This window comes from Streptomyces sp. NPDC036764 (assembly GCF_055609385.1).
Genome location: NZ_JBVJPT010000024.1, coordinates 4,368 through 58,582, shown reverse-complemented (window position 1 = coordinate 58,582; position 54,215 = coordinate 4,368). Strand labels below are relative to the sequence as shown.

Below are 54,215 nucleotides of genomic sequence, written 5' to 3'. Positions count from 1 at the left end.
GGCAATCCCTTCGTGCCACGCCGCAGTTCCGGCGAGGATCCCTACCAGCTCTCCCCCAGTGTGCGATGCGACTGGACCCGCTTCCTGCAACTCGTTGAACGCGCCCTGCCGATGGGTCCCACCGGTCTGCCTGATCTGGAGAAGGCGCTCGGCCTGGTCCGCGGCAAGCCGTTCGGCGGCAAGCCGCTGCCCTGGGCCGAGCCCTACCAGCAGGAAATGATCACGCGGATCATCGACGTCGCGCACTCTGTGGCCACGTACCGCACGTCACCAGGTCCGCACCATGACCTCAGCGCGGCGCGACAGGCCGTCGCGACCGGTCTCGACGTCGACCCCACAGCAGAGTTGCTGTATCGCGACTGGCTCCGGATCGAGCACGCGGCCGGGAACCGGCAAGGACTGCATACCGCCATCACCCGCGTGCAGCAGGTCAACCGGTCACTGGACTGCTCCCTGGAGACGGAGACCGAGGCCCTCATCCACGAACTCCTCAACGGCGATGGGGCTGTACAACGCAAAGTCCTTTAGGCGTTGCACGGGTCGTTGCCGCAGCCCATCACTGCGCGCGGGAGGCGACGTCGCGGGCTGCGTAGGCGAGGAGTTCCTTGATGGCGGCCTCGTTGGAGACGGGAGGGCGTGACCGCCACTCGACCAGGGTGTCCCGGATGGTCTGCGCCACGGCTCGCGCGTCCTGCTCCAGGTCGTCATCGAGGTCCGTCACGTCGCCGCTGGCAGTTCGCCCCGTGATGATGACAGGCCCGGTCAACGGGTACAGGGGCATGCCGCGCCAGGCACTCGCCAGGGCCCATGCCGCCAGGTTCTGGTGCAGCCCGAGGTGCAGGCCGTTGCCATGGATGTGCAGTAGGACCCGATGGTGATACGTCCCTTGGTCGACGGTGTCGGATCCAAGGTGCTTCCGGATCGCGGAGTGCGCAGCGGCCTCCGACAGGGTGAGGTCTGTAACCGTGGCATCCGGATCGATGCGCAGTGCGCGCATGAGTCCTCCTCGTCTGTTCAGGGGCGGGCGATGCGCAATGGGCATGGAATGGAAGGGGCGCGCAGCCCTGCGCATTGATCACCAGGTGTGCGCAATGCCCGCCTGACCAGGTATTTCTTCCGATTGCGCAGCTCTCTGTGATTGACGTGGCCACGGATGCGCACAGGGTCTGCGGTGACAGTTCTACTGCCGGGAATTGGCGTGGTGCCGGTTGAGTGCCTGCCAGCGACGCTCGAAGTCGGTGGCGCTTTCGGCGATGTAGTCCGCGCTGACGGACTTGTTGTATTGCGCAGTGATTCCGTGGGTTGCGCAGGCCTGCGCAACGGCGTCGGCAGGCGGTTGGTCATTGCGCACGCGGTGCTCAGCCCAGAGGTTGTAGACGCGGAACGGCAGGAGGTAGCGGCGCAAGGTGGAGGCGCTCACGGGTTTCCCGCCTCGGCCGTAGAGGCCCTTCGTAGCCAGGAACTCGGATAGCTGCTCGGCCCTTTCCGGTTCGGCGCCATGCTCTGCCTGGTACTCCAGCCACGCCAGGTAGTAGCGGTCAACGGTAGTGAGGGCTGCGGACTCCTCCGGGACCACCTCCTCCCGCGGCGAGTCACCGATAGCGGCGCTCACTCGCGGGTGAGGGATCTCCTTAGCGGCCTGCGCACCCGTAGCGACGGGCGCCGCCTCGGTCGCCTCTTGCAGCCAAGGACTCTGCGCAGCGCCTTGCTCGCCGAGATCGGCAGTGGTCTCTGCAGCAGCCGGCTCGCTGCTGGCGAACTCGCGCTGCTCAAAGATCGCAACGAAGGCCACCAAGTCTTGGCCGTTGATGGGCCGGCCGCCCTCGCCTGTGATCGAATCTCGCTCGTACACGTACGCGGCAAGGGCAGCGGCATCCGGAGGCGTGCCGAATTCCTGCGCGTAGGCACGCCAGGCGCTGTGAAAGTAGTCGTGCCATGACTGGTCCGTTGGCTCCGCGCCGTCTGTGGCGGCGTGCTGTTTGTCGAGCGCGTAGCGCGTCTGGAGCACCTGGAGCAGGGGCTGGACCTGGTCCTCGGAGAGCGGGTCTCCGGATCCTGTAGAGATGCCGTAGGTGTCGCGGAGCCAGAAGGCCCACTGCGTCGGAGTCGGCTCGATCTGGAACTGGGTGAGGAACGCCTGGTAAGCCTCAGCGAACCGCTCAGCGGCCGCCTCGGTCGATTCCCGTGAGACTCGCTCGGGGGCGGCATTGGAAACGGGTGCCTGGGCCGGCTCCGTCTCCGCGGTCTCCAGCTCGACCGTTCCCACCCCGTGCTCTTCCACGGCCTGGGGGGTGGGATCGCCCGCTGGTGTCGGGGCGGATGCTTGCTCCACGGAGAATTGGATTGGCAGCTTCTCGATACCGGCGGCAGCAAGGCCGGCAGGCGCGGTTTCGGCGAGCGGGACCCCGTACCGGGCCAGCCGCAGCGGCATTAGTGCGTCGATCGGAGCCTTGCGGCGCCAGGCCCGGCCGAAGCGGGAGCGGAGGCTGGCCTGGTAGACCAGGCGTTCCTGCTCCAGCTTGATGACTTGCTCGTAGGAACGAAGCTCCCAGAGTTTCATCCTCCTCCACAGCAGGAATGTGGGACCGGGCGAGAGGAGCCAGCGTGTGAGGCGCACGCCCTCCATGTGCTTGTCGGCGGTGATGTCGGCGATGCGACCGATGGCGTGGCGCGCGGCCTCGACGGCGACGACAAACAGGATCGGGATGACGGCGTGCATGCCGACACCGAGCGGGTCGGGCCAGGCCGCCGCGCCGTTGAACGCGATCGTCGCGGCGGTCAGCAGCCAGGCCGTCTGCCGTAGGAGGGGGAAGGGGATGCGGATCCAGGTGAGCAGCAAGTCCAGGGCGAGGAGGACGCAGATGCCCGCGTCGATGCCGATCGGGAAGACGTAGCTGAAGTCCCCGAAGCCCTTCTTGACTGCCAGCTCGCGGACGGCCGCGTACGAGCCCGCGAAGCCGATACCGGCGATGATGACGGCGCCGAACACGACCACGCCGATCAGGACCCGATGCGCTCGGGTCAGCTGGGGTGTCTCGCCAGTCCCCGCAGCCACGTCCCACTCCCCTATCCAAGCCACACAACTGAGCAGCTCTCACACTCCCACGACCTGGGGCAGGTTGTGGACTGTCAGGGTGGGCAGGGCTCGGATCGTCTACGAAAAGTGATCGTCGGAGACTCTCAGGGGTACTTCCCCGCCGTTCCGCTGGACCGCAGCGTCCTGCCTCTCGGCCTTGCGGTGCCTCGGAATGTCGCTGGTCTGGGTGGACTCAGTTGCGTGAGACGCGCGCCTTCGGAGAGGCGCGAATGTCGGACAGCTCCCCCGGGCGGACGACACGATGTCTGTGTGTCAGATCCAGCAGCTCTTTACGCCCTCGTCGGCGCCTTGGCTGGGGCCGCGCTAGGTGCCGGCGCCACTGTGGCCGCCCCACTGATCACGGGCCGCCACGCGAGGCGCCTCCAGGAACAGGCCCGAAAGGATGCGGAACAGGAGAAGCGGCGAGTAAGGGAGGAGGCCGAGTTCTCGCGGCTCATGGCGCTGCGCCGGACTAGCCGTGAAGTCCTGCTCCTCCTGGATGACGGGCGACAGGACGCGGAACGAAGGGCCCTTGAGCCTGAGGAGTTCTTCCCGGCCCTGCGTGCGGCGATGCGCGAAATGCGGGACGCCGCCGACGCCCTCGAGATCGACGGCATGAGGTTCAGCCACTCCCCCAGCACTCCGGAGATTCGCGGGCTCCGCCGCCCCCCACCGGAGACGAAGGCAATGAAGGACCTCACAGACGGTGTGCGCGCGATGGAAAGGATGCTGCGCGACTCCTGTAACCAGGAGTCCAGGCCTTGGCGTGGGCCTTCTGGCCTACGAGACATGTACCTGATCCTGGAGATGGCCCGGTACAGCCTGATTGGCGCGCTCTCGGTACGTATGGAGGAGCTGGGTGGCGGTCCAGACGATGGATTCCCGCGGAACCTACGGACCCGCCGTTCCTCGGAGCCGTCTGATCCCTCGGCAGCTCAGCCAGCCCCCTCTGCCGGCGAATGAGTCGATGGGTCGCTGCGGCATGCCGAGTCGGCAGGTCCGATACTCCTGCTGTGTCATTAAAGGTCCGTTTGCACTCACCTCTCGGGGGGTGATTGCGGCGCAATCACCCCCCGAGACGACGGAACCCGTTCCGATGCCCGATAGGCTCACGGCCGCGTCAACTTCTGCTTTCTTACGGAGAAGCCCATGCCTCAGAAACCCGGCCTCAAGCGGGACCTCGCCTCAGAGAGGGCTGCACGCAAGGCGGCCACCCAGCAGGCACGTCTCGTACCGCAGGGGCTGCCGACCGCGCATCCCAATCAGCTGATGCCGAGTCCGGAGAATGGGCGTAAGAAGCTCCTTAGGATCGACGAGCTGGCGGCCACCCTCCGGACGGACGGGATGAACACCGCAATGACGGTGATCCCGCCGGACGTGTACATCGACCTCTATCCGCAGCACAAGGAAGCGGTCGAGGCGCAGGTAGCGAAGGGAGCCCTGTTCGTTGTCCATCACGGGCACCGGCGGCTGGCTGCTGCGCTGAAAGCTGGGCTGACCGAGGTTCCGATCCTGGTCCGCCGCGAGGTGCCGAGCCTGCGCATCGCAGCCATCCAGGAGAACCTCCAGCGGATGGCCCTGAACCCGATCGAGGAAGCCCTGGAGTTTCAGGGTGCGCTTGAGGAAAAGGACGACGCGGGCAAGCAGTTGTCTCAGCGGGAGCTGGCGAAGCGCGTCGGTTGCTCTCAGACCTACGTCTCGCATCGTGTCGCTCTTCTACGGCTTGTGCCGGCACTCCAGCAGGCAACTATCGACCACTGGTTGAAGGAGCAGCAGCTCCTCGACACGGACGATGAGTCCAACGAGCGGATCCTGTTGCCGGTTCGCGAAGCTGCGACGGTCTTCGCCCGGCTGCGCCCGGATCTCCAGGACGCGTTCGTCCGGGGGGACCTGACGTCATCGCAGGCTGCTCTCGTCAGCAAGCTTCCGGACGAGCAGCAGGCGATTCCGGAGGCCACAGATGATTGCGCCGCAATCACTGAGGAGGCGTCCACGTCGACTGTGGCGAGGCTGCCGGAGCCCCGACCGAGCGAGGAGGCCACGGGGGAGGCTCCGCCTGAGACTCACTCGCGGCAGCCGGCAGCCGCACGTCCTGAGCCCCGCCCTGCGGCCGAAGGCACGTCGGGGGAGCAGCGTTCAGCCCCGCAGACGGAAGCTGCCAGTTCCTCGCTAGCGACGGAGCCTGAGCCTCGCGGTGTGATCGTCGTGCGTGGCATCGCAGATCTGGCTGCCAGAATCAGGGAGCTGCTTCAGGAGGACGAGATTGAGGAGCTGAGGGGGCATCTCTCGTCCTGAACTCGAGCGTCCAGGTCGCCCCACCGGTGCTGCCCGGTGGGGCGACTAGTTTTTGCGGCTGCTCGCCCTGTAACGTGCGGGCCGGTACTTGCATCGTCTTCGGGGTTCGCCGCCGGAGCGCGGCGCCATCCGTGAAACGGCCCGTGATTGCGGCGCAATCATCCGGCGCCAGCAGCACCACACCCAGGATCCACCGTCCGAAGGCAACGCTGCCCAACCGCGGCTCCCTCCTTCGGACCCGGCTCCCTCGCGATTCAACACGCACGACCCCATGCGGGAGTGATTGCGCCGCAATCACTCGTGGAGGCTCCTCATGAATTCGTCCCTGAACCGCGCCGCTGCATCGGCAACGGCTAGTCGTATTGCCCGCGTTCTCGCTCTCACGAATCAGAGCGGCGGCGCCGGGAAGACAACCTCGGCAGTGAATATCGGGGCTTGTGCGGCCGACCTCGGCTTTACGACGCTGGTGATCGATGCCGATGCCCAGTGTGATGCTTCGGCGGCCGTCGGCTACGACAGCCCGGACGACATTCCCAACCAGGCCAACCTCTATGACGTTCTCACGGGAGCGGCCAAGATTGAGGAAGCGGTAGCACCGGCCCTCGCCGGCCCGTATGGGGAAGACGGCACCAAGCCGATTCCCAACCTGTTCGTGGTACTCGGATCCAGTTCTCTGGAAGAGGCCGAGCAGCTGCTGGCGCCGAAGACTGGCCGCGAGTTCTGGCTGCGATCGCAGCTGGATCGTATCCGCGACACCTATGACCTGATCCTGATCGACTGCCCCGGCAATCTCGGTTTGATCGTCGTGAACGCCATCGTGGGGTCGGACGAGGTCGTGGCCTGCGTGAAGCCGGGGTGGAAGGAACTCCGTGCCCTGACTCGCATGGAGGCCAAGATCGACGAAATTCGAGACACGTTCTCCGCCATGGGTGCTGCGGCCGAACTGTCCAACATCCTGATCGTCGACTGCCCCACCACTCGGAACCAGGGCGCCGTGTACGACGACAGTCAGCAGCAGGCGAAGGATGCCTACGAGGAGCTTGTCCTCCCCACCGTGCGACGTAGCCCGCGCATCCCCGAAGCGTACGCAGCGCAGAAGGTGCTGCGCTTCTATGACCCTGTAACTGAGAACCCTTCGAAGCTCACCGCAGAGACGGCGCTGTCCGCCACTGACGACTACTACCTCGTGACTCAGGCACTGGGATTCACGCGGAAGTGATTGCCCCGCAATCAGCTCCTTCGTCGAGGCGGTCCGAGTCGCTGGTCAATAGCCCGTGGGTCCTCAGCACGATGGTGCCGACCGTGTAGTCCAGATCCCTACGGTCCGGAAATGCGTCACGCGCTGACACCCGTGTGCACGTCAGCTAGCAGGGGCTAACCTCCGTGCAGAGTGCTAGGCCAAAACGTCGATGCGCTCTCTGCACGCGTTCAGGATGGCACGGAGGTCATCACGCGCCGGGTCGGCTGCCTCGGGATTGCCTGCCTCGATGCCGACCAACACTTTCCTCTCCAGATCGGCTATCGCATCGTCGGCGAGGAGAGGGAGCGTGAGTAGACGGTAGCCGCTGTCTACGGTGGTGCAGAGGTCAAGCTTAAGGACATCCCAGCTGCGGCGGGCCGCCATCCGCTTGTCGGCCCCTTTGTCGCCGGCCTCAGGACTGGTACGCGACCTCGGGCGCCAGTTCCTCAGCTTGCCCGCCGTCTGCTTGGGACCTCTCACATCGTCGAGCTCGTCCATGTCCCGCAGTAGCTTCTGCACGTCGGCGTGGGTCTGCGTGCACAGCTTGCGCGCCCGCGCGAAAGTCTTGTGCGTGATCACGGCCATGGCGACCATGAGCGTCGGGGCAGTAGAGATCAGCGGTGCCGGGTAGGTGGAGACAAACCGTTCGCTCAGAAAAGCGGCGACTGCGCCGATACCGGCCGCGTTCGCGATGGTCCGGAAAATGGCGGCCCGCCGAATGCGGCTAGGGAGCCGTTGAAGTGCGAAATCCTTTGGCTCAGCCCACCGTGCGGCCAAGGGAACCACGAAGTAGATCAAGCCCAACGATGTAGTGGCGGCGCGGTAGTCAATCGGCTGGGCCACTCCCCAGGCGGCCTTGACCGCGGTAGACGCAGCTTGCCATAGGAGGAGCGTCAGGAAGACCGCCAACGCGGCTACCTTCTGGTTCCCCTCACGTAGCGGATTCTCGTCTAAGAACCGCTTCCAGGCCGGCAGCCCGCAGACTGCTACACCCCAGCCGCAGAGGAAGATGACCAAGCCGAGACGCTGTTGGGAGCTCTCGTAGAGGGTGTTGCCGTAAGCGACGGTCGGCAGGCCGAGGGGAGCCCAAACAAGCTTCCAGTGGGCACGCACACGGACGACGCTTCGCTGTCACAGTGTCATGGATCCAACTGTGAGAGCGCGCGCTGGGCACCGGGAACGATTTGAGGCAGGTCAGAGGGTTGCAACGGCAAGGGACACCTAGGCCGTGTTCTAGGTGATCAATTTCAAGGGATGCCTGCGGAGGGTGTGGGGGTAGGCGGCGGCCGAAGCCGCCGCGAGACGGTCAGGTGGCGGGCTGCCGACCCTAGTTGTCGAGGTGGCAGCGGGCGGTCAGGCGTCAGGGTCGACTTCGGGGTGCGTGAACCGCACGGGCTTGCCCAGCGACCGGGCGTAGGCGATTTCGGCTCGGGTGCTGTCTCCGATGTAGTCGCCGACTACGAGCACTTCTTCAGCGAGCCGGATCTTCGCCCGGTGCAGATCGTCGAGTCGAACCTTCAGCGCCTCGGCCCCGACAGGATCGGCCCAAAGTTCGTGCGGCGACTTCATGTCACAGCCCGGTTTGACGACAATCTTTCCGGCTTTGGTCTCCCGCAGATCGGCCTCGTTCATCTCGGCCATGAAACGGGTGGAGCCGCAGATCACAACGATGTCCGGGAGGCTCAACAGCTTCTTCGCGTCGGCAAGCTTCTCCTCGGGGGCGAGCAGTTGCGGGTATGACACTGGTTCCTCCTGGTGGTGTGGTCCAAGGCGTGCCTGCGGAGACGACTTGTGGTGCTGGCCCGGGAAGATATAGATGCAGGCTGGCAGCTCAGCGTGAGACGACTTCAGCTGCTGCTTCGTAGGCGAGCTGGGCATCCACGCTGGCGCCTGGGAGCCGACCAGTCGCTCGCTCGGCCTTCCGCAAGTGCCGGACCGCAGCCGCGACATAGGTCTCGAGACTTACGAGTTGGGTCGGGGTCTGGCAGCTGGGAAGCACTGAGGCGATCTGATCCAACCAGTAGGTGACGTCGTCGCCATCGTCCAGGCCTGCCCGCTGCTCGATCAGACGGTGGGCGACTGGAGCGAGAAGTCGATGCCGCCGTGCGGCTTCTTGCTGAGCGCGCCGCTCGGCAGCGGCGCGGGCAGCTGCCTGCTGCTCCACTCTCTGGACCGCTTCAGGAGTGCGGCGTACGGGGGTCTCCTCAGAGGAAGCGTCGTTGAGGACGGCTGCTTGCAAGCGTCTCGCCTTGTTGTACGCGGCGCTCGGGGCGTTCACCGCGAGCGCCGCCGCCAGCACTGCCCAGCCAGCGCCCGCAGCGCGGGCGTGATCGATCGCCTTCGACTGGTGGAGGTCGGCCTGCTCGCGGATGTACTCCCATAGCATCACGCGCCGGACAGTGGCCGTACGTCGCGCCTGCTCGTCCTTGAGGGCGTCGGCGTGGGATTCAAGGTAGAGCAGAGCCCGGAACAGCTCGGCATCTGCCGCCATCCGCCCAATGTCCGGGTCCTCGGCGTCCTCGTGCAGCTTCCGCAACTCGCCGACCATGGCCTCGAGGGTCTGGGTGTCGAGTCGTCCGATCCTGACAGGGGGCTTGTTCAGGGGCTTCGTAGGAGCAGCCGGTCTCCGGGCGGGGCGTGCCATGGGTATGAGTCTGCCCTCTGGGAGCGATTCACATTCTGTGAATCGGGCAGATCGACCCGCTTTCCGTGCCCGTATTGTCGGACCACAGTGAAGAGTTCAGTAGCGCAAGGAACAGTCAGTCGACGGTTCACCCAGGGCGATTGACCGTTCAGTTCGCAGGTCAGAGCCTTGCGGATGACAGTCGGGCGACCGGGCGGAAGCTGTACTGAACAGATGGGTGCGCAGACCGGGGCCGCGGGGTACGCACCCATCCGTTCAGCACGCAGGCAGGTAATCGGGCACTGACCTCTTCACCGCGGTCCAACAGCGTGATTGAGCAGAGTCGTTGTCGCTCGCTGCTCGCAATCCGTCCGGCGGGACGGTGTATCTGCGGCAGCCATCGCTGTTCAGCTGGCATCGCAACCAATGCCGTCCCCATCGTTGTCGAGTCGGTGGGGGTCCTCGGGGCCGACCCAAACGGGGCCGGACAGATCGGAGCAGTCCACGTCGGGGACACCGGCCGGTGGGCCGTCCGGCAGGTTCGGATGCGCTGGTGTATCCGGGGCGGGTGTGTCGGATGGGGTGGGGGAACTGCTCGAGACGTCCGGGCAGGCGCTCCACAAGCCGGCGTTGGCTTGGCGGGCTGTGTCCTCAGCGCCAGAGATTCTGCTCCAGTACTTGTCATTGGGAGGGTAGAGGGCGGCCTTGGCGTGCCCGCTTCGGACCAGGGATTCGTTGACGAAGGCGCCCTGCTCGTTCCACAGGTACAGGAGGTAGCGGTCGTATCGGTCGACGAGCTCCGCGTCACGTTCGGCGCGGGCGCGGCTGCCCGGCGGCAGCAGTGCGGCGGTGCGGGCGGTCGCGTCGTCGGCGAAGCAGGCTCCCTGTTCCGGGGTGTCGATCTCCAGCAGCCGTACGCGGGCCACGTGGCCCTTTGGGACGACCTGGCCGTCGCCACGGACCTCGATGGTGTCGCCGTCGATCACGCGGAGTACGACGACGCCGTCCTGCGGCGTCTTCGGTGGTGTGGTGCTTGGCGTCTGTGGATCACCGCGTGGCGCTTGTGGTTGCGATCGCGTGGGTGGAGCTGTGGGTGATGCTTCCTCCGACGTCGAATCGGACACCTTGTCCTGTTCTTCCCCCAAGAGTGTTCCCAAGGCGCCGAAGCCGAGGAGAAGGCAGAAGAGGAGCAGGCATGCGGTGATCCAGGGGTGCTTGAAGCGTCTGCCTCCCTGCCTACGGGGCTGTCGGCGCCGACGCTGCCAGGCACGCGGATCTGGGGGAGTCTGTGGGCTCATGCCGCCCTCCAAGGGCGGGTGAATCTGCATTTTCAGTACACCACCGCCTCGCGATGCCCGCACGGCACGGTGCTTGGCTGCGTATAAATCAGATGGTGGCTCCGGCTTCGACTTCCCGGGCGCGCCGACCGGCTCGTCGTGGCCTCAAACACAAAAGGGCCCGCACGCCCCGAGCTACACGGGGTGTACGGGCCTTTGATGTGTCCGGCAGTACGGATCAGGACGGTCAGGTCGCGGATGCCATGGCGGTGGCGTCCTTCAGGCGTCGCTGCCGTTCACGCGCTCGTGGATGTCGATGAGGGTGGCGATGGCGTCGGGGTTGTCCGCCAGGCCGACCCACTGCCCGAGCGCGGTAAAGACGGGGACCTGGTCGCGGTCGGCGTCGAAGATGACGCAGTAGTCGCCGTACCGGTCCATCACCATGTCCCGCAGGACCGGGATGAGTCCGGTGTCCAGGACCTCTAGGGCGTCGATGGTGAGCCGGGCGGGCTCGCCGGGTGCCGACGGCTGGGCCAGTGTGCCCGTGGCGCGCAGCAGGTCGCCGGGCTGTATGCCGTTCAGCAGCTCGTGGGTGATCCGGGGATTGCTGCTGGTGCAGGTGACGACCGTGTCGGGGGCGTCGTCGTCGAGGGTGTCGATGTCGTCGGGCCGGACGATCAGGGTGAAGGTGGCGGTGCCGTGCGGGCCGGGGGCGGGTATGGCGTCGGCCCAGCCGTTGACGGCGCAGTGCTTGGTGTTCATCAGCGGGCCTCCGCCAGGGGCTTGGTGGGGTGAGGGGCTCGGGGTCGGGTGGTGCGCTGGGCGATGTCCAGCAGCTCGCGGTTGCGTCGTTTCTGGGCGTCGGTGAGCGGGCGGGCGTTTGCGCCGTGGCGGTGCCAGAGCGGGGAGGCGGGCGGCTCGGGGTAGGCGAGGTCGTGGTCGACGTCGCGTCGGGTGCTGCTCAAGGGAGCCTCCAAGTGGAGGGGGTTCGGGGCGTGGTCGTCGTCGCGCCGGCGTTTGGGCTGATGTCGGATGCGAGCCGTCCGAGGCGGGCTTCGGTGGGGTTCGCGGCACTCCAGTCCTCAGCGCACGCCTTGCGCGGGCTCGCCGTAGTGGGAGCGCACGGGCGTGGGCTGGTCGCACAAGCACGCAGGGGCGGTCCGGCCAGCGGTCGCGCCATTCGAGGAGGGCGTCGGGAACCGGATCAGGCCCGGAAGTCGGGCAGTTGCTGGAGCACCTGTGCCACAAGGTCCGGCGCTGGTTTCCAGGCCGGCAGGGCGCCCGTGGCGGGCACGGGCAGGGCGATCTCCTGGACGTCGGCGAGGACCAGGTGGTGCAGTTCGCGCTCCGCCCAGCGGCTGGTGCACTGCTCGGGTCCCCGGTCCAGGTGGCAGTCGGTGAGACGGGCGACGCCGATGACCGCACCGAGGTGGAGTTCGCGGCCGCGGATCGCGGTGGCGACCAGCGGGTCGCGCAGCATGGCGGGCTCCGGCTTCTTCTTTCCGGCGTGGATGAGGACCCAGCCGCGCCACGGCCAGTGCACGGGCCGGTTCTCCGGGCTCTTCCCGGCGAGGATGCAGGTTGCCCAGGGCTGGCGGATCGTGATGCCGCGGATCCAGTCGCCTTCCGGCAGTACGGCGGTGGGGGTGCTCATGCAGCCTGCCCCCACATCGCCGTGCCCGGGCGGCCCGCGCGCCGGCCGTTGATGGACGGCCCGCTCTCGTGGTCCTGGGTGGCGAGGTGTGCGCGGCCGGAGTGCTTGCCGTCGTAGAGGGCCGCGTCGGCAGCACGCTGCAACGCGGGCAGGTCACGGGTGCCGATCAGGTCCGGGGTCGCGGCGCCGACCGAGGCGGCGACGTCGACACGGCGGCCGTCGTCCAGGACGACCGGCGTGTGCAGCATGCGAACCAGCTGCGCGAGGCGCTGCTCCAGGCGTGCGGCGGGCAGCTCCACGACGACGGCAAACTCGTCGCCTCCCAGGCGGCCGACGGATGCACGCGGCCCAGCCCAGGCAGTGAGCCGGGCAGCGGTGGCGGCCAGAACGGCGTCCCCGGCCGGGTGACCCATCGTGTCGTTGACGGACTTGAAGTGATCCTGGTCGACCATGATTACGGCCACGTCGTCGCCGTGGCGGGCCAGGAGCCGACGGGCGCGGGCGGTGTAGGAGTCGCGGCGCAGCAGACCAGTCAGCGGGTCGCGGCGGGTGGCGGCGAGCTGCTTGTGCAGCGCGACCGCGTGGACCGCCCAGCCGGTCAACGGCACGACGGCGGTGGTCAGTAAGAGGGTGCGCTGGCCGATCCGGCCCTGAACACGCAGGAGGGGCGACATACTTGGGTTCTCCGTCTTGTCTCGTACGGGATGGACGGGCCCGGGACAGGCGGTTGGGTTTGAGACGCGCGGTCGTCTGTCCCGGGGCGGAGCTATAGCTCGTAGGACGTGGAGTTGAGCCAGCTGTACGGGCTCCTCCAGGGGCCGGCCTTCGCGGCGGACCAGTCGGGCTCCCAGCCGGGCCGGTAGCCGCAGGCGCCCCAGCCGTCGGGGCGCCCGTGAGGGATCTCGAGTCCGGCTTCCTGCGCGGCGCGTGCCGCGTCGTAGACCTCGTGCGCTGCCTGGACGGCGGCGCTACGGCTGTCGGCCTGGCCGGTGAAGACATGAATACCGTGCCGACCGGGGGTCTCGGTGCTCCGTATGGGGACGTCGACCTCGTAGTACGGGTGGGCCATGACGTCCGTCTCCTTTCGTGATCGCGGTGGTGAGGGGCCACCGCGACCGCCCCGGCCCCGACGCGTGGCCGGGTGCCGGGGCGGCACGGAGCGTCCGTCACCTCATCCGCGGATCACTTCGAGGGCCTGCGCTTCGAGGTCTGCACGGTCTTCGAGGTCGTCCTCGTGGCCGCTGTTGTTGGCGTGGTCGTCGGCCTCCTGGTCGAAGTCGGGCCAGGCGGGCAATCTCGGGGCCGCAGAATCGGCGCAGGAGGCGTTCGTCGTCCAGGCCGGCGCTGCCGTCCAGGCCAAGTACGCGGCTGCGCCGGCAGATCCGGCGTCTCAAGGAGCTGCTGGCTGCGGATGCCAAAGGGATTGCCGTCAACAGTCGGGCCGTGGCGGGCAGCTCTTCAAGTAGGCCTCGGAGTCCTAGCCCAGGCACCAGCCGCAAAGTAGCGGGTGTCACGCGGTGACCGCGCCCGCTCAGGATCGTCGGCCTCTGGCGGGTGGAAGGGGCCGATCCTGGCCGGCTGCGCGCCCGGCTCCTGGCAGACTCGCGCCATGACGAACTGCCGCCACTGCAGCCAGGACTACGACGCGACCGACGCCGGTGCCGTCGAGACGCACACGACGCCGGTCGCCTGCAACGCGCGCCGGACGTGCCGATGCCAGGGACGGCCCAGCTGCTACCCGTGCAGCGACTCCTTCTGTTACTGCTCGGAGCACTGAGCCCTGCGTCCGCCGGCGGTCAGTTCCCCAGTCCGCCAGACTGGGCCCACAGCAGGAGCAGGCTGACCGCGCCGCTCCCGACGCCGTAGGCCATGCCGCGCATCAGGTGCTGGTGGACGCGCCACTCCCACAGTCGTCGGCGGAGTCGCACCAGGCGGCTCTCCGGCTCGTTCTTGCCCTGGTCGTCCGTCTTGCTACCTTCCTTGTTCACGGGTCTCTCCCTGTCGTAGTTGGATCCCGCGCAGGGGAGCTCCGCCCGGTGCCCGGCCAGGCTTCGTCGGGTGGGAGCTCCCATTGCGGGACTGGGCTGTGTGCCCGATGACGGGAGCTTGCCTGACGGCGCGTTAGCGCGGCAACCGGCCTCTGCGGCTGCATTGGCGGTGTCAAAACGTGTACTTGGGGATGCCGCAGCAACATTGATGGCCTACTCGCAAAAACCGAGCCGTTACAGAACGGTGACCTTTCGGCGGCGCCCGGTCAGGAAACGGGGCTCGTCCGGCTACCCGAGACCTACTTTGCGGCTGGTGTCTGAGCTAGGACTCCGGGGCCAAGTACGCTGCAGGTCCACGCCGACTGCCTTCGGCACGGACCTGCCAGGACCCTGCCTTGGGCACCCCGACAGGCCGCTGGTGACCGACACCGTGCCGCCGGACTTCTCGAGGCGTAGTTCAGGCGCCGATGGCAGCGGCAAGTGCGGGATATCGGTAGTAGGGCTCATCTTCTGGTACGAGACTGCGTACGCGTGTGATGAAGCCGCGCCATGCCGCCTCATCGGCCGGTCTCAGGTGCTGGGTGCTCTCATACAGGGTTACGGCAAGCTGTGGCATCGCGGAAGCCATGAGGCACTGGCCGTTGTCAGTCCAAGTCTGAAGGATCGCTTCCAGATCTGAGGTCGTCAGGTAGGGGGCAACTGGTAGGACCGTAGATTGGGTCAGTGCCTCAGCCATCCGGAAGCTGGTCGCTACTTCCCGGCTAAGCAGGCCAGGGAGGTGCTGGGTAAAGTACCGGCTGGGGCGAGTGCTGATCACCAGGGACTGGCGCACCCAGTCGAGCCGGGTGAACGTCTCTTCAAGAACAGGCAGGATCCGACGTACCTCATCAATTCCAACAAGAGAGATGAGGCGGATCTCCTCAATATTGATCTCGTCGGGGCTGCGCAGCGTACTGCTGATCAGCCCTTCGATGTGGTCCCGCAGCGGTTCTGAGACCGCAGCCCAGAACACGTCAGTATCCCCAAGACGCCCCACAGAACGGATCTGCACGTCCCGCGGCCTGTCCCCCAACCGGGCAGTGGTCTTGTTCATGTGCTGTGCAACCAACGTACGGTCGCGTTCCATGAAGAGCCGCAGGCAGTCAGCCATTCGGTCCCCTAGCTTCTGGGCCCCAGGGGGGTCTGGTAGCCCGTCTGGCTCCAGGCACGCGACCTTGACCGCAAGGTCGACGACTTGCCGGCGCACGGTGGGCTTTACTTGGTCGAAGAACGTGTGAGTCAGGTAGTGTCGGCTGCCTGTGAAAGCAGGATCGGCGACGTGGGCTGCGAATCGGTCAACGACCTTGCGGCCCTGGCTCGGCGGATGGATGAGGATGCCTTGCAGCGCTGCAACCAAGTGCGCACGGGCATATTCCGTTGTCGGCGCGTAGAAGTCCCCGAACGGACGCAGTGAGGGGTGAGCGCAAAGATGCCGGTCATCTCTGAGGCGTTGTAGCTCACGTTCCTCTACGAAATCGAGCAGCTCGAGACCGCGCGCCGTCGTCAGCAGCGATGCCTCGACCTCTTGCATTGCTTTGACGTCGTTGGCATCGCGTGCGGTGTCAATTTTCTGCACGATCGCAGTAGCCGAGCCTTCACCGTCCTCGCTCAACCGCCTCAACTTGTCGATGAGGTCAGCTGCTACAGCGCTCCAGGTCAGAAGGATGCAGGCGCGTGCGGATCCCGTGGTGTAACTCCGATAGGCCTCAGCCACGAGCGGCCGTACATCCGGGTTCCAGACGCGACCGAGGCTTTCCTCAAGATCCAGCACGACGCTTGTTCTCCCCCCTACAACCTGCAGCGTGGAAGCAGTCTGGCACGGCCAGGGGGAGCTACCAGCGCTCGTAAAAACTCAACACGCTGAACTTGACAGAGAAATCGTCGCTGACCGCGCCCCTGAGGGCATCGAGTGAGAGGACCTGGGAAGCGGGCCAGGTGCGGGCCAGCGTCGACTTGCCCGCGCCGGACGCGCCGATGAGAACCACCAGGCAACGTTCCGGCATCTGCTGGCAGGGCAGCGCGGTCATACGGGCTCTCCTTGAGGGTCGAGGGAGCGGGCAGCCCAAGTCAGGAGCTGCCCGGCGTTGTCGGTGAGGAGTTCGGCCGCCTCGTGCAGAGGGCAGGAGGCGTCACCGTCGCGGTCGGGCTCGATCTGCTCAGCCCTGCGTGCGGCGGCGGTGACCATCTGCGCGAGGGCGGGAAAAGGGCCGCCGGGGACGTCGGTGTCGTCATGGAGCTCTCGCAGAATCGCGGCGAGCTCGCCGGCGACGGAGGCACCCACCCTGTCGAGGCGGCTGTGGGCGCGGCCGGTCACTGGACGGTGACCTTGGTGGCGGCAACCAGGGCAGCGACGGTCTCCCAGCCGTGGTGCCAGGCACCGTCCATGTGGAAGGCGCCGTTGATGCCGAAGTCGGCGAGCCTGTAAAAACCGCCCTTGCCGGTCTTGGTGGCGATCCTCTCCAACAGGCCCTTGCCCGGGACGCGACGGTCCGCGGCGTAGTGGGTGCCGAAGGAGATGGCGAGCGCGGCCGCGGCGGCCGCCGGGTGGACCCGGATCCCGAGCGCACGGGCGCCGGCCCCGGCGACAACCGCCTGCGTGGCCGTATAGGTGAGGCAGTGGTGCAGGCACGCCTTGCGGCCGTCCGAGGTGCCGTGGACGGTCTTCTCGTCGGTGGCCGGGTCTTCGTAGGTGACCGGGAATTCGTCGGAGGCGCCCTTCACGCGGGCGCAGTAGTCGGTCTGGAGCCAGAAGTCGCCGATGGCGCTGGCGGCGCGGGTCAGTCCGAGCAGAGCGGCGAAGGTCGCGGCACGCTGCATGATGGTGTCTCTCCTGATCTCTTATGCGGGGTGAAGGAGTGGGCGCCGGCCTTTTGCTGATGTGCGGTCGCCCGGCGGTTCCGCCCCGGCCTGCATTGCCAGGGCGGAGCTGTTTCAGCGGCCGTCACCGCTTGGGGCTGCTGCTGCCGGGGCAGGCGGCGAGTCGGTGCGGGCCGGGGCCGGGTAGGTCATGACGGTGTCGGGGCTGGGCTCGTAGCCCTTGTCACACGGGTCGCACTGGCCCTGGGTGCGCAGAGGGAGGCACGCGTAGTACCGGATTCGGCACGTGGGGCACGTTTGCCTCGCGGCCATCGCCCGGTCCAGCGCGGCTTCCTGTGCCAGAGTCGGAAGCCGCTTCGGGACCGCCAGTTCGATGCGGTAGAACCAGGCCCTGCGTCGCCCGCCGCGCCATACGAGTGGAATGGTCGGCTGCTGTCCTCCGGGGCTCAGCCCCAGGGCGCGCAGCTGACGGCGAGTCGCGAACCCGGTCTCCGGGATGGGGCCTTCGCCGCGTAGCGCTGCGCGTATGGCCGCGGCGCCGGGGGCACAGTTCCATCCGAACTCCAGCGGGCTGCCGTGGTCGTAGAGGTCACCGTCGACCGGGTCGTCTTCGGCCGGGTGGTCCATCACTGCCTCCAGGCGCCGGGTAACTGGCGGGGCTGCTGCGGGTAGCGGGGACCGGGGCGAAGGGGGCGGGGCCGGCCGATCCGGCGGCGCGGTCTGGGGATGAGCACAGACAGTTCCTCCAGTCGTCGGTGGGCAGGAAGCAGTGCGTCCCGCCGACGGTGTTCGTCGGCGGGACGCAGGGGCGGTGCTGACGGCCGGACGGCCTGTCCGGTGCTCGCCCACCGTGAGCTAGTGGGCGAGCACCGGGCGGAGCGACCGGAGTTCTGTCAGTGCTCGCGGGCAGGCGCAGCCAGGGCCGGGCCGTTCCACGGGTTGTCGGGGTCGTGCTGGCGCAGGCCAGTGACGAAGTCGAGGACCGGCCATAGCCGTTCGCCGTGGATGCCGGGTTCCGGGGCCGCGATGGTCATGCGGGTGGCCGTGGCGAGCGAGGCGAAGGCCTGCTTTCGGATGACGGGCCAGATGGCCCGCATGTCGCGGTGGCTGAGGCGACCACCGAAAGCGGTGTACGGCTCGCCGTCCACGGTGGTGACGGTGACTGCGGGGTCGTGCACGCCGCTGTGGCTGTCGTCGACGGCGACGGTCAGGCCGGCTGCTTGGGCGTCGTCCAGCAGCCGGTAGAACAGCGTGCGGTCGCTGACGAAGCCCTCCACGGCGGCGCGCTGCTCCCACCACAGCCCGTCGTGGCCGGTCCCGGCCTCGCCGGGCTGGGAGGCCACGGTCAGGAACCCGGCCCGGTTGAGGGCTGCGAGGGAGGGGATGAGGTGCGTGGTCTCCTGGTCGGGGCCGCAGCCCGGCATGTAGCCGGGCCAGGACCGCAGTTCCCCCTCCAGCCATAACGCCATCAGCTCGCCAAGGTCGGCGACGGTGTGGGCGGAACGCCAGCGGCGGCGCTCGCTCCAGCTCATCCACGGCAACTGCATCAGGTGCTCCTCAAGGTGTGACGGTGCTGCGCGCTCTTGTCGCTGCTGGCGGCGGTCGTTACGGCGTGAGGGTGTCGGCCGTGGTCGGCGTGGTGGTGACCGCCGGGGTCTGGGGCGGGGTGGTGGCCTGGCCGTCCGTGTTGCCGTGGGAGGCGAGGACGACCGCGGTGAGGACTGCAGCGATCGCCGCGAGCCGCAGCGGGAGAGGCAGCTTCTTCGGCTTGGCCGGGGTGGCGGGCCCGGAGGGGATGAACCAGCCCTGCACCGGCTTCGGGGTCTGAGGCGTCTGCGGCATGAGGAATCTCCTTGCGGATCGGTGATATTGGGGTGGTGCGCGGGCGGCCGGTCGGCCGGTGAGGTCCTCGGGCGCAGGGTGTCTGCGTTCGAGGACCAGGCGGGTCGACGGGATGTCAGCGCTGGATCTGGTGGACGTTGTCCGGGGTGTCGTCGGCGTCCTGGTAGGCCGGGACGGGGACGTGGATCTCAGGGCGGATCACGTTGCGGATCCGAGGAGAGGCGTTGACGACCACGGCCGGGCGCAGGTTCAGGCCGCGCAGTGCAAACGTGGAGGCGAGCAGCCAGGCGAGACCAGCGATCCCGGTGGCGAGGGTGCGGCCCTGTTCGGGAGCGGTCACCCAGATCATGGCGGCGCTGGACGCGCCCCATGCCGCCCACAACAGGCGGGCTGCGGTACTGCGGAGGAACCCGCCGATCAAGCCGATCAGGCCCGCGACCTGCCACAGCGTGTAGATGGTGGAGCCGCTGACGGCGAGGCCGGCGGAGTGCTCCGCGATGTATGTGCGCATCGGCTGGTCGACCGCGGCCCACAAGCCGGTGGAGGTTTCGGTGCCGATCTGCACGCGGGGCGCGGCGGTCAGCAGGCGGTGGGCCGCGTCGGCGAGGACACCGAGCGCTCCGTCCAGGAGGATCAGGGCGGCGCAGACGCCGACGGCCGCCAGGAGCACCTTTACCCAGTTCGCCATCTGGTGCCATCCGGCGGTGGGGGTCTGGCGCAGGTCCTCCCAGCGGGCGTGCAGGACGCCGCCCTCGGACCAGGCGTTTGCCCACCAGTCGCGCACGGCGGTCCGCCGCGGCTTCGTCTCCGTCATCGGCTTGGGGGACGGGGGCGGCGGGGCGGTGACGGCCTGACCCTTGTCGGCGGCCGTGGGCTCCTGGCGCTGGGCGGGGATCTGGGTGCGGTCGTTGTGGTCAGTCACGGTCGACTTCTCCTTCGAAGGGTGGTGACGCTGCGTACGGGATGGGAATGGCTCTGTTGCCGGGGCCTGTGGTGCGTCAGGCTGGGCGGCACAGCCGCACAGGGCAGCAAGGGGGCGCGATGGCAGTCGAGTTCGACTCGGTGATCGCCGACGGGGTGATCTATCCGGCGTTCACGGACGACGACGGCGTGCTGTGGATCGATGACGAAGATGACTTCGAGGTGGTCGTCGACCACGCGGTCGTCGACGGCGTGATCTATGAGGCGCAGGTCGATGAGTACGGCCGCCTGCTGATCTACCTGGACGACGACTGATCGTGCGCTGCTCCGGGGCGGCCTGCCCCGTACTCGACTCCCGGCCGTTCGCGGGGTTCGAGTACGACGCAGGGCGCCCGGGTCAGCCGTGGATGTCGTTGCGGGTGCGGGCGAACGTCCCGTGCGTGGCGCTGTAGTTGTTGACCTCGGTGTTCTGGGTGACCGAGCCCTCGTAGATGTTCGTCGTGCTGCTGGCCTTCGCCTTGGCGATGGCCGCGCCGCCCGCGGTGAGCACCATCGCCAGACCGGCGAACGGGGCGATGACGATGAGCGCGAAGCGTTCGAGGCCGGGGACGCTGACGAGGGACAGTCCCCTGAACGCGAGCCAGGCCGCGCAGCCGAGGCCGGTCGCCCCGGCACCGACGCCGATGCTCGCGACCGCGATCCCGGCCGCCCACGCGGGCACGATCCGGCGGTCGTCCTGCTTCACGGGCGGGGCGTCGCCGTAGGCGGGTGGCTTGGTGGCGTCGCGGAAACTGGTGGGGTGGTGGCGCACGGGCTTGTCGGCCCACTCCTCAATGAGGCGGCGGGCTTCGGCGGCGGCCTCGGACTCGGACAGGCCGTTGGGGGTGTGCTGGGGGTCCATGGCGATTCTCCGATCGCGGCAGGGCGCCCTCCCTGCCGTGGTGGCGGGGAGGGCGCAAGGAGTGGGGAAGCTGGGCGGGGTTGCTGCCGGCGGGCGGCGGCCAGGGGCGGTTCAGCCGAGGCTGCTGAGAAGCTGTGTCACATCCTCTTTTCGCAGGTCACGGCGTTGTGAAGTGGGTGGTGCGCTAGCTTGGCGTTCGGTCGGGCGGCGATGGAGGGGCGGCCGTGCGACAGCAGCCGATGTTCAGGCGTCTGTCGCGAGGGTGGCCGGGCTGCCTCGGTCGGTGGGAGGAGCGTTTGTGTGTCAAATGCTGTTACTGGGCGAGGTGACGTTGCAGGTCGATGTGCCGGAACTGATAGACCGCCCCGGCCTGCCGTAGTAGGCCGCGGTGTTCGTGAGCATCGTGCAGAAACGCCATGAGATGCCGTGGGATTTTGCGGCGCGCCACAAGGTAGGCACAGGCGATGACGAAGAAACCCCATGCCGTCTGGTTCAGCGCGCCCAGGAGCCCGGCCAGGAGCCCGAACGCGAGCGCGCTCACGAGCCCGAACGTGAGCCCGCCCACGAGCCCGAACGTGAACCCGGCCAGGAGCCCGAACGCGAGCCCCATCACGAGCCCGCCCAGGAGCCAGACCATGCGGAAGGCGCGCCTATCCAAGGCAAGCAGTCTGACTGGCCCAGAGCTGGCGGTCAGGTCGGGAGCATCGGCCACGAGCCCCATCACGAGCCCGAACATGAACCCGGCCAGGGGCCCGACCGCGAGCCCGGCCAGGAGCCCGGCCAGGAGCCCGACCGCGATCCCGGTCGCGATCCCGGTCGTGATCCCGAACGCTATGGCATTTCCGGATGGTGCTAGGCGGAGCCGGACCCCCGGCATGCCGGCATGCGCGTTCCCGCCCGCGATCCCGCCCGCGATCCCGGCCGCGAGCCCGACCGTGATCCCGCCCGCGAGCCCGACCGTGATCCCGACCGTGATCCCGAGCGCGAGCCCGAGCGCGAGCCCGACCAGGAGGCGGAGGGTGTGTCGCGGGATGGCTTTGGGGAGTTCCCACCAGGCGATGTCGGGGCTGCCTGCGCGCTGGTTCTGCTGGAACTGTGCGAGGAAGACGAAGGTGTCGTGGGCCTGTTCGGCTGTCCATCGGGGTGGGTTGGGTTGGTGGGGGGTGTAGGCGGCGGGAATGAAGGCCTGGAAGAGATGGGTGTTGATGGTGCCGCGGTCGAGGTAAGTGTCGGTGTCACACAGTTCGTCCGGGTGCGGTGCCGGTGGGGGCGCGGGAGGTGTGTCGGGGCGGGGGTTGTAGATGGTGCGGGCCAGGAACAGGCCGAGCGGGGTGGCGAGGGCTTGTCCGACGGGGCTGGAGGTGCCCAGGTGGGCGATCACCGTGCTCCACCGGTGGGCTGCGGGGGTGTGCGGGCCGCCGGCGTCGCGGCACAGGTAGTCCGCGGCGTCCTCGGCCTTGAGGGGCAGCAGTTCGATGGCGGCGGCGCCGTTGAGGCGGACGGTGGTGCCTGGCCGGGTTAGGGCCGTGCGGTAGGGGTCGGTGCGGCTGGTGAGGACTAGGGGCTGCCGAGCGGGCAGCGCGCGGTTGAGCATGTCGAGTGCGGTGGCGTGCCGGGCCGACGGCAGTTCGTCGAAGCCGTCGAGTAGGGGCAGGATGCAGCCCGCGTTCAGCAAGTACAGGGCCAGATCACTGGGCCCGGCGTCGGTGGTGTCCGTGAGGGCGACCGAGAGCGGAGCCGCCGTGGCCAGGCCGGGGTGGGTGCGGCGCAGATGGTCGGCCATCCAAGACTTCAGCGGCTGGTGGGGGTCCCAGGAAGCCAGGGAGAACAGCACCGGCACCGGGTCTCCGGCGGCGCGGCGTGCGATGAGGTCCTGCAGCAGCCGGATGAGCAGCACGCTCTTGCCGGCGCCGGGTTCGCCCAGGATCACCAGTCGCCGCGTGGGCACCCTCTCGGACAACACCTGTCCGATCTCCGTGTCCCGGCCCGCCAGTCCGGCGGGATCCGTCGGCCAGAGGGCGGGGTCGCCCGGGGGTCCGCCGGGCCAGGCGCGGGCCAGGCCGGTCAGCAGCGGCCAGTCCTCGGTCAGGTCGTCACCGGTGGCTTCCCAGGCGACCGGCAGCGGGTAGGGGTCGTTGACCCGGCGCACGGCCGCCTCGTTGTCCCACTGGGTCCTGACCGCTACCGCCAACTGCTCCAGGACTTTCTCCTCGTCTACGGGGTCGGCTTCGCTGCGATCGGCATGGAAGGCCGCCCAAGCAAGGTAGCCCGGCGCCAGGGTGGGAAGCACAGCCACCGCGCTTTGGGCCACTCCGAGACCAAAGCGCCGGGCCAGAACGAGCGCTGCGATCAGCCCGACCACCATCAGCAGCAGGTACACCCAGCCCACATGCCGTGGCCCCCGGCCACGCCCCCCGCGTCTCATAACAGGACATCATCGCCTAACTCCTGCCGGAGAAGAGACCGTTTGGCGATCCGGGCCATACACCGTGTAGCGACCGAGGCCGCCCGGTCGACACCCCCACACACCGCGCACCACAAAGCACTCTGAACTGCGGAAAGAGGATGTGACACAGCTTCTGAGCATTCCGGCGAGGCTGCTGATCCCGTTGGTGATGGCGGGGGCGAGGCCGGTGGAGGCGAGAGTGAAGCCGAACAGGCTGGCGGCGAGCGCGGGCCAGATCCGCAGGTAGCCGGTGCGGATGAGGATCAGCACGATGATTCCGGCGAAGACGACCAGGGAGACGGTCAGCGCCACAGTGAGGGACTCCTTCGAAAGTGCGGCCGGGACGGGCAGGGTGCCCGGCCCGGCCTGACAGGGGGAGAGGGGGTCAGCCCTTGAGCGTGGTCAGGGCGTTGCGGATGCTGCCGAGCTTGACCGGGCGGTCGCCGTCGGCGTTGACCAGTCCCAGGATCTGGAGGGCGTCCAGCGGGTCGTCGTGTGCGTCGAGGACGGCCTGGACGCGGTCGCGGATGGTGCGGGACCGCGGCTTGGAGTCCGTCGCCATCGAGGCCGGGACGGGGGAGGCGGCTTGGAGGCCGCCGCTCTTCTTCCTGCCCTTGCCGCCCCCGCCGCCTTCGCCGTCCTCGTCTTCCTCGGGCTCGGGGAACATCGCGCGGTAGGCCTCCATGCCGTCCAGGCGCTGGCCGTAGGCGTCGCCGATGAGGCCCAAGGCGGCCTCTTCGATCTCGGCAGGAGCCCCGGGCCCGTAGAGGTCCAGGGTCATCGGGTCCAGGCCCTCGGTGGGAACCGGGGAGCCGATGTTCCAGAACCTCATCTTGGAGCTGGGGTAGCGGCCGTTGACGTTGTACGCGGTGCCCTGGGTGCCGGGCAGGTCATCGTCGTCGTGTTCCTCGTCGAACTGGCTGACGAGGTCGACTTCACCGGCGTACTTCGGGATCGGGGTGAGGACCATCCCGGCGGGCAGCAGGCCGTCGGTGACGAGCTGCTTCATCATCGAGCTGGTCCAGCGAAGCAGGATCACTTCGCCTTCCTTGAGCATCGCCCTCAGCGTGTCTGAGCCGCCCATCTCCTCGAGGTGGCCGGCCTGCGCGAACAGGCCGATACCGACACCGAGGGAGCGGCCGGTGCGGCCGATGTCCTTGATGTAGAAGGTGGCTTCGTCCCGGTAGGGGGCGCCCTTCTCCAGCAACCTGTTGGCTTCGTCGATGATCTGGTAGATCAGCGGGTCGGGCCGGTCCTTGAGGAACTTGCTGCGACCCATCCGGGAGTAGCGCTCCTGGCGGTCCATCATCGTCAGCCACGTCGTCCGCAGCTGCGCCATCACGCCTTCCTGTGTGGTGACGCGCCAGGCGACGTTGCCGTCCGAGCCGTGTCCGGTCTGCCCGTACGCCTCCGGGGCGGACTGGCCGCCCTTGAGGTCGCCGTACAGGACGGCGATCCCGGAACGCTTCATCCCGGCGAGGACGATCTGCCCCGCGGTCGACTTGCCGGCGCCGGTGGTGCCGAACAGCAGCAGGCGCTGCGCGGAGCCGGACGCCGGGTCGTACAGGCGCAGCAGGGAGGGCCGGCCGTTGTGGTACCGGCCGATCCAGATCCGCCCGCGGTCGTCCATGACCAGCATCTGCGGGTCGGCGAGGATGACCTGGGCGAGCGGGTCGTCGGGGTAGATGGTCACCAGGGCCTTGGACAGGGCCGTGTTGACCTCGATCGCCAGCCGGTTGACGTCCGTGATGCCCAGGGCGTTGGCGAGTCTCACCGGGTGGTAGGTGATGACGTCGCCCGCTTCGGCGGCTTCCACGGTGAGTTCGTAGATCGTGCTCATGCCGGGAGTTCCTTGTCCTCCGCGTCGGTGTCGGGGACGTCGACGGCGCGGACCGCGGTGATGATGGTGCCGGGCATGCCCTTGGGGGCGATGAGCGTCTGCCAGGCCTTCTGCAGGTCCATGGCCTGCGCCAGGGCCTCGCCGACGGTGAGCCGTCGTACGTCGGCGCCGTGACGGGGCACGGGCGTGATCGCGATTTCGTCCTCGGGCCACTTGATGGCGGCGGACAGGTCCAACAGGTCGATCTTCGGGACGGGCTTGCGGGGGAGGGTGGAGCGGATGATCGCGGTCATCGACTGCGGGCCGGTCTGCTCGATCTGCTCCAGCACGGTGTTCGGTGCGGCGCCGCCCTCGATGGCGACCTCGCTCGCCCAGAACTTCGCCATCGGGTGCTGCGGACCTGCCTGGTCGGTGTCCTGGGCGAGGATCTCCTTGGTCTGCTCGATGGCCTGCGGGGTCAGCGACTTCTCTCGGCCGACCAGGACGCGGGCGAGCCGGGCCGGGCGCACCCACAGGACGCCCGCGGTCCATACGGCGTCGGCGAGCAGCTGCCACCACCAGTCGATACCGGTGACGATGTGCTGCGCGGTGAGCAGCACGGCCATAGACCCCGACGGGGTGAGGTAGAGGGCCATCGCCGTGTGGCCGTTGATGTCGCGGGGCAGGGTCGCCGACCACAGCGCGCCCCATCCGGCGCACAGCATCGTGGCTGTGATGGACGGGCTGTAGAGGTCGGGGGTGAAGGTTCCGGCGGCGAGAGCGCCGGTGCCGGCCACGGCCGCGGCGCGGCCGGCGGCGTTGCGGGCCAGGGCGAGGCGGCCGCGCAGGGGTCCGAGGCTGATCATCGGGATGCTCTCCTAAGGGCATAGGGAAGGGCGGCGAACCCAGTGGGGGTTCGCCGCCCTTGATGCGGTGCGGTGTTGGGGGTCAGCGGTTGCTGTAGAAGGTGCGGTCGGCCATGTCGATGCCGTCCGGCATGTTGTTCGCGGCCTCCGCGACCGAGCCGTAGTCGGCGATGTGCGCGTCGGCGGTCTCGTGGAAGAGCGTGGACATCTCCTCACATTCGGCCGCCATGGCCTCCGCCTCTTCCTTGCAGGACCGCATCACGGTGGCCGCGTCGCGGTGCTCGTTGACGGTGAGATCGTCGACGTTGAGCGCGGCGGCCGTGTCGGAAAGCCGGTCGACCGACGACGCGCACTCTTCGACGTACTTGAAGGTGGAGCGGACCTGTTGGGACAGGCCCGCCATGGTGGCGCTGGCCGCAGTCAGCTGGGCGACGACGATGCCGAAGCGGACCGCACCGACGATCACGGAGCCCGTCTTCTGGAGGGCCCCGCCGATCACGGGAACAAGGTCGGACACGGGGTTCTCCTATTCGAGGTGGTAGTCGCGCTCGGCAGGCGCGGTGTGTCCGGCATCGCGGACGGCGTCGGCGAGCGGCTTGTGCCGGCGTTCGGCGTTTTCACCCGCGGTGCGGATGGCCTCGGACGCGGCGGGCAGTGTCTCCGCCAGGGCCTCCGCCTTCGCCTTCACGCTGACGGCCTTCTCCGCCAGGATCAGCACCCAGCCCTCCAGCACACCGGGAACCTTGAGGTCGACGATCTTCGCGTGGAGGGCCTCAAGGCGGGTCATCATCTTGTCGCAGCCCTCAGCGGCGGCCCGGGCCTCGTCGACGCCCGCCATGATCTCCTCTGCCATGTCGGCGTCGGATTCGATCACGTCGAAAATCGTCAACTCGCTGTCGGCGTACTGCGTGCTGGGTGCCTTCGCGGGGACGGGCACGGTCACTACGGTTCCTCCTCTGCTCGTTCCTGCGGGAAGTCCGGCCCGGCCGCGGCCTGAAGGCTGACGGGCCTTGGCCTTCGCCCCCGTGACCGGCCTGCCGATCTGCTCCACCGTGTAGGTGGTGCCCTGGGTGTGCGCCCAGCCGGGCGGCGGCCCGAAGGCGCCGCCCGAGCCGGGCCCGGGGCCGGTGCTGGTCCTGGTGTCGGAGGCGTGCTCGGACCGGCGGGCGCCTGCCCGTTCCCACTGTTCGCGGCGGGAGTTCGTGCCGGACGCCGATCCCGGGCCGGCCGGGCCGCTGCTCTTGGGTCCCGGGCGCTTCGGCCCGGTCGGCCCCGGCTTGCCGCCGGGTCGGCCGTACCTGCGGGTCTTCTTCAGGTTGACCTTCTTCTTCAGGTTGACCTTCGGAGCTCCGCCGCCGGTGCCGGCCGGGCCGCCCGAACTGGCGGTCCGCTTGGGTTTCTTGGCCAGATCGACCTTCGGCGCCGCAGGCGCCGTCCGGGCAGAGTCGGACTTCTTGTTCTTCTTGCCCTTGCGGACGGTGGACAGGATCGGCGGATCCAGCCGCTTTCGGCGCTTCCTCAGCCGCCGCGCCGATTCCGCCGCGATGGCCTGCGGCAGCGTGACCCGGCCCTTGCCCTTCCGCTTCGGGCCGGAGCCGCCGCCCGGCTTCGCCCCGCCCTTCTTGGCCTTGGCCTTGCGGACGGTGGACAGGACGGGCGGAGACAGCCGCTTGCGGCGCTTCCTCAGGCGGCGCTCCGAGGCCTCCACCACCGCTTTCGGCAGCGTGGCCCGGCCCTTGCCGCCGGAACCCGCCCCGGAGGTACCGGTCTTCGGCCCGGAAGCGCGGCCCGGCTTCGAGCCGGAGGCTAGTGTGGTGCCGCCCGAGCCGGACTTGCCGGAGGTGCCCAGGGTGCCGGTGCTGCTCTTCCCGCGGCCCGGCTTGGGGCCGTTGCGGATCCGGTCGCGAACGGCTCCGGTAAGGCTGCCGGAGGCACTTTTCGTGCCGGTTGTCAGTGTCTTTCCACCGCTGGTTCGGGTCTTTCCGCCGCTCTTTGTCCCGGGGGACTCCAGGGCGCCGCTGCGGCCCTTGGGGCCACCTCCGCGCCCGCTGGCACCCAGTGAGCCCGTACGGCCGCCAAAGGGGCCGCCAGGCGTCTTGCTGGGCGCCTTGGACCCGGACCTGCCGGACGGCTTCGGGCCGCTGGAGGAGCGGAATGTTCCCGGCACCGGATTCTTTCCGGAACTCTTCTGGCCCCCTCCGGCGCCTGATGTGCGCGTATTGCGTCCGAATTCAAGGCCGGACTGAACGCGGCCTTTCTGACGGGCCATTTCGACCCCGAGCGAGGCTTTATCGGCCGCCGCCCGCGTCTGATCTGCAATGGCCCGGTGGTGTTCGTGGCGGGCTTTCAGATAAGAGGCTGCATTCCATGCGCCGCGCATTGCGGCGACGGTAATCCCGGCCATCATCACCACCGACATGGCGGCAATTCCCGTTCCTTGCGGGGTGTCCGGGAGTCCGGGATCCGCGTTGACGGCCACCCTATTAGCGCTGCCGCTCCCGCCGCCCACGGTGGGATTTCCCGCGACCATCAGCGAGGGCGGCGGGGCCAGGGTCGGCAGGGGAGTCAGGGTGGGGGCGGCACCCCCGGGTGCCGGCGGGCCGCTGCCTACCGGACCCGGGATCGTCAGTCCAGGGAAGCCGAGGACCGTCCCCCCGGCGTGGTCATCGGCCATCGGCCGCTCCTTCGGTCAGTCACTCAGCGTTACAGATCTTGAGGGCCTCACGCGCGCGTATAGGCGCGCATGATGGGTCCCGCCAGATTCACGGAGTGAGGCAGTGATGATGAACGTGATGAGCGCGGAGAGTTACTGGCCGGTCCGCTGGCGCTGCTGCTCCTGGGTCCACCCCTGGAGCAGCCGGACCAGGTCGGCCCACGCCTTGTCGTCGTCGCCGGCCAGGAGGCGGGCAAGGTCCCAGAGCGCGGTCGCCCGGGACTTGTTCGTCGTGGTCTCCGCCAGGCGTTTGTCCCAGCGGGCGACCTGGCCTTTGGTGAGCTGGACGGCCACCGATCAGGCCCTCTTTTCCAGGTAGTCCAGGAAAGACGGACCGTCACCGCCCGCACTGCTCTTGGCCGTTACCCCCTTCCCGTCTTCATCGGTGTCGATGAGGGCATGCGCGATGCCGTTGACCTGCCCCGCCGTGTTCATCGACCGGGCGGTGTTCAGGCCCTTCCTCTGGGCCTTCTCCAGCTCCTTCTTTTCTGCCGCCTTCTCACGCTTTTCCGGCAGCTCGACATAACGGCGCTGGAATTCCGTGTCGAGCTTTCCGACGTGATTCACGGCGTCCCGCAGGTCGCTTTCGAGCTGCGCGAGCGGACGCGACGCGAGATAGGCGCGGATTCGGGCCTGGAACGGCTTGTCACCGTCGAACTTCATGCTCTCCAGGTCCGACCGGTACTCGCGCAGCAGCGCCTGGACCTCGTCGGCCATCTGCCGCAGCCGCTCGCGCTGCTGGGCGGCGTACAGGACGGTGCCGCCCGGCTTGAGCAGGTGGTCCGACGTCCACCGGGCGTTGTTGATCTCGGTCATGCGGAAGACCTCCAGGTCTCGGGGTGGGTGCTGTGCAGGGGGAACACCCAGGTGGGAGGGCGGGGGCGGCGTTTCGGCGCCTTCACCGTGTCCCCGAGGTGTTGCCCGCATCTCGGGGGCCGGTGGAGACCGTCGACGTGCCGGTCTCGAGCCGGTCAGCTCAGGTACTTGTCGGCGTCCTCGGGCCGCAGCAGGCCGGCCGTTGAGAGCAGCCGGATCGCCCGGGGCTGGTTGACGGAGAGTTCGGTACGGACGCGGCTGATGTTGACGAAGCCGTCCATCTCGCGCGGCAGGGCCTGTACGAGCGGCAGCAGTTCGCCGTCCGTACGAGCGGGCGTCGCCGTACCGGTACGCCCGGCAGTAGCCGTCTGGGTGGTACGCGAGCGATCCTCCACCGCACCAGTACGCGCGGCCGGAACGCCGCCGGGGCGGGTTGTACGGGCGGTGACCGTACTGGTACGCGCCCCGCCCTCGTACGCGGCCGCGCTGGCACGCCCGGAGTGCTCCGTACTAGTACGCGCGGCCCCGGTCGGGGCAGCCTGTACGCCGCTTGTACGATCGCTGTACGCGCTGGTCACGCCCGCATTCGCTGCCGCCGGGGAGGCGTGGTGCGAGGTGTCGTGTACAGGCTCCGTACTAGCGGTGCCGTGGGCCGTGCGAGCGGGGACCGTACCGGCTGACGCGCCGTACGAGTCCGTACCGGAGAGGCTTGTACGGGCGTGCTGCGAACCTGTCGTGCCGTCCGTACGGGCGGCCGTACTGGTACGTCCGTCCGTCGCGGTCGCCGTGTCCGTACCACCGCCGTGTTCGTCTGTACTGGCGTCGTGCATGAGTGAGTGGACGCGCCAGATGACGGCCACGAAGATCAGCACGACGAACGTCGTCAGGCCCCAGGGAGCCGAGTGTCCTTCCTTGACCATGTCGCTCTGCTCCACCAGGTGATAGGTGACGTTCGCCGACGCCATCAGCAGCAGGGCGTAGGGGATGTCCTTCTTGGCTCGGAACGCGGTGACGCAGTAGACGTCGATGCTGACGGGCAGCAGCGGGGCGACGTAGGTGTTGATGCCGACCATGCGTGCCAGCTCGTACTCGCCGGAGGCGGCGAGGCCGACGCCGGCGGCGAGCGCGATCCACGGGGCCGTCTTCCACGCCTTGCGGCTGAGGTTCTGGTGCCAGCTCTGGAAGCGGGAGTTGGCCTTCTTCGCCTCACGGGCCTCGTCGAGCATGCGGCGGGCGCGGGCTTCGTCGGCCTGCGCCCGTTCGGTGATGCCCTTGGCCTTGCGCTCCGCCTCCGAGGTGATGCGGGTGGCCTCCTTCTGGGCGGCCTCCCGCATCTGCGCGGCGACGGTGTTGCCTTCCTCCTTCAGTCGTTCGCGCTGCTTGTCGCACACGGCCTTGAGCGTGCTGAGTTCGTCGGCGAGCGCCTTGCGCTTGCTGGCGGCGTCCGCGTCGAACTGGTCGGTGAGTTTGCGCAGTTGCTCGCGCAGCTCGGTGCGGGCCTGCTCCGCCTCGGTGTGCGCGGCGGCGACGTGGATGTCGGCTTCGCGACGGCGGTCGTCGGCGGCCTTGACCGCGTCCGCGTAGAGCTGCTCCGCCTCGCCGCGCCGGCCGTCGTAATGGTCGGCCGCCGTCTTGGCGAGCTGGGCGAACCGCTCGCGGGCCTGCTCGAGTTCCCGCTGCGCCGCGGCCACCAGTTCGTCGGCCTGCTCCTGGGCACGGGCGAGGATCTGCCCGGCCTCGATACGGCGCTGGTCGACCAGCGCGCCGATCTCGGTGAGGTCGGCTTCGGCCAGGCGCCGCAGCTCGGCAACCGCCACAGCGGTGGCCTCGCGGTCCGTGGTCGCGAGCTGGGTCAGATCGGCGACCTGAGCGCGGGCCTGGCTCACGAGGGTCTCGGCACGCTTGCGGGCGTCGGCCAGGAGCCGGTCGGCCTCACCGCGTGCCGCCTCCACGTCAGCCTTGGCCTGCACGCGCTGGGCGGTGGCCACTTGGCTAGCGTCGGTGGTGATGCCGCTGGCGCGCTCCTGCGCCTCGGTCAGCAAGCTGGTGACCTGTTCGTGGGTGTCGGCGATGGCGCGTGCCGCCCGGTCCTCGGCTTCTGCCTGGAGAGCGGCGGCACTCTCGCGTGCGGTGTCGACGATGTCGGCGGCCCGGTCACGGGCGTCCGTGATGGAGAGCGGCCCCTCGAGGTCCTCGTGCGGCTCCGTCCCGGTCCGGGCCGGGGGAGTGTGGGGGGTGGTGGAGGCGGCGGGCCGCGCAACCGGACGGGAGACGGCCGGCTTCTTGCTGGCGGAGGGCCTCTTGTTACGGGTTCGGTTGGCGGCCACGCCGCCTCCTTCCAGGTTGGGCGCCGCCTTCGGGGGCGGCGGTTCAGGGGTGCAGGGTCAGTCGTCCTGGGCGGGCAGCTCCGGCGGCTGCTGGCTGGCGGTCGCGTGCTGCTGGGTGAGCCAGGCCATGGCGGCCGGGGTCATGTCGCCGGCGGTGTTCAGCGGCGCGGTGTCGATGTCGCGCATCGCGTCGATGGCGGGCAGCACTCGCATGTAGTCCGGGTCCGCGTAGTAGATCGGGCTGCCCACCGGCAGCGGCGTCAGGTCGTAGGTGTCGCCGCCGCAGACCCGCTCAACGCGACAGACGAAGGTGTGACCGGCCTGCCCGGTCCAGAACCTCTGCGGATCGCGGTACAGGACGAACTGGCCCCGCTTGAACGTGGTCCCGGCGGTCGTGCTCTGGGCGCTGTCACGCACGGCAGCTCCTTGGCGGGTCAGGTGGTCCGGACTGTCCGGCTCCCCGTCACCGCCCGCCCCGGCCACCGGATAGTCGGCGGGCGGTGCGGGCGGATCAGGCAGCCGTCAGGCCAGGGCCACGACGGGCCGGTGCGGGTCGATGACCCGGCCGTCGGGGAGCAGCTCACCGGTGTCCTCGAAGAGCAGGACTCCGTTGCACAGCAGGCTCCAGCCCTGCTCGGGATGAGCCGCCACGATCGCGGCCGCCTCCCGGTCGGTGCTGTCGGCGGCCGGGCACTTCGGCATGTGGGTACACAGCGAGTCCGGCAGCAGATTGGTGCCGTTCGTCGCGGTGTCGAGTTGGGTTGTGCGGTCCATGAGCTCTCCTGCGGGGGAGGAAGCGAGTTCCGGGGCTTTCCCGGGTGGAAGGCGTGCGAAGGGACCGGCTGCGGAAGTGCCGCGCCGGCATTGGCGAATCTGGGAAAGCGTCAGGTCGGATCAGTCAGCGCTGTTGGCGCGCTTCCGGGGCCGACCTGCGCTTCATCGCGCGGCGCTCGGTGTCGCTGAGGCCGCCCCACACCCCGGACTCGTTGCGCTCCAGGGCGGCTTCGAGGCAGCTCTCGATCAGCGGGCAGCGGCGGCAGACGGCCTTGGCTTCCTCGATCTGCAGCAGCGCCGGGCCCGTGTCACCGATGGGGAAGAACAGCTCGGGGTCCTCGATGGCGCAGGCCGCGCGGGGCCGTTCGGGCGCGGCAGTGGAGATGGCGCCGTAGCCGTATGGGGCGGTGCGTACGATGGTGTCCACAAGGGCCTCCCAGAAGGTCCGGTCATACGGATGCGAAGTGGCCCCGGGGATGCGAGCCCCGGGGCTGTTCTGTGTCGGCGGCCGACAGGACGGCGTCCGCCCTACTGCTCGCGGCGAGGCCGGCGGTGCGAGTGCAGTTCTGCGACGCAATGACCCGTCTCCCACGCCGCGATGGCGGCCGCGGCGGCCGCCGCGAACAGCAGGCGGGTACGAGGGTGAGCGACGCCGATGGAGGCGGCGGCCCGGGCCGCCGCTGCTGCGCCACCCGGGCCGCCTGTATCAAATGCGGCAGCATCAGTTACCGAGGTTCTGGCACGCGGCGCACGTCCAGGCCGTAGGCGACGGGACAGCACCCTGCATGCCGGCAGGCGACGGCAGCACGCCGAAAACGCCGCCGCACACATCGCACTGCATCCCGCCGCCAGCCGTCGCGGGCGCCGGGGCAAGGGCCGTGGGCGGGCAGTTGTTCGGGTCGCAGTTCCACCGGCCGCACAGCCCGCAGGCGTCGTCGGCCATCACCGGCCGGTGCAGGACCAGCACCGGCTGCCGCTCGTAGCCGGGCAGCATCTCCTGAAGCGTGCGGCGGGCCCGGCGCTCCGCGGGGATGCGGGCGTCGGACTCACGCACCATGCGCGCCAGGAGGTCACCGAGCTGGCGGTGCGCGTACTCCGGGTTGGTCACGGCCACTGTCGAACGGGCCGCGGGCCGTGTCATGATCGCTGTGGTCATAGGGATCTCCGAGTCCTTTTTGACCGGACAGCCCTGGAAGGTCAGAGTTCCGGGGCTGTCGCCTTTTAGCTGGCCGGACGGCCAGCCACGGCCCGTCTCTCGCTCCGTGTCGCTCTGGTGGGGCGGGAGAGGGACCGTGGCGGATCGTCAGGCGGCCGGGGCGTAGGCCGGGCCCGAAGTGCCTTCGCGCAGCAGGTAGTCGGACGTCGTCCACGCCGACCCGATCGCAAACGGCTGCCCGTCCGCGCGCAGGGTGTCGCGGACGATGAGCGCCCACCGGGCGCCCTGACGGTGCAGCAGCTTGGCGGCCTCACGCGGGTCGGTGATGCGGGCTAAGACCTCGAACCTTCCGTCGACGTTCTGGTAGATCGCGCCGGGGTGGCGGGGTCCGATTTCGTCGGCGGCGCTGGGCAGGATGGTGGTGGCGATGGGCATCATGCGGCGGCTCCGATCAGGCGGGCGAGGTCGATGATGGTGATGTGGGTGATCCCTGGTGGTGTGGAAGGGGCGCCCGCGACACCAAGAACCCCCAGGGTGTGTGGCCCTGGGGGTTCGTCGCGTGAGTGCGTCCTGCGCACTCCGCCAGCCACCGAGCCCCGTTGAAGCGGGGCCGGTGATCGACGGGCAGCGCAGGCTGCCAGGTCAGATCTGCTCGATCTCGATCACGCCCCGCACGGCGCTGCCGTGCAACGCGACGACCGTCAAGGGATGGCCGTCAAGGGTCCGCAGCCGTTCACCCGACAGAGTCCGGGTGTGGACGACCGGCTCGAAGCCGGCGAGAGCGTTGATGCCGATCAGGCGGTACGCCATCTCCTGGCTCATGCCTGGCGTCACATAGCGGGCCTCCGGCGTCGGGCCGAAGTAGATGTGCGAAATCCGGGAGTCCATAAGTCTCCTGATGTCGGAGGGGAGGGGAAGTGCGTCCTGCGCACTCCGCCGATCACCGGGCTGCCGTGAGGCAGGATCGGTGATCGGCGGGCAGCGCAGGCTGCAAGGTCAGTGACCGAGGTTGCTGGCTTCCTTCTTCAGCTGGTGAATGCGATCCGCGACCCGAGCGCGGTCGCGGCGGCTCAGGCCGGGCTTGGTCAACTGCCTGTGAGCCGCCTCCAGTTGGTCGGCTACACGCTGCTGCGGGGTACGCGGGTCAGTCGGGATAGCCATGCGAAGGCCCTCCTTCTTGTTGTCGGTGGTCTGCGTGTACGACCCGACACGGCCCCGGCCATCCCGATCTCTCGGGATGGCCGGGGCCGTGTCGGGTCGTGCGGGGTTCAGCGCGCGGGCCGCTGGGGGTGGAGCGTGTCCAGCGGAACCGCGGGGCCCTCCGTCCGATGGGGAACTTGAGCGTGATCTCGCCGGTTGCCCCACGGCGAGCGATCGATTCGAAGTCCCTTGCCACCCCGGCCGGAAGTTCGAACGGGGTGTTCACCGTGGTCGGGAAGGTGACGTCGAGATCGAAGTCTTACGTGCCATCTGCGACGATTTTCATGGAGCCCCTCCGTGTCATCGCGAGACGTGGATCGGTTCCAGCGGGACGCTGGTGTGATTGTTCGGGGAGTCGGTGTCCGCCGGGCGCTGAGCTCGTTCTCGGTCGGTGCGCCGGACGGCGAGCTCCACGCGGCGCCAGTCCGACGCCCGCCTGCGGGCGCTGCGGCGGTCCCGGTCGCTCTCCCAAGCCTGCTCTTCTTGCTCGTCGCGGACCTGCTGACGCACCACGTCTTCGCGGGTCTGCTCCGTCCACGCCCTCCGCTCGGCCAACTCAAAGCCCAGCGGGCAGAACTGACCGTTCTTGCAGTCGGCGCAGGCGACACGGTGACGAGCCACAGCACGCAGGGCACGATCCAACGCCGCCAATCCCGCACGGCCGGCCTCGCTTTGGGCCAGGATGCGCGGCATCCGGCACCGCTTGCCCCCACTGCAGATCTTGCAGTCGGCCTGATGCCGAGCGATCGCCCGCCTCGCACGCTCGAGCGGCCTCATGTGACCGGTGTACGGCAAACGGTGAACCGCCTGGGCCGCCGGAGGCGCCGGCTTGTGGAACTGCTGCCTACTGCGACGGGCACCGGCCTCAAGGTCACCCTCGACTAAAGCGGCACCCCACTGCTCGACAGTCAGCCCGGTGAAGTCGACCAGTCGGGCACTGCCAGGGCAACGCGGCGCGCGTTCCCCCTTCTTCAGTTCCTCCTGGCCCGGGTGATGCGTCTTGATCATGCTGCGCTTCAAGAACCGCCACGTCCCGCACTCAGGGCAGCGGATCATCGGCTGCTCACCGTCGCGGAGATTGAGGTCCTGGGGCTTCAACTCACGGGCCAGGTACGGGGGGAGAGGGCTGGGGCGCACGAAGAACTCCCTGTCGGTGTGACACTCGCTGCGTTCCCCGCCCCTCAAGAGCCGACCGGACACAAACCTGCTGGTCAGATCGTGAAGGACAGGCAGCGCAACTGCTGTCTGTAGCTCCCGTCGGGCCGGCCAGGGACCTCGTGGTTCGTCACCCAGCACACAGAGCTTCCGACGTAGCTGCGCTATGCGGTTGGTGGAGCTGAAGCGGGGTTCCGCTTGCAGCAACCATATACACAAGGTGCAGCCATGTGTATATGGTTGTCAAGGAGGTGCCCACAAATGACTGCTCCAGACACCCTGCTGGCTCGCACGCTGCGTATGTGCTGCACTAGGGGCGGCTTGTACAACATGGTGCACAAGGACAGGAGAGACTCCGTGGGAGATAAAGTCGGGCAGCCGGAGTACCGCAGAGTCATGGATGATCTACGTGCTCAGATCTCGGGCGATCGACTCAAGGTCGGCGCGCCGATCCCTTCCACTGCCACCCTCACCGAGGTCTACGGCGTCTCAAGCACCGTGGTCCGACGGGCCGTTAGCGAGCTAACCCGCGAGGGCCTCTTGTACGGACAGCCCGGCAAGGCGGTATTCGTCCAGGCAAAGCCCGAAGACGTGCACCAAGAGCAACTCACGCTCGAACGCCTCGCACAAGGCCTTGCTGCGCTACAGACCCAGGTCAACACGATGCAGTCGCCAGACAGGGAAGCGCTCAACGACCTCCAGCAAGAGCTGGCTGATCTGCGCGGCACGGTCGAGCTACTGCAGTCTCAGCTCATTGATCTATACGGCCGGCTTGGGCAGCCATATCCCCGTGACGCCCGCCCCTCGCAGAATCCCCCCTCACCTCGCCCGCGGCAGGCAAACGGTGCCTGAAGCTATTCAAGGAGGAGCACCGGTGACGCGCGGGCAGGAAGCGGCCGTTGTATCGATGTTCGGACCCGGCCCCAGGCAACTGGATCTCGGGGACGTAGCCAGAAATCAAGTTGCCGCGGCCCGGGCGGCGCGCGGCATGAGCGAGGCAGAGTTCGCCCACCTGTTGGACAGTCTGCTCGGGTGGCCTGTGAAGGCCGGGTTCGTGGCAGCGTGGGAGACGACCACCACGCCTCCAGGAGACGTGCTCGTTGCATGCGAATTGATCGTCCGGCAAAGCCCTCCTGATCTCGGCAACCGTCAGGCCTTCGACGCAGCAGCCCAGGTGATGGGCGATCGCTTCGTTGATCTTGAGGCGGTGTACTCGACTCGGTCAGAGTTTCAGGCAAAGCTGCCCACTTCGGAACTTCTTGAGGGCGCCAAGGAGATCCGAGCCTGCGGGTTGTCCCTCAACATGCTGTGCCAGACCTACTCGGACGTACGGCTACGCGAACTCGTCGAGCAGGGAACTACTCTTCGATGCCTCTTCTTGAAGCCCTACGGACACTTCATACGCGAGCGAGAGCAGGAGGAGGGGTATCCGGAGAATCGTCTGTCGGACCTGACGGCGATGAACCTGATGATCCTTCGTGAGCACGTCGCTGGTCGTGTGAGCCCAGAAGCGCAGGAGCGCATTGAAATCGGTGTCTATGACGAGCCGATCCGCTTCAACGTGCTACTCGTCGACACCGAGCTGTGTGTCGCGCAGACGTATCTTCCACAGGCCCGCGGTGTCGACTCTCCCACCTTCGTGATCCGGAAGCGGCGCCCGTCCGGGGGGCTGTACTCCTCCTTTGAGCAGGTGTTCTCTGCCATGTGGGAAAGGCGTGAACCTGCGTGAGTGATCTGCGTTCGCTACTTGAGGTTGCGTCCGCCGCGGTTGATCTAGCGGCTTCATTGGTGGCCCGCATGACGGTCGGCGAGGTGAGGCCCAAGGGCGACCGCGACATGGTCTCAGAGATCGACCTGGTGGTAGAGGAACAAGTCCGAGACTTCCTCTCCCGCGAAACGCCTGAACTCGGCTTCCTCGGTGAGGAAGAGGGGGCCACCGTGCCCGTCAAGGAGCTCACATGGGCCCTTGACCCAGTCGACGGTACAGCGAACCTTGTGAACGGAATCCCCCTCTGCGCTGTGTCACTCGGTCTCGTGTCCGACAACGCCTCTGTGCTGGGCGTGATCGATCTGCCTTTCCTCTCAAAGCGCTTCACGGCCGCTCAAGGACTCGGTGCTTATGCGGACTCAGTACGCCTTGCACCAAGTCGCGCCAGCGATCTCTCACAGGCCGTGATCGCAATCGGTGACTACGCGGTCGGTCCGAGCGCACAGCAACGCAACCGGATAAGGTTCGCCATCACTCAGCTTCTTGCGGAGCGGGCACTGCGGGTACGGATGGTGGGATCTGCCGCCATCGATCTCGCTTGGGTGGCTGCTGGGAAGCTAGACGCGAGCATCGCAATGAGCAACCACCCATGGGACATGGCAGCAGGCACGGCCATCGCACGCGAAGCCGGAGCGCTGGTCCTGGACGCGGAGGGGGCCGAGCATGGGTTGCTTTCTGCGGCCACGGTTGCCGTCGCACCAGGGTTGCGCGGTCCTGTGCTTGAGCTCCTCGACGACGCACGCCGGCAGGCTGACACTCAGGGTGGTGGCCATTGACTGAGGCGCCAGCACGAGGTACCGAGATTCCGGCAACCCCGTGCCCTCGCCAACGACGGTCAGCTCGCGCCGGCGGCGAATGGAGCCAGCAGATGAGCCTGCTCAGTTCGGCGCGGCTCAGGGTCCTGCATGGCGAGACCGGCCGGCCGAAGGGCGTCCAGGGCGGCCTGGAGTGTGCACGTGTCGCGCTTCCACCGCTTGGGCGCAATCAGCTTGAGTCGCGGCGCATCGGCCGGGGGCATGACCTGGCTCTTGCAGTCGACGACGGGCACGAGGCCGAGGTTGTGGGTGTGAAGCAGGACGGGCTTTCTCGCGACGAGGGAGCGGAGCTCGAGGCGGGCTACGGGTCCGAGGACGTGGACGCGGCTGCCGAGGCGCTTGGGCCGGCCGACGACGACAAGGCCGTCGAGCTGGTCTGCCAGTGCGTCCCAGTCGTATGGCGCTCTGGCGAAGGCGGTGCGGTAGTGGAGAACTTCGACGTCGTCGGGCAGGTCTTCGGTGATGCTCTTGAGCCAGCGGTCCCGGTTGGGGTCGTCGGGGGCGAGGCTGACGTAGACGCGCACCGGGTCGCCGGGGCGCCGTTCTGCTGCGAGGCGGTGCATGGCAGCGATGTATCGGCTCTGCTGCTCAGGGCGAGCGAAGGTCTCGACGTCGAGGGGGTCGGCCAGCCTTGGCTTCTGCGTCGCGTGCATACCGCTCATGATGCCCGGGCGATGCCTCGGGTGTGGAGCGGGGCTGGTGATTCGGGCTTCTGGCGCTCCGTCAGGAGGCCTTTGTCTGTTGGCGACACGAGCGGTACCGGGGTGTCTTTGTGGGATCTCAGGGGAGTACCGTGTCTCTGAATAAGATCGACATAGACATGGTTAAGCCCCGCGAGGTGGTGCTCCGGGGCCCGGCCGCAGACCTATCCAGGGAAGGTCTCGACATGGAGCAGGGTACCCGTACCCGCCGACAGGAACACTCCAAGGCACCTGCCGTGGCAGCGATGACGTGTACGTCGCTCCGGCTGGGTGTTCTCTCTGACTTCCCGCGCCGATCCGGCTGCGGGTGCACCTCCGCCCCGGAAGGGGGCGAGATGTCGTAGTCCTTTGTGGCGGCGCCCGCTAAGCGGGACTTCGAGCCGCCGGGACGCCCGGCCACCCAGGTGATTAGCGGTCACCTCGGCTGATGGCGTCCCATCTGCCACCGGGTGGGCTTAGCAGGCCCGCCCGAAGGTTCTGTCCTTCCGGTTAGCAGCCGGCCGAACAGTTCGATCTTGGTTCGCTCCAGAACCTACGAAGAGCCAAAGAGCCCTTCGTTATGCCCTCTCCGAATCCGAGAGAAGGACACTACTTATGTTGCAGCATCGTGCTGCCCTTTGTCAGCCCATCCATGCCCGATTGGCGCATTTTGCGCCGTCTTCCCGGTCACAGTTTCCTCATCAGCTGGCTGTTTCGCGATGCGAGCGGACCGCGGCGACGCCCTGTGCGCGACTCTCCGGGCACTCTCGATGAGCGCCCGGTCTACACCCTCGGAGTCGGTGGCGGAGGCAGAGCCCCCGCTGTCCCTGGTGCCGGGTGGCGACCAGGTGGTGTCGCGGACCATGTCTCGGCGTTCGGGCCCGCGGCGATGGCTGCGCTCGGTCGAGTGGCTCGTGGGGCAGGGGCTTCATCCGCGGGTGTCGGCGACGACGCTGACAGTCGCGCGGGACCTGGCAGCGCGCATGGACTACGACACGGGCGAGGTTTGGTACTGCCTCGAGGGCATGGTGGACCGGCTGGGGCTGTCGCGCGCCACAGTCAGCCGCCACGTGGCGTATCTGCGTGAGATGGGGTCGCTGGTGTGGGTGCAGCGCGGGAGCCGAGTCAACGCGCGCCGATCCCGGGGTCTAGGTGGATACGCCCGTACAGCCACGGTGTACGGGGCGGTGATCCCGCCCGTCTACGACCACGCACTCGGTCACATGATCGTCGGGTCCGGATACACCGCCCGGATCCTGATTGACCAGCGTGCCTCCGCGCCCAGGTCTCCCGATTACGCGGAGGGCCATGTGAACAACTCCCCTGTGGATAGCCGCACTTCAGAGAGCAATGAGACCCCTTCCCTGATGGTGGTTAAGGAGGAGGGTCAGTGTCAGGTAGTGGGTGGTAAAGACGGTTCTACCGAGCAGGCTCGGACAGCCGGATCCACCACCCGCCGTAAGAAGCGCACCCTGACGATCCTCGGGTACAAGATCACCGCCGAGCGGATCGACCGGGCCCGGAAGCTCGCGGTCTCGGTACGGCCGTTGGTGAACTGGGTCCAGGGGGCCACACACGATCAGCTGTCCTGGGTAATGCTCGACATGGTTGCCAAGGGCTGGTCGGAGACGCAGATCCTGCTCTGGCTGCGTAACCTGGGCCTGGAACTCGGGATGCGAACGTGGCGCCCTCGGTTCCCTCACCGGGTCATCGCCGCAGCCCTGCGCCGCCAGGACCAAGCAGCGGCCGAACGGGCCACCACGTACGGCGCGGACTACGAGCAGGCGCTCCAGCAGTCAGTGCCGCCCAATGCGGCGTTCCAACGGGCCACCCACCGGGTCCGGCAGGATCCCTCGGCACAGGAGCGGTACGTGGAGTACCCGCGGCTGGAGGACGTGCCCGAGGACAGCTGGGACAGGGCTCTGCTGCAGAGCGCAGTGGCCGCCGACCCCGCCCTCGTGCTCCTCGCCGTGAGACTTGGCGGGAGGGAAGCGGCCCTGCGCACCTACGGAAGCCAAGGCGCACGCATCCTCGATATGCACGCCGAGTTCCAGACGGCCGGCATGTCCTGGCCCGTGGGATGACCGGGAGCAGGGTGCGCGTGCAGCGTGCCATGGCCCCTGTCGGGGGGGCTCTGCGGTGGCCCATCCATGCTGGGACCAGCTCAACTTTGGCTCCGGGGGCCTCCCCTGACAGCCTGACCCGGTAAGGCCTGTCCTCGAACACTTCAGCTTTCGCCGGGGCTGTCGGGGACCGGAAGCCAAGCCTTCGCGTCCTCGCTCCAGCGCAGAAGGTGTCCGCGCAGCTCGGGCCATTTGACGTCGAGGTCGATCAGGGCGAGCCGTGCCTCGTCGGTGAGATCCGGACCCAGCTCGATCCTGAACACGGCCCCGCCCGTGCCCACCTGGGTGACTTCGAGTTCGTTTCCCTGCCTGCGGCGCTGCCACCAGGTCAGCGGCGTGATCACCGTGACCCTATGTGCCAGCTGCTCTCCGAGCTTCGTGGCGAACGCCTGGACGAACGGGGTGCGTCCGGAACGGGCGGGCGCGGACGACCGGTGACCACCACGCGCATGCCTGCCGGCGGCACTCCCGGCGATGAGAGCAGTGCTGTCGCGATGGGAATGAGACAGAAGGCGGGTGTTGCAGCCGTCGGCGGGGGCGTCGCCGGTGTTCCAGCGGCGGAACTTGTTGCGGTCGTAACCGTCGCGGGACTCCAGGGCCACCGGCAAACCGGCGACGGCGTCGGCCAGCGGCAGGGTCTCGGCGGTGTGGGCGGGTGTGGGGGCGATAACGGGCAGAACGGCGAGGGCGGCGGCAGCGAGGCCGCGCAGAACGGCGCTGACAAGGTCTACCGAGGAAACGACTCGGCTCCGGACCGCCCCCGAGCCTCCCGTTGCGGTCAGCGCATTCCGCCGGTTGGCCATGGGGCGGGGTGGAGCGGCGGTCGCGGTGTTGTCCTGCGACCGCCGTCTCATGTCGCCTTTCCTGCTTCGGATTCAGAGCAGGGAGGTGAGGTGGCGCAGTTGCTCGACGAGGGGCGGCTGGGGGAGTGGGACGATGCCGAGTTCGGGGTGGTGGGGGCTGGTGATGTGGGGGTGGACGTCGCCGATTAGTTCGGGGATGAGCAGGGGAGCTGTGGCGCGGTCGCCGCAAAGGAGGGTGGGTTCGAAGTGGTGGTGCAGGAGTTGGGTGCGCCAGTGGTCGGCGTCGTCGTACTCGCCGCAGTGGGCGTGTTCGAGGAAGAGGCAGTACTCGGCGACGTGGTGGTCGGCGCCGGCGGCGAACCGCCACCAGAACCGGGCGCCGTTGCTGTCTCCGGCGAGGTGGAGCAGGGAGGCGAAGACAAGGGCGCCGGCTTTGTCGGCGTACTGGCTGGTGATGAAGGCGGCGAGGTGCCGGTCGGCGTCGGGGCCGAACAGGGTCAGGAGGCTGACGGCGTTGAGGTCCCACCAGGCGCGGTCGGCGTCCGGAGTGCGGTCAGCGTCGGGCGCAGTCCAGGTGGTGTGAACGGGCGCGGTAGCCGGAGTGCGTTGCCGCGGGGGGCGGTGCCGGGCGGCCTGGCGGCTGCGCAGACGGGCTTCGGCGGCCGCCATGTCGTAGGCCGGGTAGCGGTTACGGGTGCGGGCCTTGGCCAGCAGGTCGTCGATGGTCCGGGGATCGGACGGCAGCGGAAGGGTACTCATGAGGGATTCGTCCCATCGGATTGCTCCGGGCAGTGGAGCTTGAGAAGGGTGGCCAGGCGCTGGCGGCCGGTTCGGAGCTGGGAGCGGACGGTGGCATCCATGGTGCCCATCAGCTCGGCGGCCTCTGTGGTGGTGAATCCGATGCCGTAGTAGAGCAGGATCGCGTCCCGTTGCCGCTCGCTGAGGGCAGCGACGGCGGTGTACAGCTCGATGGCGTCGGTGAGCGTGTCGTACGGGTCCTCAGACCGGTCGGCGAGGGCGGCCTCGAAGGCCGCGGTGTCCACCAGTTCCGGGCGGCGCCGGCGCTTGCGGTGCATGTCGATGATGCGGCGCTTGAGAATGGTCCAGGCGTAGCCCTCCAGGTTCTCCATCTGCAGCATCTGCGGCCAGCGGTCCATGACCTTGTCGAAGGTCAGGTCCACGGCCTCTTCCGCGTCGGCGTCTGAACCGAGCTGCAGGTAGGCGTAGTTCATGTAGTCGGTGCGGCGCTGCTGGTGGAAGCCCCAGAACGCCATCTGCCAGCCCATGGGCCACTGGTCGATGGGCACTGGTTTCGGCACGCCGACCGCTCCGCCGGTCTCCTCCGGCCCCGCCTCGCCGTTCACAGGACATCCTGCGAGGGCCGGTCGGTGCCGGCCGGGGCGCGGGTCCCGGCCAGTCCGGTGATGCCGACCCGCACGCCGGCCGTCAGCAGCCGGCGGCAAATCCGGACGGCGTCCGGACCGAACACCCTGAGGGCAAGCGCGATTTCCACCAACCACGCGGCAGCGCTCTGCTGCACGGGGTCCTCCCCATGTACCTGTGTTCTGCTTCCAGGTGCCTCATGCCATGCCCCCCTGGCACCAGAGGCGCCATTCGCCTCCACCCAAGAAGCGCCGCAGGGTTCCCGAATGTGCATGATGCCGCCGAAAAATATTACGTTCAGTATCGATCCGATTGCGTTCAGTTCAATCATTGACGATGTGGCTGCGCAGGGCACACAGACCGCGGGCCCTCCCGCCCCCAGGCGCAGGGCCGGTCGCGACAACACCGATGGACAGCGGGCCCACGGTGCGCACACAGAGGGCGCTTCCACGTCAACACCCACCTGCTACCACCCTGCTACCATGAGGGAGTGACTTCCACGAAGAAGCAGACGCAGGTCCGGCTGGAAGAGCATGTACTCGCCGCCGGCAAGGACGCGGCCGCCGCGCGCGGCCTGGACTTCAACAGGTACGTGGAGCGGCTCATCGTCGAGGACACCACCGGCGCCCGCGCCGCCGGCATGGCAGCCGCCCAGCGGTTCATCGATCAGCACGGGGCCTTCCTCGACGACCTGGAGCGCCAGTTCGACGCCCCCTACGCCGATCCGCAGCCGGGCGCCGCCGCGTGATCCTGCACGTCGACGAATCGTGGATCCTCGAAGTGGCGGAACGGGCCGGGCACCGCGACCCGGCCGCCGACGACTACGGCATCCCCATCGCCGCCGTCGCCCGCCACCGCGGCGAACTCCTCGACGCACCCGTCTACGACGGCCCCTACGCCCGCGCCGCCGCCCTGGTGCACACCCTGGGCCGCTGCCGCTGGCTGGAACGCTCCAACCTCACCGTCGCCTGCGCCGCCGCCGTCATGTATCTCGAGGCCAGCAACATCCCCGTCAGCCCCACCCGCGAACAGCTCACCGCACTCGCCCACGAGCTGAACAACCCGCGCTGCACCGCGGCCCGGATCGCCACCTTCCTGCACACCTGGAAGCCCTGATCCCCGAACCATGCGGGCACCGCCTCAGGCCACACCGCATCCGCGTTTCCTGAACCGGGCGTCCGCTAAGGGGCGGGCTCGTAGGTGACTGTCTCCTGGAGACAGTCGGCGGCCGCGGCTTGCAGTGCGGCGAGCTCCCCGTCGTCGACGGCCAGGCCCCAGCGGAGCTTGGTGCCCACCCACTCGCCGACATACCGGGTACGCGATTCCCGCCGGACTGCAGCTGGTGATGGCTGGCGGCTACGCGATCCGTGCGGTGAGACCGGGAGCGGGCCGGTTCATACCTGCTCACCCGGCCGATCCAGCTCAGGACGCCGGGAGCGCGGCAAGGCGATACGGTCGCAGTGCCTTGATCGCTGACAGGACGACGAGGCCCGGGCCCCCGCATACCGCGCCCTGGTGCGGGGGCACCCACCCGCTCCTGCCTCCGCCTCACTCCGGTGCCCTTCGACGGGGGGAGCCGATTCCTTCCCGCCAGACGCCTGGGCCGGATACCGTGGAGGGCATGGCCAGGGAACTTCGCATTGAGCTCAATGACGACGAGTACGAGCAGCTCGCGCGCGAGGCGCGCGAGCGGCACGAGGACCCGACCGTGTACGCCGGACGCGTCCTGGCCCAGGAGCTCAACAAGGCGCGGTTCCTCGAGGGCAGTGCCCTCTTCCTCGCCACGCCCGGCCTGCGCGAGGAGTTCGCCGACAGGTTCGGCCCGCAGCCCGGAACCGCCGCCTCAGCGGCGTAGGCGGGCACCGACACAGTGGACCTCTCGGTAGATCTGCCATGGCTCTTGGAGATCGCCCGCACACAGCTGGGCGACCCTGACGTCACAGACTGGGGAGCGCTGGAAGCAGCCCGCGCACGGCACACCTTCCACGTCCTGGACGAACCCGTATACCCGCGCCCGCACCACCGCGCAGCCGCCCTCTTCCACTCGCTGACCCGGGTGCCCGCCCTGGAGCACAGCAACGAGCTCTTCGGCGCGACAGTCGCGGCCGGCTACCTGCACGCCTCCGGACTGCCCGTACGGTTCACCGCCAAAGAAGCCGCCGACCTCGCTGACCAAGTATCGACCGGGCAGCTAGATGTCCGTGCCCTGGCCGCAGCGCTGAAAGAGTGGACGGAACGCTGACGGAGATCGTCGATGTCGCTCAGACCGGCTTCTTCGCCCACCTTTGCATGATCAAAAAGTTGAGCTTTGAAGATCCTCAAACTGGGTGGGTGATCCGTGCAATGACTCGCCACACGTCACCGGCGGGCCTCTAGGCTCCAACCGGTGGAGACGTATCTGATCATCACGGCTGCCCTCCTGTGGGGCTACGGAGCGGGTGTTCTCATACCCCGCCCCGCCTTCCGTTTCTCTGTGCCTGCCGAGGAACCCTGGCGGTCGGAGTGTCCTTCGGGCCACCGGTTGGCCGGCACCGGCGCCGGGTGGCTGGGCCGCGCCCGTTGTTCGGCCGGGGAGGCCTACGGCCCGAGAACACTGTGGGTCGCCTCCGTCACGGCCGTGGTCTGTGCCCTGCTCGCGGCCGCCACCGGGGCCCGCCCTGAGCTGGTGGTCTGGCTGCTGCTCGCCCCGGCCTGCGTGCTGCTCACCGTCGTCGACGCCGCGGCGCACCGACTGCCCGACGTGCTCACCCTGCCGGCCGCTGCGGCCACGCTCATCCTGCTCGGCGTCGCCGCGCTCCTGCCTGAGGCCGGTGGTAGCTGGACGTCAGCGTTGCTCGGCTCGCTCGTCCTCGGTGCCGGCTACCTCACGCTCTTCTTCATCAGCTCGGGATTCGGGTTCGGCGACGTGAAGCTCGCTCTGGTCTTGGGTGCCGTGCTGGGCTGGTACGGCTGGCCCTTCGTTCTGGTCGGGACCTTCACCGGGTACCTGCTCGGTGCGCTGTACGGCATCGGCCTTCTGGCCGTGGGCCGGGCCGGACGGCATACCAGGATCCCGTTCGGCCCGTTCCTTCTCGCGGGAGCGCTCGCCGGAGTACTGCTGGGCTCCCACCTCACCTGAACCCCTCGACCGCCTTAAAGGGCGGGCTCGTACGTCACTGTCTCCTCGGGACAGCCGGCGGCCGCCCCTTCCAGGGCGGCGAGCTCCACGTCGTCGACGGCCAGGCCCCAGCGGAGCTTGGTGCCTACCCACTCGCCGACATACCGGCAGTGCACCTCGGCGTCCGGCGGCAACCACTGCGCGGGATCCTGGTCGGCCTTGCTGCGGTTGGAGCGTGCGGTGACCGCGACGAGCGAGGCCTCGGCGCCCTGGTCGTTGGCGTACGCCTCGCGCCGCTGCGGGGTCCACGCGGATGCGCCGCTGTCCCAGGCTTCGGCGAGCGGCACCATGTGGTCGATGTCGAGACTGCCCGCGGACGTCACCACGGTGGCGTCGTAGTACGAATACCAACTACCGCCGGTCAGACGGCATCCGGCGCCCACGGCGGGCGGTTCGACGGCCTCGTGGAGGAGGACTTCGGCGCGGGTGTTGCAGCCGTCGGCGGGATCGTCGCCGGTGTTCCAGTGACGGAACTTGCTCCGGTCGTAGCCGTCGCGGGACTCCAGGGCCACCGGCAGGCCGGCGACGGCGTCGGCCAGCGGCAGGGTTTCGGCGGCATGGGCGGGTGTGGGGGCGAAGACGGGCAGGACGGCGAGAGCGGCGGCAGCGAGGCCGCGCAGAACGGCGTTGACCATGCACCGTTGATAGCCGCCCTCCAGGGGGCGTGATCAGCGGTTTCGTACGCGCGCCGCCCGTGTGAGTGGAAAGGTCATACCGGAGAGGGCCCACCTCGGTGCGCGCCCTTGAACGAGGCACGTGGGCGCACCGCCCGGACCGACGTCGCAGCCAGGCATCGCCGAGCCGTTCCGTACCGGGGCCTTCTGCCGCGCCGGTCAGTCAGGCCTCAAGCGCTGCGCGACCGTCGCCCCGATGCCTTCGCGGCCTTCTTCGCCGCGGTCTTCTTCGTGGCTGTCTTCTTGGCGGGCTGCTTCTTCGCGGTCTTCTTCTTCGGCATCTCGTGCACGTCCGCGTCTTCACCGCGGCTGGCCTTGGCCTTGGCCACCGACTCCTGGAGAGCGGCCATCAGGTCGAGGACCTGCCCGGGCGCCTCCGGCTCCGACACCTGTGGCAGCGGCTTGTCCTCCCGCTTCGCCTCGATCACCTTCGCCAGCGCGTCCGTGTAGGTGTCTTCAAACTCTGGTCCCTCCAGATCGTCCCGGGTCATGGAATCCATCAGGGCCAGCGCGCCGTCGATCTCGTCCTCGGTCAGCTCCACGGGGTCGGGCAACAGTTCGGACGGGTCGCGGATCTCGTCCGGCCAGCGCATCGAGTGCAGCACGATCACGGAGTCGTCCTTCACCCTCAGCAGCCCCAGCCGTTCCCGGCCCGACCACGCGTACTTGGCAACGGCGACCTTCGACGACCGAGAGAGGGCCTGCACGAGGAGCTTGTACGGCTTGGCCGCCACCTGCCCGGAGGGCTGGAGGTAGTAGCCCTCGCCGATCCGGATGGGGTCGATGGACTCCAGAGGCACGAAGGCCTCGATCTCGATCGCCTTGGCCGTCGGCAGGGGAAGGTCGCGCAGTTCCTCGTCGCTGATCGGGATGACCTGTTCCTTGGTCAGCTGGTAGCCCTTGCCGATCTCAGCGTTCGCGACCTCGCGGTCCTCGACCTCGCAGTACTTGCGCACCCTCACCCGGCCCATGTCCTCCAGGTGGTACTGGTGGAAACGGATGCTGTGGTCCTCGGTCGCGCCGACCACGTTGATCGGCACCGTGACCAGGCCGAAGCTGATGGCGCCTGACCAGACGGTTCGGGGCATGGGGTACCTCCGCGACAGCCCCGAGCACAGCCAGCCTATGAGCCGGCCCCGCAGCACGCGACCGGGGGCCGTCACGTGCTGCCGCGTTCCTACACCGAGCTCGACTACCAGTCGGCCACTGGGCGCAGGACCAGGGCGTCGGAGGACCGCGCGTACGCCCACCCGAGTAGGCGGTAGACCGCCTTGGGCTCTTCGAGCGGGTGGTGCGATCGCAGGGCGCACATGAGTAGTTCGCTCTCGGCAACCCGGCCAGGCAACCCGCCTGCCGCTGCTCTCCCGCCCTCGGTGCGAAGCGGGTTTCTCACCACAAGGCCAGTGACCCACTCAGTAGGCTCCCGACCACGATCCGCCTCCTCGTCCAAGTCGAGTTCGCTGTGCGAAACGACGTAACCGACAGGCTCCGAACGCCCAGTCCACGTCGAGCATCTCCTGCACATGATGAGGATCCGCGAAAACGGCTCTGTCCGCAGTTCCGTGAATCCGTTCAGAAGGACCGGAAGATCCCCTCGGGATCATCGTGAGCCCATGCCGCAAACTCCTCGAAACCCAGGTTCCCAATGCTCAGGTTCGCGTGGACCTCGTGGAGTCTTGCGGGGATGGTGCGGAAATCACGACCGAACTCGGTCAGTTGTTCGTAGTCCTCTTCGTCCACGCATTCCTCCCGAGTCAGCGTGGTCACCGCCAGCAGCGGGTGGCTCTTGGCCTGCATGGTTGTACGGTCGGCAAGAAAGACGACGGCCAGGCTGTCGTCGCCGCGGACCGCCGTCAGCACCTCGTCAACGGTTGCCCCTGACCAGACCGGATCATCGATGAAGTGGACGTCTGCCTCGTACTGCCTGTCTCCCCAGGGCTCCATCAGCGCGGCCGCCACGTCCTGCCACGCCTGGTCGTCGAGGTAGTCGGTTCTGACGACCAGGGCATCGAACTCATCACGGCCGGTGACGGCGGGCAACGCTCTCATGGATCCTTCTCCTCGGTGACGATCGGTGAGCCGTGCCCGACTGTCTCATGGGCCGTTTCCGAGGATGCGGGTCCGGAGGAGTTCGAACGAGGCTCGGCCGTACATAGCCCTCTTGAGTGTTTTCACCCTGTTTACATGCCCTTCGACGACCCCAGAGCTCCAGGGCAGGGTGAGTCCGGCGGTGACGGCGTCGAGGTCCTGGCGGAGGAAGCCGGCGAAGCCCTTCATGGGCTTCGGTGCGTCCTGTTCGGGGCGCCTTTAAGAAACGTGTCACCAGCCGCAAAGGCGGCGCCTCTACGACATGTCTGACGGTATGTGGTGGCCGAGAGGGACGACCTACTCTGGCCATGGGGGTGTCGGCGTACCGTCAGGGTCTAGGCCGTTCGGCCACAGCCTGGTGAACAACTCCCTGTTGCTCGCAGGGGGGTACACAAAGGTGCTGCCGTGGTCGGCGGCCTGTCGGTACAGGGTCTCGGCGCCCTCCCGGTCCCCGGCCTCCTCCCGCATCACCGCCAGGTGGGACAGGACGCCGGCGTCGCCGTGGTCGGCGGCCCGGCGGGCCAGGGCCTCGGCGCCCTCCCGGTCCCCGGCCTCCTCCCGCATCTCAGCCAGGCGGAACAGGGCGCCGGTGTCGCCGTGGTCGGCGGCCTGCCGGTACAGGGCCTCGGCGCCGCCCCGGTCCCCGGCCTCCTCCCGCCTCCTCGCCAGGCGGAACAGGGCGCCGGTGTCGCCGTGGTCGGCGGCCTGCCGGGCCAGGGCCTCGGCGCCCTCCCGGTCCCCGGCCCACTCCCGCATCAACGCCAGGCGGGACAGGGCGCCGGTGCTGCCGTGGTCGGCGGCCCAGCGGTACAGGGCCTCGGCGCCCTCCCGGTCCCCGGCCCACTCCCGCATCTCAGCCAGGTGGGACAGGGCGCCGGTGTCGCCGTGGTCGGCGGCCCGGCGGGCCAAGGCCTCGGCGCCGCCCCGGTCCCCGGCCTCCTCCCGCATCAACGCCAGGCGGGACAGGGCGCCGATGTCGCCGTGGTCGGCGGCCAGGCGGGCCAAGGCCTCGGCGCCCTCCCAGTCCCCGGCCTCCTCCCGCATCTCAGCCAGGCGGAACAGGGCGCCGGTGCTGCCGTGGTCGGCGGCCTGCCGGTACAGGGCCTCGGCGCCCTCCCAGTCCCCGGCCCACCCCCGCCTCCTCGCCAGGAGGTACAGGGCGTCGGTGCTGCCGTGGTCGGCGGCCTGCCGGTACAGGGCCTCGGCGCCCTCCTGGTCCCCGGCCTTCTCCCGCCTCCAAGCCAGGAGGTACAGGGCGTCGGTGCTGCCGTGGTCGGCGGCGCGGTGGCGGAGGTGATGGGCCCATTGCAAGCGGTGGCGTTTTTCGGCTGCCTCGGTGAGGTTGTCCAGGTCGTCGGGGTGGCTGAGGTGGGTGTAGGCGGCATGCCAGAAGGAGGCGGGCGGGCACAGGCTTTTGCGGGTGGTGCGGCCGTGTTGTTCCAGGTAGTCGGCGAGCCTGAACTGTGGACCCGCCGGCTGCGGTGTCCCCGCTGCTGCGGAAGTGGCGGGGGTGGGTGGGCGCTGCGGGGGGCGGGGGGTGGTGCGGCGCAGGGGTGCCTGTTTTCCGTGGACAGGTTCGGCGAGTTCGGCGTAGGCCTGTTCCGCCCAGTCGTCGGTGAGCCAGTCGTAGTCGGTCTGGCTGAGGTAGCCGATGGCGGCGTCGGTGAGGAAGGCCTGAGGGAGGTGGAGGCCGACGCCGAGGCGGCGTGCGTCCATCGCTGCTTCTAGCAGCGCTTTTGCGGCTGGGCCAGCGTGCTGGTAGCGGTTGAGGAGTGCGGGGGCCCCGGCCAGGTCCTGGGTCACCCTGCCGTCGGTTCGGGCGCGGGTGAGGGTGTCGGCCAGCAGCCGGTCACCGCCCTCGGCCAAGGCAGTTGCCGCGGCCAGGGCCTGGGTGTCGAAGGCGTCCGGAACGGTCAGGGTGCGGCCGGAGAGTAGTTGCCGCACCCGGCTATGTGGATCCTCCATGCCCGGTGCGGGCAGGGCTGTGTACTGGTGGACGTATTCGGGCCACATAGTGCCCAGCACGAGGACCGGACCGCGCTGTGGGCTGATCAGCAGGCGGCGCAGGGCCGCCGCGATCCGCTCACCGACCGCCCGGTCACCGAGGTAGTGCTGGGCCTCGTTCAGCCACACCACCGTGCGCGGCCCAACCCGGTGCAAATCCTCCAGTGCAGCCTCGGCGCGGGTCGGGTCGAAGGGATGCCACAGCCGCCACCCCCGGCCAGCAAGGGGCTGCACGGCCTCCCAGCAAGCCCGGGTCTTCCCCGTCGACGAGGTGCCCACCAGCACTACGATCTGGCTGTGGCCGGCCGCAGCCTTCCGTACCACGTCAGCCAGCACCCGGTCATGCTCGCGGGGCACATACCCGGTCAGGACCCGCACCGCAGACGTACTAGAGCCCGCAGCGTCCCGGCCGGCCCCGGCCGGATGCACCTCCAGATCGTGCGGCTCCCACTCCCCGATGGCACGCCCCGGCCCGTCCGTCGGGACCGTGCCCGAGTCCTCGGCCGCGGTCCGCTGCAACTCCAGCAGTTCCTCCACGGGCAGCCTCAGCGCGCGCGCCAGCGCCGCCACTGTCGTCGCAGACGGCACAGGCTTGTTGGGTGAGAACGCCTCCGACACCGCTGTACGCCCCAGCCCCGCCCGGCGACGCAACTGCTCCTTGGTCAGCCCGGCCCGGGCCAGCCCGTCGGCCAGTGTCCGGCGCAGTTCGGTGAGTGCCGGATTGTGGCTGTTCTGCTCGTCGTGCACGTGCTTGCCCCCGGCCCCTGGTGTGTTCGCCGGTGTCCATCTTCGGCCCGGCGGACACCGGCGGACACCGATTCCACGACCTTCGACCACGTCAACACCCCTCCGTGTACAGGGAGTCTGTCGTGGCCCTCGCTGTCATCCTCCTCACCATCGCATTCGTGCTCGTCGTCGCGCTGCTGGCCGCGGCCGGCGCGGGCAAGCTCGCCCGCATGGACGGCGCCACCTACCCCACCGCCCTCACGCGCGCCGCCGTCACCTTCGCCGCCGTCGTCACCCTCGCCGCCACCGTGACCGCAGCCCTCACCACCTTGTTCACCTGAACCCACCTTGGTTTGCGGCTGGTGACAGAGTTCTTACCGGGACTCCTGTTCGGCCTGCCGGATTTACTCCTGTAGCAGGTATCCGCGCTGGTGGCGGACAAGGTCGGCGAACGTCCGGGCGAGATCGCAGGCCCGAGTGATGTCCGGGCAGGCGAGCCGGACTTGAAGGAGTCGCTCGTCCTGGCTCTCGGTGAGCGTCTCCCGAGGCCGCATGATCCACGAGGTGATCTTGCGAGGGCTCGGGATGTCGGCCCGGATCGGTTCGGCGGTGCCCGCGCGGAGGGCGGCGAGGTGTTTGCGGACGACCTGCCGGCTGCCGCGGTAGCCGCGCGCCTGGATCTCTCGGAACAGTCGGGTGCCGCTGACCTGGCCTTGCGTCTCGGTGAAGCGGGCATTGAGGTATGCCTTGAAGGGCTCCAGGACGCCGTTGGGCCGGCGCTCGCGGGCGGAGGCCAGCAGCTCGTCGAGGTCGGTGTCGCGAAAGCGGCGCACGGTCTTGCGGTCGAGGTTCAGCCGACGGCCGATGGCGCTGATCGTCCAGCGTTTCTCCAGCAGGCGGTGGATGTCCTCGTAGCGGTGGCGGGTGCGTTCGATGATCTGGGTGCGGGGCAGTGCCGCGGGCGGTAGCAGCATCGGGGCCACCTCCGCCACCTCGGTCTCTGTCTCCTCCTCGGCACGTTTGCGCAGGCAGTCGCGGTGCTGGTGGCAGGTCTTCTCCACCGCGGCGGACAGGTTCTGTAGCAAGTGCCAGCGATCAGCGACTTCGAGGGCATTGGGGGCGGCTTCCTTGACCGCCTTGGTGTAGGCCGTGGCCCGGTCCCGGCAGATGATCTCGGCTCCGGGATGCCCGGTAAGCCACCCCGCGAACGTCTCGGACGTGCGGTAGGGCAGCACGTCCACAACCCGGCCGACCTCGACGTCGACCAGCACGGTGCCGTAGGTGCAGCCCTTGCGGAAGGCGAACTCGTCCACCCCCAGCACCCGCGGAGCACGGTCCGGCGCTGCCGGTGCTGTCAGCAGCCTGAGCAGCCGTGTCCGGCCCGCGGTCAGCCGCAGTCGGCGGCACAGCCGTGCGGCGGGGCGGCCGCCGAGCTCGATCGCGATCGACCGCAGCCAGCCCGCCAGCCCGATGCTGGAACGGCGGTAGCGCGTGGACAGACCCGGTACCTGCTCGACGAAGGTCGTGCGGGAGCAGCTCCTGCGGTCGCAGAAGTATCGGCGCACCTGCAGCCGGATGATGACCCGTCGCGAGCCCAAAGGCCGTTCATCCAGGGTGCGTTGATACCTGCTGTGTACGCGGCGGGCCTGCTTGCGGCAGGTCGGGCACCGGCCTGGGCGGGCCGTCGACACCGCCTCCACGACCAGGATGCCGGAGGAGTCGCTCACCCCCTCCACCCGCACATCGATCCCGGGAAACAGCACATCCTCAACCGTCTTGCTCGCCACGGCAGGAAGTACGTTGCCGAAACGATCCCGCGTTCCGGCTGCTGACCTGGGGATTCACGGAACTGCGGACAGAGCCGCGAAAACGGCCAGGCTCGCTCCCTCCTCCCCAGTTGGTTGATCCGTTCAACGGTCTGGGGAAGGTAGGGAGAGCGCCTCGGGGGGGGGGGAACAAAAAAAAGAGAGCCCCCCAAAACGGTGGAAAAGGCGGGTGCGAGAAACCCCCCCCCCCCAGACAAAAAAAAAAGGGGGGAAAAAACACCGC

General features: G+C 68.6%; 64 protein-coding genes and 1 pseudogene (1 of these 65 only partly in view). 14 read left to right on the top strand and 51 right to left on the bottom strand.

The features are described 5' to 3' along the window. A protein-coding gene (locus tag ACZ69Q_RS44545) for a LysM peptidoglycan-binding domain-containing protein (protein ID WP_471054436.1) crosses the window boundary here: on the top strand, positions 1 to 528 show its end. It extends 2,910 nt beyond the left edge of the window; only the last 528 of its 3,438 coding nucleotides appear in the window; its start codon lies beyond the left edge, outside the window; the stop codon is at positions 526 to 528. A gap of 28 nt (positions 529 to 556) precedes the next feature. Here ACZ69Q_RS44545 and ACZ69Q_RS44540 read toward each other — a convergent pair whose 3' ends face one another. The 3 genes from ACZ69Q_RS44540 to ACZ69Q_RS44530 all read right to left on the bottom strand — a co-directional run bounded on the left by ACZ69Q_RS44540 (position 557) and on the right by ACZ69Q_RS44530 (position 3,706). After that, on the bottom strand, positions 557 to 997 hold the full coding sequence (locus ACZ69Q_RS44540; RefSeq protein ID WP_471054435.1) for a hypothetical protein: 441 nt from the start codon (positions 995 to 997) through the stop codon (positions 557 to 559). Positions 998 to 1,180: 183 nt separating this feature from the next. After that, the gene (locus tag ACZ69Q_RS44535; RefSeq protein WP_471054433.1) at positions 1,181 to 3,055 is read right to left on the bottom strand and encodes a DUF2637 domain-containing protein; all 1,875 of its coding nucleotides are present in this window, start codon (positions 3,053 to 3,055) and stop codon (positions 1,181 to 1,183) included. A 345-nt stretch (positions 3,056 to 3,400) separates the two neighbouring features. After that, entirely contained in the window at positions 3,401 to 3,706 is a 306-nt protein-coding gene (locus ACZ69Q_RS44530; RefSeq protein WP_471054431.1) for a hypothetical protein, read from the bottom strand. Between the two features lie 519 nt (positions 3,707 to 4,225). Here ACZ69Q_RS44530 and ACZ69Q_RS44525 point away from each other — a divergent pair. Continuing rightward, positions 4,226 to 5,371: a ParB/RepB/Spo0J family partition protein gene (locus tag ACZ69Q_RS44525; protein WP_471054429.1), complete on the top strand. Its 1,146-nt coding sequence runs from the start codon at positions 4,226 to 4,228 to the stop codon at positions 5,369 to 5,371. 313 nt (positions 5,372 to 5,684) lie between these two features. Then, complete coding sequence (locus tag ACZ69Q_RS44520) at positions 5,685 to 6,590, top strand: ParA family protein (RefSeq protein WP_471054427.1); 906 nt, start codon at positions 5,685 to 5,687, stop codon at positions 6,588 to 6,590. A 174-nt stretch (positions 6,591 to 6,764) separates the two neighbouring features. On the opposite strand, the gene ACZ69Q_RS44515 is transcribed toward ACZ69Q_RS44520, so the two are convergent. From ACZ69Q_RS44515 to ACZ69Q_RS44425, 19 genes and pseudogenes are all read right to left on the bottom strand, one after another. Then, entirely contained in the window at positions 6,765 to 7,724 is a 960-nt protein-coding gene (locus tag ACZ69Q_RS44515; RefSeq protein WP_471054425.1) for a hypothetical protein, read from the bottom strand. 240 nt (positions 7,725 to 7,964) lie between these two features. Then, positions 7,965 to 8,354, bottom strand: coding sequence for a hypothetical protein (locus ACZ69Q_RS44510; protein ID WP_471054424.1), 390 nt, complete (start codon positions 8,352 to 8,354; stop codon positions 7,965 to 7,967). Between the two features lie 88 nt (positions 8,355 to 8,442). Next, complete coding sequence (locus tag ACZ69Q_RS44505) at positions 8,443 to 9,159, bottom strand: hypothetical protein (RefSeq protein WP_471054422.1); 717 nt, start codon at positions 9,157 to 9,159, stop codon at positions 8,443 to 8,445. A 482-nt stretch (positions 9,160 to 9,641) separates the two neighbouring features. Continuing rightward, positions 9,642 to 10,220, bottom strand: coding sequence for a thermonuclease family protein (locus tag ACZ69Q_RS44500; protein ID WP_471054420.1), 579 nt, complete (start codon positions 10,218 to 10,220; stop codon positions 9,642 to 9,644). 570 nt (positions 10,221 to 10,790) lie between these two features. Then, on the bottom strand, positions 10,791 to 11,273 hold the full coding sequence (locus ACZ69Q_RS44495) for a hypothetical protein (RefSeq protein ID WP_471054418.1): 483 nt from the start codon (positions 11,271 to 11,273) through the stop codon (positions 10,791 to 10,793). After that, positions 11,273 to 11,476: a hypothetical protein gene (locus ACZ69Q_RS44490; RefSeq protein WP_471054416.1), complete on the bottom strand. Its 204-nt coding sequence runs from the start codon at positions 11,474 to 11,476 to the stop codon at positions 11,273 to 11,275. The genes ACZ69Q_RS44495 and ACZ69Q_RS44490 overlap by 1 nt, the downstream gene beginning before the upstream one ends. Positions 11,477 to 11,715: 239 nt before the next feature. Then, entirely contained in the window at positions 11,716 to 12,165 is a 450-nt protein-coding gene (locus tag ACZ69Q_RS44485; protein ID WP_471054414.1) for an ASCH domain-containing protein, read from the bottom strand. Next, a complete protein-coding gene (locus ACZ69Q_RS44480) occupies positions 12,162 to 12,839 on the bottom strand; it encodes a GGDEF domain-containing protein (protein WP_471054413.1) in 678 nt (225 codons plus the stop codon). The genes ACZ69Q_RS44485 and ACZ69Q_RS44480 overlap by 4 nt, the downstream gene beginning before the upstream one ends. Positions 12,840 to 12,931: 92 nt before the next feature. Further along, positions 12,932 to 13,234 (bottom strand): hypothetical protein, encoded by a 303-nt coding sequence (locus ACZ69Q_RS44475; RefSeq protein ID WP_471054412.1) that lies wholly within the window; start codon positions 13,232 to 13,234, stop codon positions 12,932 to 12,934. A 102-nt stretch (positions 13,235 to 13,336) separates the two neighbouring features. Next, on the bottom strand, positions 13,337 to 13,459 hold the full coding sequence (locus ACZ69Q_RS44470; RefSeq protein WP_471054410.1) for a hypothetical protein: 123 nt from the start codon (positions 13,457 to 13,459) through the stop codon (positions 13,337 to 13,339). 502 nt (positions 13,460 to 13,961) lie between these two features. Continuing rightward, positions 13,962 to 14,153 (bottom strand): hypothetical protein, encoded by a 192-nt coding sequence (locus tag ACZ69Q_RS44465; protein ID WP_471054408.1) that lies wholly within the window; start codon positions 14,151 to 14,153, stop codon positions 13,962 to 13,964. Between the two features lie 457 nt (positions 14,154 to 14,610). Beyond that, positions 14,611 to 15,963 (bottom strand): hypothetical protein, encoded by a 1,353-nt coding sequence (locus ACZ69Q_RS44460; protein ID WP_471054406.1) that lies wholly within the window; start codon positions 15,961 to 15,963, stop codon positions 14,611 to 14,613. A gap of 106 nt (positions 15,964 to 16,069) precedes the next feature. Further along, positions 16,070 to 16,195: pseudogene (locus ACZ69Q_RS44455) on the bottom strand (AAA family ATPase); the annotation flags it as partial. Between the two features lie 20 nt (positions 16,196 to 16,215). Beyond that, a complete protein-coding gene (locus ACZ69Q_RS44450; RefSeq protein WP_471054404.1) occupies positions 16,216 to 16,506 on the bottom strand; it encodes a hypothetical protein in 291 nt (96 codons plus the stop codon). Next, positions 16,503 to 17,009, bottom strand: a complete 507-nt coding sequence (locus ACZ69Q_RS44445; RefSeq protein ID WP_471054402.1) for a hypothetical protein — start codon at positions 17,007 to 17,009, stop codon at positions 16,503 to 16,505. The genes ACZ69Q_RS44450 and ACZ69Q_RS44445 overlap by 4 nt, the downstream gene beginning before the upstream one ends. Positions 17,010 to 17,123: 114 nt before the next feature. Continuing rightward, positions 17,124 to 17,636 (bottom strand): RRQRL motif-containing zinc-binding protein, encoded by a 513-nt coding sequence (locus ACZ69Q_RS44440; RefSeq protein ID WP_471054400.1) that lies wholly within the window; start codon positions 17,634 to 17,636, stop codon positions 17,124 to 17,126. A gap of 266 nt (positions 17,637 to 17,902) precedes the next feature. After that, positions 17,903 to 18,556 (bottom strand): DUF6919 domain-containing protein, encoded by a 654-nt coding sequence (locus tag ACZ69Q_RS44435; RefSeq protein WP_471054398.1) that lies wholly within the window; start codon positions 18,554 to 18,556, stop codon positions 17,903 to 17,905. A 58-nt stretch (positions 18,557 to 18,614) separates the two neighbouring features. Beyond that, the gene (locus ACZ69Q_RS44430) at positions 18,615 to 18,851 is read right to left on the bottom strand and encodes a hypothetical protein (RefSeq protein ID WP_471054397.1); all 237 of its coding nucleotides are present in this window, start codon (positions 18,849 to 18,851) and stop codon (positions 18,615 to 18,617) included. Positions 18,852 to 18,966: 115 nt separating this feature from the next. Further along, positions 18,967 to 19,773, bottom strand: a complete 807-nt coding sequence (locus ACZ69Q_RS44425; RefSeq protein ID WP_471054395.1) for a hypothetical protein — start codon at positions 19,771 to 19,773, stop codon at positions 18,967 to 18,969. Between the two features lie 119 nt (positions 19,774 to 19,892). On the opposite strand from ACZ69Q_RS44425, the gene ACZ69Q_RS44420 reads away from it, so the two are divergent. Next, positions 19,893 to 20,087 carry a hypothetical protein gene (locus tag ACZ69Q_RS44420; RefSeq protein WP_471054393.1) on the top strand — a complete coding sequence of 65 codons (195 nt, stop codon included), beginning with the start codon at positions 19,893 to 19,895 and terminating at the stop codon, positions 20,085 to 20,087. An 82-nt stretch (positions 20,088 to 20,169) separates the two neighbouring features. On the opposite strand, the gene ACZ69Q_RS44415 is transcribed toward ACZ69Q_RS44420, so the two are convergent. The 18 genes from ACZ69Q_RS44415 to ACZ69Q_RS44330 all read right to left on the bottom strand — a co-directional run bounded on the left by ACZ69Q_RS44415 (position 20,170) and on the right by ACZ69Q_RS44330 (position 35,798). Continuing rightward, positions 20,170 to 20,673, bottom strand: a complete 504-nt coding sequence (locus tag ACZ69Q_RS44415; RefSeq protein ID WP_471054392.1) for a hypothetical protein — start codon at positions 20,671 to 20,673, stop codon at positions 20,170 to 20,172. 313 nt (positions 20,674 to 20,986) lie between these two features. Beyond that, entirely contained in the window at positions 20,987 to 23,053 is a 2,067-nt protein-coding gene (locus tag ACZ69Q_RS44410) for an NACHT domain-containing protein (RefSeq protein WP_471054390.1), read from the bottom strand. A 54-nt stretch (positions 23,054 to 23,107) separates the two neighbouring features. Next, complete coding sequence (locus ACZ69Q_RS44405) at positions 23,108 to 23,431, bottom strand: hypothetical protein (protein WP_471054388.1); 324 nt, start codon at positions 23,429 to 23,431, stop codon at positions 23,108 to 23,110. A gap of 73 nt (positions 23,432 to 23,504) precedes the next feature. After that, positions 23,505 to 24,959 carry a DNA/RNA helicase domain-containing protein gene (locus tag ACZ69Q_RS44400; protein ID WP_471054386.1) on the bottom strand — a complete coding sequence of 485 codons (1,455 nt, stop codon included), beginning with the start codon at positions 24,957 to 24,959 and terminating at the stop codon, positions 23,505 to 23,507. Continuing rightward, positions 24,956 to 25,804 (bottom strand): hypothetical protein, encoded by an 849-nt coding sequence (locus ACZ69Q_RS44395; RefSeq protein ID WP_471054384.1) that lies wholly within the window; start codon positions 25,802 to 25,804, stop codon positions 24,956 to 24,958. The genes ACZ69Q_RS44400 and ACZ69Q_RS44395 overlap by 4 nt, the downstream gene beginning before the upstream one ends. Positions 25,805 to 25,886: 82 nt before the next feature. Further along, on the bottom strand, positions 25,887 to 26,321 hold the full coding sequence (locus ACZ69Q_RS44390; protein WP_471054383.1) for a hypothetical protein: 435 nt from the start codon (positions 26,319 to 26,321) through the stop codon (positions 25,887 to 25,889). A 9-nt stretch (positions 26,322 to 26,330) separates the two neighbouring features. Beyond that, positions 26,331 to 28,478 (bottom strand): hypothetical protein, encoded by a 2,148-nt coding sequence (locus ACZ69Q_RS44385; protein WP_471054381.1) that lies wholly within the window; start codon positions 28,476 to 28,478, stop codon positions 26,331 to 26,333. Between the two features lie 132 nt (positions 28,479 to 28,610). Further along, positions 28,611 to 28,811 (bottom strand): hypothetical protein, encoded by a 201-nt coding sequence (locus ACZ69Q_RS44380; RefSeq protein WP_471054380.1) that lies wholly within the window; start codon positions 28,809 to 28,811, stop codon positions 28,611 to 28,613. 3 nt (positions 28,812 to 28,814) lie between these two features. Beyond that, complete coding sequence (locus tag ACZ69Q_RS44375; protein WP_471054378.1) at positions 28,815 to 29,333, bottom strand: hypothetical protein; 519 nt, start codon at positions 29,331 to 29,333, stop codon at positions 28,815 to 28,817. A 155-nt stretch (positions 29,334 to 29,488) separates the two neighbouring features. Further along, the gene (locus ACZ69Q_RS44370) at positions 29,489 to 31,660 is read right to left on the bottom strand and encodes a hypothetical protein (RefSeq protein WP_471054376.1); all 2,172 of its coding nucleotides are present in this window, start codon (positions 31,658 to 31,660) and stop codon (positions 29,489 to 29,491) included. Positions 31,661 to 31,717: 57 nt separating this feature from the next. Next, on the bottom strand, positions 31,718 to 32,077 hold the full coding sequence (locus ACZ69Q_RS44365) for a hypothetical protein (RefSeq protein WP_471054374.1): 360 nt from the start codon (positions 32,075 to 32,077) through the stop codon (positions 31,718 to 31,720). A 105-nt stretch (positions 32,078 to 32,182) separates the two neighbouring features. Further along, on the bottom strand, positions 32,183 to 32,374 hold the full coding sequence (locus tag ACZ69Q_RS44360; protein WP_471054440.1) for a DUF5999 family protein: 192 nt from the start codon (positions 32,372 to 32,374) through the stop codon (positions 32,183 to 32,185). 184 nt (positions 32,375 to 32,558) lie between these two features. Beyond that, positions 32,559 to 32,819, bottom strand: coding sequence for a WhiB family transcriptional regulator (locus ACZ69Q_RS44355; protein ID WP_471054438.1), 261 nt, complete (start codon positions 32,817 to 32,819; stop codon positions 32,559 to 32,561). Between the two features lie 336 nt (positions 32,820 to 33,155). Then, a complete protein-coding gene (locus ACZ69Q_RS44350; RefSeq protein WP_471054373.1) occupies positions 33,156 to 33,590 on the bottom strand; it encodes a hypothetical protein in 435 nt (144 codons plus the stop codon). A gap of 147 nt (positions 33,591 to 33,737) precedes the next feature. Then, a complete protein-coding gene (locus ACZ69Q_RS44345; RefSeq protein ID WP_471054371.1) occupies positions 33,738 to 34,028 on the bottom strand; it encodes a hypothetical protein in 291 nt (96 codons plus the stop codon). A gap of 204 nt (positions 34,029 to 34,232) precedes the next feature. Then, positions 34,233 to 34,478 (bottom strand): hypothetical protein, encoded by a 246-nt coding sequence (locus ACZ69Q_RS44340; RefSeq protein ID WP_471054370.1) that lies wholly within the window; start codon positions 34,476 to 34,478, stop codon positions 34,233 to 34,235. Between the two features lie 108 nt (positions 34,479 to 34,586). Beyond that, positions 34,587 to 34,751, bottom strand: coding sequence for a hypothetical protein (locus ACZ69Q_RS44335; protein WP_471054368.1), 165 nt, complete (start codon positions 34,749 to 34,751; stop codon positions 34,587 to 34,589). Positions 34,752 to 35,090: 339 nt separating this feature from the next. Continuing rightward, positions 35,091 to 35,798, bottom strand: coding sequence for a hypothetical protein (locus tag ACZ69Q_RS44330; protein WP_471054366.1), 708 nt, complete (start codon positions 35,796 to 35,798; stop codon positions 35,091 to 35,093). Positions 35,799 to 36,206: 408 nt separating this feature from the next. Between ACZ69Q_RS44330 and ACZ69Q_RS44325 the strand changes: the two genes are divergently transcribed. Genes ACZ69Q_RS44325 through ACZ69Q_RS44315 form a run of 3 tightly spaced genes read left to right on the top strand, consistent with a single transcriptional unit; the run spans position 36,207 to position 38,489 of the window. Next, complete coding sequence (locus ACZ69Q_RS44325) at positions 36,207 to 36,797, top strand: winged helix-turn-helix domain-containing protein (protein WP_471054364.1); 591 nt, start codon at positions 36,207 to 36,209, stop codon at positions 36,795 to 36,797. Positions 36,798 to 36,819: 22 nt separating this feature from the next. Next, entirely contained in the window at positions 36,820 to 37,674 is an 855-nt protein-coding gene (locus ACZ69Q_RS44320; RefSeq protein WP_471054363.1) for a DUF5919 domain-containing protein, read from the top strand. Beyond that, positions 37,671 to 38,489: an inositol monophosphatase family protein gene (locus ACZ69Q_RS44315; protein ID WP_471054361.1), complete on the top strand. Its 819-nt coding sequence runs from the start codon at positions 37,671 to 37,673 to the stop codon at positions 38,487 to 38,489. Before ACZ69Q_RS44320 ends, ACZ69Q_RS44315 begins: the two co-directional genes overlap by 4 nt. Before the next feature lie 59 nt (positions 38,490 to 38,548). Here the strand turns inward: ACZ69Q_RS44315 and ACZ69Q_RS44310 are convergent, their stop codons facing one another. Next, positions 38,549 to 39,181 (bottom strand): hypothetical protein, encoded by a 633-nt coding sequence (locus tag ACZ69Q_RS44310; RefSeq protein ID WP_471054359.1) that lies wholly within the window; start codon positions 39,179 to 39,181, stop codon positions 38,549 to 38,551. Between the two features lie 827 nt (positions 39,182 to 40,008). Between ACZ69Q_RS44310 and ACZ69Q_RS44305 the strand changes: the two genes are divergently transcribed. Beyond that, a complete protein-coding gene (locus ACZ69Q_RS44305; RefSeq protein WP_471054357.1) occupies positions 40,009 to 41,292 on the top strand; it encodes a hypothetical protein in 1,284 nt (427 codons plus the stop codon). 143 nt (positions 41,293 to 41,435) lie between these two features. On the opposite strand, the gene ACZ69Q_RS44300 is transcribed toward ACZ69Q_RS44305, so the two are convergent. The 4 genes from ACZ69Q_RS44300 to ACZ69Q_RS44285 all read right to left on the bottom strand — a co-directional run bounded on the left by ACZ69Q_RS44300 (position 41,436) and on the right by ACZ69Q_RS44285 (position 43,674). Next, positions 41,436 to 42,134, bottom strand: coding sequence for a hypothetical protein (locus tag ACZ69Q_RS44300; RefSeq protein ID WP_471054355.1), 699 nt, complete (start codon positions 42,132 to 42,134; stop codon positions 41,436 to 41,438). 72 nt (positions 42,135 to 42,206) lie between these two features. Continuing rightward, the gene (locus tag ACZ69Q_RS44295; protein ID WP_471054353.1) at positions 42,207 to 42,893 is read right to left on the bottom strand and encodes a hypothetical protein; all 687 of its coding nucleotides are present in this window, start codon (positions 42,891 to 42,893) and stop codon (positions 42,207 to 42,209) included. Beyond that, positions 42,890 to 43,498: an RNA polymerase sigma factor gene (locus ACZ69Q_RS44290; RefSeq protein ID WP_471054352.1), complete on the bottom strand. Its 609-nt coding sequence runs from the start codon at positions 43,496 to 43,498 to the stop codon at positions 42,890 to 42,892. The genes ACZ69Q_RS44295 and ACZ69Q_RS44290 overlap by 4 nt, the downstream gene beginning before the upstream one ends. Continuing rightward, positions 43,495 to 43,674, bottom strand: coding sequence for a hypothetical protein (locus ACZ69Q_RS44285; RefSeq protein WP_471054351.1), 180 nt, complete (start codon positions 43,672 to 43,674; stop codon positions 43,495 to 43,497). The genes ACZ69Q_RS44290 and ACZ69Q_RS44285 overlap by 4 nt, the downstream gene beginning before the upstream one ends. Positions 43,675 to 44,007: 333 nt before the next feature. On the opposite strand from ACZ69Q_RS44285, the gene ACZ69Q_RS44280 reads away from it, so the two are divergent. From ACZ69Q_RS44280 to ACZ69Q_RS44260, 5 genes are all read left to right on the top strand, one after another. After that, positions 44,008 to 44,265: a hypothetical protein gene (locus ACZ69Q_RS44280; protein ID WP_471054349.1), complete on the top strand. Its 258-nt coding sequence runs from the start codon at positions 44,008 to 44,010 to the stop codon at positions 44,263 to 44,265. Beyond that, complete coding sequence (locus tag ACZ69Q_RS44275; protein WP_471054348.1) at positions 44,262 to 44,633, top strand: fic family toxin-antitoxin system, toxin component; 372 nt, start codon at positions 44,262 to 44,264, stop codon at positions 44,631 to 44,633. Before ACZ69Q_RS44280 ends, ACZ69Q_RS44275 begins: the two co-directional genes overlap by 4 nt. 505 nt (positions 44,634 to 45,138) lie before the next feature. Further along, positions 45,139 to 45,372 carry a hypothetical protein gene (locus tag ACZ69Q_RS44270; RefSeq protein WP_471054345.1) on the top strand — a complete coding sequence of 78 codons (234 nt, stop codon included), beginning with the start codon at positions 45,139 to 45,141 and terminating at the stop codon, positions 45,370 to 45,372. A 15-nt stretch (positions 45,373 to 45,387) separates the two neighbouring features. Beyond that, positions 45,388 to 45,759 carry a fic family toxin-antitoxin system, toxin component gene (locus tag ACZ69Q_RS44265; RefSeq protein WP_471054344.1) on the top strand — a complete coding sequence of 124 codons (372 nt, stop codon included), beginning with the start codon at positions 45,388 to 45,390 and terminating at the stop codon, positions 45,757 to 45,759. A 144-nt stretch (positions 45,760 to 45,903) separates the two neighbouring features. Then, a complete protein-coding gene (locus ACZ69Q_RS44260) occupies positions 45,904 to 46,635 on the top strand; it encodes a prepilin peptidase (protein WP_471054342.1) in 732 nt (243 codons plus the stop codon). A gap of 14 nt (positions 46,636 to 46,649) precedes the next feature. Here ACZ69Q_RS44260 and ACZ69Q_RS44255 read toward each other — a convergent pair whose 3' ends face one another. From ACZ69Q_RS44255 to ACZ69Q_RS44235, 5 genes are all read right to left on the bottom strand, one after another. Then, entirely contained in the window at positions 46,650 to 47,309 is a 660-nt protein-coding gene (locus tag ACZ69Q_RS44255; protein WP_471054340.1) for an HNH endonuclease family protein, read from the bottom strand. 209 nt (positions 47,310 to 47,518) lie between these two features. Continuing rightward, complete coding sequence (gene ku / locus ACZ69Q_RS44250) at positions 47,519 to 48,436, bottom strand: non-homologous end joining protein Ku (protein WP_471054338.1); 918 nt, start codon at positions 48,434 to 48,436, stop codon at positions 47,519 to 47,521. Between the two features lie 484 nt (positions 48,437 to 48,920). Then, positions 48,921 to 49,397 carry a DUF6924 domain-containing protein gene (locus ACZ69Q_RS44245; RefSeq protein WP_453922770.1) on the bottom strand — a complete coding sequence of 159 codons (477 nt, stop codon included), beginning with the start codon at positions 49,395 to 49,397 and terminating at the stop codon, positions 48,921 to 48,923. 45 nt (positions 49,398 to 49,442) lie between these two features. After that, entirely contained in the window at positions 49,443 to 49,625 is a 183-nt protein-coding gene (locus ACZ69Q_RS44240) for a transposase (protein WP_471054335.1), read from the bottom strand. Positions 49,626 to 49,733: 108 nt separating this feature from the next. Then, complete coding sequence (locus ACZ69Q_RS44235) at positions 49,734 to 52,187, bottom strand: hypothetical protein (protein WP_471054333.1); 2,454 nt, start codon at positions 52,185 to 52,187, stop codon at positions 49,734 to 49,736. 122 nt (positions 52,188 to 52,309) lie between these two features. On the opposite strand from ACZ69Q_RS44235, the gene ACZ69Q_RS44230 reads away from it, so the two are divergent. After that, positions 52,310 to 52,507 (top strand): hypothetical protein, encoded by a 198-nt coding sequence (locus ACZ69Q_RS44230; protein ID WP_471054331.1) that lies wholly within the window; start codon positions 52,310 to 52,312, stop codon positions 52,505 to 52,507. Between the two features lie 63 nt (positions 52,508 to 52,570). On the opposite strand, the gene ACZ69Q_RS44225 is transcribed toward ACZ69Q_RS44230, so the two are convergent. After that, positions 52,571 to 53,953, bottom strand: a complete 1,383-nt coding sequence (locus ACZ69Q_RS44225; RefSeq protein ID WP_471054329.1) for an ISL3 family transposase — start codon at positions 53,951 to 53,953, stop codon at positions 52,571 to 52,573. Positions 53,954 to 54,215: the final 262 nt, after the last annotated feature.

What these genes read in the sequence shown, in the direction of transcription:
- ACZ69Q_RS44350 (WP_471054373.1), bottom strand. Translation starts at nt 33,590, where the DNA reads ATGACCACAGCGATCATGACACGGCCCGCGGCCCGTTCGACAGTGGCC.
- ACZ69Q_RS44245 (WP_453922770.1), bottom strand. Translation starts at nt 49,397, where the DNA reads ATGAGAGCGTTGCCCGCCGTCACCGGCCGTGATGAGTTCGATGCCCTG.
- ACZ69Q_RS44395 (WP_471054384.1), bottom strand. Translation starts at nt 25,804, where the DNA reads ATGATCAGCCTCGGACCCCTGCGCGGCCGCCTCGCCCTGGCCCGCAAC.
- ACZ69Q_RS44300 (WP_471054355.1), bottom strand. Translation starts at nt 42,134, where the DNA reads ATGGCCAACCGGCGGAATGCGCTGACCGCAACGGGAGGCTCGGGGGCG.
- ACZ69Q_RS44385 (WP_471054381.1), bottom strand. Translation starts at nt 28,478, where the DNA reads ATGGCCGATGACCACGCCGGGGGGACGGTCCTCGGCTTCCCTGGACTG.
- ACZ69Q_RS44375 (WP_471054378.1), bottom strand. Translation starts at nt 29,333, where the DNA reads ATGACCGAGATCAACAACGCCCGGTGGACGTCGGACCACCTGCTCAAG.
- ACZ69Q_RS44340 (WP_471054370.1), bottom strand. Translation starts at nt 34,478, where the DNA reads ATGGACTCCCGGATTTCGCACATCTACTTCGGCCCGACGCCGGAGGCC.
- ACZ69Q_RS44335 (WP_471054368.1), bottom strand. Translation starts at nt 34,751, where the DNA reads ATGGCTATCCCGACTGACCCGCGTACCCCGCAGCAGCGTGTAGCCGAC.
- ACZ69Q_RS44435 (WP_471054398.1), bottom strand. Translation starts at nt 18,556, where the DNA reads ATGCAGTTGCCGTGGATGAGCTGGAGCGAGCGCCGCCGCTGGCGTTCC.
- ACZ69Q_RS44345 (WP_471054371.1), bottom strand. Translation starts at nt 34,028, where the DNA reads ATGATGCCCATCGCCACCACCATCCTGCCCAGCGCCGCCGACGAAATC.
- ACZ69Q_RS44440 (WP_471054400.1), bottom strand. Translation starts at nt 17,636, where the DNA reads ATGGACCACCCGGCCGAAGACGACCCGGTCGACGGTGACCTCTACGAC.
- ACZ69Q_RS44495 (WP_471054418.1), bottom strand. Translation starts at nt 11,273, where the DNA reads ATGAACACCAAGCACTGCGCCGTCAACGGCTGGGCCGACGCCATACCC.
- ACZ69Q_RS44430 (WP_471054397.1), bottom strand. Translation starts at nt 18,851, where the DNA reads ATGCCGCAGACGCCTCAGACCCCGAAGCCGGTGCAGGGCTGGTTCATC.
- ACZ69Q_RS44240 (WP_471054335.1), bottom strand. Translation starts at nt 49,625, where the DNA reads ATGAAGGGCTTCGCCGGCTTCCTCCGCCAGGACCTCGACGCCGTCACC.
- ACZ69Q_RS44480 (WP_471054413.1), bottom strand. Translation starts at nt 12,839, where the DNA reads ATGTCGCCCCTCCTGCGTGTTCAGGGCCGGATCGGCCAGCGCACCCTC.
- ACZ69Q_RS44475 (WP_471054412.1), bottom strand. Translation starts at nt 13,234, where the DNA reads ATGGCCCACCCGTACTACGAGGTCGACGTCCCCATACGGAGCACCGAG.
- ACZ69Q_RS44310 (WP_471054359.1), bottom strand. Translation starts at nt 39,181, where the DNA reads ATGCACGCGACGCAGAAGCCAAGGCTGGCCGACCCCCTCGACGTCGAG.
- ACZ69Q_RS44295 (WP_471054353.1), bottom strand. Translation starts at nt 42,893, where the DNA reads ATGAGTACCCTTCCGCTGCCGTCCGATCCCCGGACCATCGACGACCTG.
- ACZ69Q_RS44270 (WP_471054345.1), top strand. Translation starts at nt 45,139, where the DNA reads ATGGCCAGGGAACTTCGCATTGAGCTCAATGACGACGAGTACGAGCAG.
- ACZ69Q_RS44485 (WP_471054414.1), bottom strand. Translation starts at nt 12,165, where the DNA reads ATGAGCACCCCCACCGCCGTACTGCCGGAAGGCGACTGGATCCGCGGC.
- ACZ69Q_RS44415 (WP_471054392.1), bottom strand. Translation starts at nt 20,673, where the DNA reads ATGGACCCCCAGCACACCCCCAACGGCCTGTCCGAGTCCGAGGCCGCC.
- ACZ69Q_RS44420 (WP_471054393.1), top strand. Translation starts at nt 19,893, where the DNA reads ATGGCAGTCGAGTTCGACTCGGTGATCGCCGACGGGGTGATCTATCCG.
- ACZ69Q_RS44525 (WP_471054429.1), top strand. Translation starts at nt 4,226, where the DNA reads ATGCCTCAGAAACCCGGCCTCAAGCGGGACCTCGCCTCAGAGAGGGCT.
- ACZ69Q_RS44325 (WP_471054364.1), top strand. Translation starts at nt 36,207, where the DNA reads ATGACTGCTCCAGACACCCTGCTGGCTCGCACGCTGCGTATGTGCTGC.
- ACZ69Q_RS44445 (WP_471054402.1), bottom strand. Translation starts at nt 17,009, where the DNA reads ATGCAGCGTGCCGCGACCTTCGCCGCTCTGCTCGGACTGACCCGCGCC.
- ACZ69Q_RS44505 (WP_471054422.1), bottom strand. Translation starts at nt 9,159, where the DNA reads ATGGTCGGCGAGTTGCGGAAGCTGCACGAGGACGCCGAGGACCCGGAC.
- ku (WP_471054338.1), bottom strand. Translation starts at nt 48,436, where the DNA reads ATGCCCCGAACCGTCTGGTCAGGCGCCATCAGCTTCGGCCTGGTCACG.
- ACZ69Q_RS44400 (WP_471054386.1), bottom strand. Translation starts at nt 24,959, where the DNA reads ATGAGCACGATCTACGAACTCACCGTGGAAGCCGCCGAAGCGGGCGAC.
- ACZ69Q_RS44330 (WP_471054366.1), bottom strand. Translation starts at nt 35,798, where the DNA reads ATGATCAAGACGCATCACCCGGGCCAGGAGGAACTGAAGAAGGGGGAA.
- ACZ69Q_RS44540 (WP_471054435.1), bottom strand. Translation starts at nt 997, where the DNA reads ATGCGCGCACTGCGCATCGATCCGGATGCCACGGTTACAGACCTCACC.
- ACZ69Q_RS44520 (WP_471054427.1), top strand. Translation starts at nt 5,685, where the DNA reads ATGAATTCGTCCCTGAACCGCGCCGCTGCATCGGCAACGGCTAGTCGT.
- ACZ69Q_RS44255 (WP_471054340.1), bottom strand. Translation starts at nt 47,309, where the DNA reads ATGGTCAACGCCGTTCTGCGCGGCCTCGCTGCCGCCGCTCTCGCCGTC.